The organism is Kribbella qitaiheensis (assembly GCF_042657745.1).
Taxonomy (GTDB): domain Bacteria; phylum Actinomycetota; class Actinomycetes; order Propionibacteriales; family Kribbellaceae; genus Kribbella; species Kribbella qitaiheensis.
Window position 1 is genome coordinate 53,965 of sequence record NZ_JBHSKE010000034.1, and the last position, 57,671, is coordinate 111,635.

Annotated in this window: 45 protein-coding genes and 2 pseudogenes (2 of these 47 only partly in view); 18 read left to right on the top strand and 29 right to left on the bottom strand. The window is 67.5% G+C overall.

Annotated features, from left to right (window positions below):
- Together ACFPJ1_RS22795 and sthA are read left to right on the top strand one after the other, a co-directional pair.
- Window positions 1-288, top strand: partial view of a TMEM175 family protein gene (locus ACFPJ1_RS22795; RefSeq protein ID WP_380106803.1) — the final stretch only. It extends 345 nt beyond the left edge of the window; the window shows 288 of its 633 coding nt (coding positions 346-633); its start codon lies beyond the left edge, outside the window; its stop codon occupies window positions 286-288.
- 174 nt (window positions 289-462) lie between these two features.
- Window positions 463-1,869 carry a Si-specific NAD(P)(+) transhydrogenase gene (sthA, locus tag ACFPJ1_RS22800; protein WP_380106804.1) on the top strand — a complete coding sequence of 469 codons (1,407 nt, stop codon included), beginning with the start codon at window positions 463-465 and terminating at the stop codon, window positions 1,867-1,869.
- Here sthA and ACFPJ1_RS22805 read toward each other — a convergent pair.
- Entirely contained in the window at window positions 1,866-2,318 is a 453-nt protein-coding gene (locus tag ACFPJ1_RS22805; protein WP_380106806.1) for a GNAT family N-acetyltransferase, read from the bottom strand. The genes sthA and ACFPJ1_RS22805 overlap by 4 nt on opposite strands.
- A 66-nt stretch (window positions 2,319-2,384) precedes the next feature.
- Window positions 2,385-3,104 (bottom strand): siderophore-interacting protein, encoded by a 720-nt coding sequence (locus ACFPJ1_RS22810; protein ID WP_380106808.1) that lies wholly within the window; start codon window positions 3,102-3,104, stop codon window positions 2,385-2,387.
- 85 nt (window positions 3,105-3,189) lie between these two features.
- Between ACFPJ1_RS22810 and ACFPJ1_RS22815 the strand changes: the two genes are divergently transcribed.
- Window positions 3,190-5,835, top strand: a complete 2,646-nt coding sequence (locus ACFPJ1_RS22815; RefSeq protein WP_380106809.1) for a GNAT family N-acetyltransferase — start codon at window positions 3,190-3,192, stop codon at window positions 5,833-5,835.
- Window positions 5,836-6,102: 267 nt separating this feature from the next.
- Here the strand turns inward: ACFPJ1_RS22815 and ACFPJ1_RS22820 are convergent, their stop codons facing one another.
- From ACFPJ1_RS22820 to ACFPJ1_RS22890, 15 genes and pseudogenes are all read right to left on the bottom strand, one after another.
- The gene (locus ACFPJ1_RS22820) at window positions 6,103-6,294 is read right to left on the bottom strand and encodes a hypothetical protein (RefSeq protein ID WP_132189278.1); all 192 of its coding nucleotides are present in this window, start codon (window positions 6,292-6,294) and stop codon (window positions 6,103-6,105) included.
- Window positions 6,295-6,500: 206 nt separating this feature from the next.
- Complete coding sequence (treZ, locus tag ACFPJ1_RS22825) at window positions 6,501-8,231, bottom strand: malto-oligosyltrehalose trehalohydrolase (RefSeq protein WP_380106811.1); 1,731 nt, start codon at window positions 8,229-8,231, stop codon at window positions 6,501-6,503.
- 3 nt (window positions 8,232-8,234) lie between these two features.
- The gene (gene treY, locus ACFPJ1_RS22830; RefSeq protein WP_380106813.1) at window positions 8,235-10,640 is read right to left on the bottom strand and encodes a malto-oligosyltrehalose synthase; all 2,406 of its coding nucleotides are present in this window, start codon (window positions 10,638-10,640) and stop codon (window positions 8,235-8,237) included.
- On the bottom strand, window positions 10,637-12,754 hold the full coding sequence (gene glgX / locus ACFPJ1_RS22835; RefSeq protein WP_380106815.1) for a glycogen debranching protein GlgX: 2,118 nt from the start codon (window positions 12,752-12,754) through the stop codon (window positions 10,637-10,639). The genes treY and glgX overlap by 4 nt, the downstream gene beginning before the upstream one ends.
- A gap of 143 nt (window positions 12,755-12,897) precedes the next feature.
- Window positions 12,898-13,620: a hypothetical protein gene (locus ACFPJ1_RS22840; RefSeq protein WP_380106816.1), complete on the bottom strand. Its 723-nt coding sequence runs from the start codon at window positions 13,618-13,620 to the stop codon at window positions 12,898-12,900.
- Window positions 13,621-13,895: 275 nt separating this feature from the next.
- Window positions 13,896-14,351, bottom strand: a complete 456-nt coding sequence (locus tag ACFPJ1_RS22845) for a DUF6069 family protein (protein ID WP_380106818.1) — start codon at window positions 14,349-14,351, stop codon at window positions 13,896-13,898.
- 298 nt (window positions 14,352-14,649) lie between these two features.
- Entirely contained in the window at window positions 14,650-15,663 is a 1,014-nt protein-coding gene (locus tag ACFPJ1_RS22850) for an RNA polymerase subunit sigma-70 (protein WP_380106820.1), read from the bottom strand.
- Between the two features lie 179 nt (window positions 15,664-15,842).
- A pseudogene (locus ACFPJ1_RS22855) lies at window positions 15,843-16,086 on the bottom strand (transposase family protein); the annotation flags it as partial.
- Between the two features lie 25 nt (window positions 16,087-16,111).
- Window positions 16,112-16,384 (bottom strand): annotated as a pseudogene (locus ACFPJ1_RS43340) (golvesin C-terminal-like domain-containing protein); the annotation flags it as partial.
- Between the two features lie 2 nt (window positions 16,385-16,386).
- On the bottom strand, window positions 16,387-16,581 hold the full coding sequence (locus ACFPJ1_RS22865) for a hypothetical protein (protein WP_380106821.1): 195 nt from the start codon (window positions 16,579-16,581) through the stop codon (window positions 16,387-16,389).
- A gap of 105 nt (window positions 16,582-16,686) precedes the next feature.
- The gene (locus tag ACFPJ1_RS22870; RefSeq protein WP_380106822.1) at window positions 16,687-16,944 is read right to left on the bottom strand and encodes a hypothetical protein; all 258 of its coding nucleotides are present in this window, start codon (window positions 16,942-16,944) and stop codon (window positions 16,687-16,689) included.
- Between the two features lie 302 nt (window positions 16,945-17,246).
- Complete coding sequence (locus ACFPJ1_RS22875; RefSeq protein ID WP_380106824.1) at window positions 17,247-17,567, bottom strand: hypothetical protein; 321 nt, start codon at window positions 17,565-17,567, stop codon at window positions 17,247-17,249.
- A gap of 29 nt (window positions 17,568-17,596) precedes the next feature.
- Window positions 17,597-23,017, bottom strand: coding sequence for a golvesin C-terminal-like domain-containing protein (locus ACFPJ1_RS22880; protein ID WP_380106828.1), 5,421 nt, complete (start codon window positions 23,015-23,017; stop codon window positions 17,597-17,599).
- Window positions 22,963-25,665, bottom strand: a complete 2,703-nt coding sequence (locus ACFPJ1_RS22885) for a DNRLRE domain-containing protein (protein WP_380106830.1) — start codon at window positions 25,663-25,665, stop codon at window positions 22,963-22,965. Before ACFPJ1_RS22885 ends, ACFPJ1_RS22880 begins: the two co-directional genes overlap by 55 nt.
- Window positions 25,625-26,557, bottom strand: a complete 933-nt coding sequence (locus tag ACFPJ1_RS22890; protein WP_380106832.1) for a hypothetical protein — start codon at window positions 26,555-26,557, stop codon at window positions 25,625-25,627. Before ACFPJ1_RS22890 ends, ACFPJ1_RS22885 begins: the two co-directional genes overlap by 41 nt.
- Before the next feature lie 383 nt (window positions 26,558-26,940).
- Between ACFPJ1_RS22890 and ACFPJ1_RS22895 the strand changes: the two genes are divergently transcribed.
- From ACFPJ1_RS22895 to ACFPJ1_RS22905, 3 genes are all read left to right on the top strand, one after another.
- The gene (locus tag ACFPJ1_RS22895) at window positions 26,941-27,462 is read left to right on the top strand and encodes a hypothetical protein (protein ID WP_380106834.1); all 522 of its coding nucleotides are present in this window, start codon (window positions 26,941-26,943) and stop codon (window positions 27,460-27,462) included.
- Window positions 27,463-27,509: 47 nt separating this feature from the next.
- Entirely contained in the window at window positions 27,510-29,588 is a 2,079-nt protein-coding gene (locus tag ACFPJ1_RS22900; protein ID WP_380106836.1) for a bifunctional polysaccharide deacetylase/glycosyltransferase family 2 protein, read from the top strand.
- Between the two features lie 130 nt (window positions 29,589-29,718).
- Window positions 29,719-30,663 carry a zinc metalloprotease gene (locus ACFPJ1_RS22905; protein ID WP_380106838.1) on the top strand — a complete coding sequence of 315 codons (945 nt, stop codon included), beginning with the start codon at window positions 29,719-29,721 and terminating at the stop codon, window positions 30,661-30,663.
- A 47-nt stretch (window positions 30,664-30,710) separates the two neighbouring features.
- On the opposite strand, the gene ACFPJ1_RS22910 is transcribed toward ACFPJ1_RS22905, so the two are convergent.
- Together ACFPJ1_RS22910 and ACFPJ1_RS22915 are read right to left on the bottom strand one after the other, a co-directional pair.
- Window positions 30,711-32,384, bottom strand: coding sequence for an alpha-amylase family protein (locus ACFPJ1_RS22910; protein ID WP_380106840.1), 1,674 nt, complete (start codon window positions 32,382-32,384; stop codon window positions 30,711-30,713).
- Window positions 32,381-33,349, bottom strand: a complete 969-nt coding sequence (locus ACFPJ1_RS22915) for a TIGR03885 family FMN-dependent LLM class oxidoreductase (RefSeq protein WP_380106842.1) — start codon at window positions 33,347-33,349, stop codon at window positions 32,381-32,383. Before ACFPJ1_RS22915 ends, ACFPJ1_RS22910 begins: the two co-directional genes overlap by 4 nt.
- Window positions 33,350-33,459: 110 nt before the next feature.
- On the opposite strand from ACFPJ1_RS22915, the gene ACFPJ1_RS22920 reads away from it, so the two are divergent.
- A complete protein-coding gene (locus ACFPJ1_RS22920) occupies window positions 33,460-34,494 on the top strand; it encodes a hypothetical protein (protein WP_380106844.1) in 1,035 nt (344 codons plus the stop codon).
- 213 nt (window positions 34,495-34,707) lie between these two features.
- Here the strand turns inward: ACFPJ1_RS22920 and ACFPJ1_RS22925 are convergent, their stop codons facing one another.
- Complete coding sequence (locus ACFPJ1_RS22925) at window positions 34,708-35,286, bottom strand: hypothetical protein (protein WP_380106846.1); 579 nt, start codon at window positions 35,284-35,286, stop codon at window positions 34,708-34,710.
- A gap of 496 nt (window positions 35,287-35,782) precedes the next feature.
- A complete protein-coding gene (locus tag ACFPJ1_RS22930) occupies window positions 35,783-36,484 on the bottom strand; it encodes a hypothetical protein (protein ID WP_380106848.1) in 702 nt (233 codons plus the stop codon).
- 316 nt (window positions 36,485-36,800) lie between these two features.
- Here ACFPJ1_RS22930 and ACFPJ1_RS22935 point away from each other — a divergent pair, with 316 nt between their 5' ends.
- Window positions 36,801-37,118, top strand: coding sequence for a hypothetical protein (locus ACFPJ1_RS22935; RefSeq protein ID WP_380106850.1), 318 nt, complete (start codon window positions 36,801-36,803; stop codon window positions 37,116-37,118).
- 6 nt (window positions 37,119-37,124) lie between these two features.
- Here the strand turns inward: ACFPJ1_RS22935 and ACFPJ1_RS22940 are convergent, their stop codons facing one another.
- Window positions 37,125-37,829: a GAF and ANTAR domain-containing protein gene (locus ACFPJ1_RS22940; RefSeq protein ID WP_380106852.1), complete on the bottom strand. Its 705-nt coding sequence runs from the start codon at window positions 37,827-37,829 to the stop codon at window positions 37,125-37,127.
- 233 nt (window positions 37,830-38,062) lie between these two features.
- Window positions 38,063-38,284 (bottom strand): CDGSH iron-sulfur domain-containing protein, encoded by a 222-nt coding sequence (locus ACFPJ1_RS22945; RefSeq protein WP_380106853.1) that lies wholly within the window; start codon window positions 38,282-38,284, stop codon window positions 38,063-38,065.
- Window positions 38,285-38,364: 80 nt separating this feature from the next.
- Here ACFPJ1_RS22945 and ACFPJ1_RS22950 point away from each other — a divergent pair, with 80 nt between their 5' ends.
- The 4 genes from ACFPJ1_RS22950 to ACFPJ1_RS22965 all read left to right on the top strand — a co-directional run bounded on the left by ACFPJ1_RS22950 (window position 38,365) and on the right by ACFPJ1_RS22965 (window position 42,820).
- Window positions 38,365-39,339 carry an iron-containing redox enzyme family protein gene (locus tag ACFPJ1_RS22950; protein WP_380106856.1) on the top strand — a complete coding sequence of 325 codons (975 nt, stop codon included), beginning with the start codon at window positions 38,365-38,367 and terminating at the stop codon, window positions 39,337-39,339.
- A gap of 159 nt (window positions 39,340-39,498) precedes the next feature.
- A complete protein-coding gene (locus ACFPJ1_RS22955; protein WP_380106858.1) occupies window positions 39,499-40,425 on the top strand; it encodes a zinc metalloprotease in 927 nt (308 codons plus the stop codon).
- Window positions 40,426-40,580: 155 nt separating this feature from the next.
- Entirely contained in the window at window positions 40,581-42,161 is a 1,581-nt protein-coding gene (locus ACFPJ1_RS22960; protein ID WP_380106860.1) for a flavin monoamine oxidase family protein, read from the top strand.
- Complete coding sequence (locus ACFPJ1_RS22965; protein WP_380106862.1) at window positions 42,158-42,820, top strand: Rid family hydrolase; 663 nt, start codon at window positions 42,158-42,160, stop codon at window positions 42,818-42,820. The genes ACFPJ1_RS22960 and ACFPJ1_RS22965 overlap by 4 nt, the downstream gene beginning before the upstream one ends.
- Before the next feature lie 33 nt (window positions 42,821-42,853).
- On the opposite strand, the gene ACFPJ1_RS22970 is transcribed toward ACFPJ1_RS22965, so the two are convergent.
- Entirely contained in the window at window positions 42,854-43,078 is a 225-nt protein-coding gene (locus tag ACFPJ1_RS22970; RefSeq protein WP_380106865.1) for a hypothetical protein, read from the bottom strand.
- Window positions 43,079-43,124: 46 nt separating this feature from the next.
- Complete coding sequence (locus ACFPJ1_RS22975) at window positions 43,125-44,003, bottom strand: alpha/beta fold hydrolase (protein ID WP_380106867.1); 879 nt, start codon at window positions 44,001-44,003, stop codon at window positions 43,125-43,127.
- 212 nt (window positions 44,004-44,215) lie between these two features.
- On the opposite strand from ACFPJ1_RS22975, the gene ACFPJ1_RS22980 reads away from it, so the two are divergent.
- The 3 genes from ACFPJ1_RS22980 to ACFPJ1_RS22990 all read left to right on the top strand — a co-directional run bounded on the left by ACFPJ1_RS22980 (window position 44,216) and on the right by ACFPJ1_RS22990 (window position 47,666).
- Window positions 44,216-44,611, top strand: a complete 396-nt coding sequence (locus ACFPJ1_RS22980; RefSeq protein WP_380106869.1) for a nuclear transport factor 2 family protein — start codon at window positions 44,216-44,218, stop codon at window positions 44,609-44,611.
- Between the two features lie 80 nt (window positions 44,612-44,691).
- A complete protein-coding gene (locus ACFPJ1_RS22985) occupies window positions 44,692-45,285 on the top strand; it encodes a helix-turn-helix domain-containing protein (protein ID WP_380106871.1) in 594 nt (197 codons plus the stop codon).
- A complete protein-coding gene (locus ACFPJ1_RS22990) occupies window positions 45,282-47,666 on the top strand; it encodes a VIT domain-containing protein (RefSeq protein ID WP_380106873.1) in 2,385 nt (794 codons plus the stop codon). Before ACFPJ1_RS22985 ends, ACFPJ1_RS22990 begins: the two co-directional genes overlap by 4 nt.
- 1 nt (window position 47,667) lies before the next feature.
- On the opposite strand, the gene ACFPJ1_RS22995 is transcribed toward ACFPJ1_RS22990, so the two are convergent.
- Complete coding sequence (locus ACFPJ1_RS22995; RefSeq protein ID WP_380106874.1) at window positions 47,668-50,457, bottom strand: ATP-binding protein; 2,790 nt, start codon at window positions 50,455-50,457, stop codon at window positions 47,668-47,670.
- Window positions 50,458-50,586: 129 nt separating this feature from the next.
- On the opposite strand from ACFPJ1_RS22995, the gene ACFPJ1_RS23000 reads away from it, so the two are divergent.
- From ACFPJ1_RS23000 to ACFPJ1_RS23010, 3 genes are all read left to right on the top strand, one after another.
- Window positions 50,587-51,282 (top strand): alpha/beta fold hydrolase, encoded by a 696-nt coding sequence (locus ACFPJ1_RS23000; RefSeq protein WP_380106876.1) that lies wholly within the window; start codon window positions 50,587-50,589, stop codon window positions 51,280-51,282.
- A gap of 93 nt (window positions 51,283-51,375) precedes the next feature.
- Window positions 51,376-52,257, top strand: a complete 882-nt coding sequence (locus tag ACFPJ1_RS23005; protein WP_380106878.1) for a TIGR03619 family F420-dependent LLM class oxidoreductase — start codon at window positions 51,376-51,378, stop codon at window positions 52,255-52,257.
- 4 nt (window positions 52,258-52,261) lie between these two features.
- The gene (locus ACFPJ1_RS23010) at window positions 52,262-52,642 is read left to right on the top strand and encodes a cupin domain-containing protein (RefSeq protein WP_380106880.1); all 381 of its coding nucleotides are present in this window, start codon (window positions 52,262-52,264) and stop codon (window positions 52,640-52,642) included.
- On the opposite strand, the gene aceB is transcribed toward ACFPJ1_RS23010, so the two are convergent.
- The 3 genes in view from aceB to ACFPJ1_RS23025 are tightly spaced (at most 37 nt apart) and all read right to left on the bottom strand, a layout consistent with a single transcriptional unit that may run on beyond the window.
- The gene (aceB, locus tag ACFPJ1_RS23015; protein ID WP_380106881.1) at window positions 52,643-54,211 is read right to left on the bottom strand and encodes a malate synthase A; all 1,569 of its coding nucleotides are present in this window, start codon (window positions 54,209-54,211) and stop codon (window positions 52,643-52,645) included.
- A gap of 37 nt (window positions 54,212-54,248) precedes the next feature.
- A complete protein-coding gene (locus ACFPJ1_RS23020) occupies window positions 54,249-56,342 on the bottom strand; it encodes an alpha-amylase family protein (RefSeq protein ID WP_380106883.1) in 2,094 nt (697 codons plus the stop codon).
- Window positions 56,339-57,671: the 3' portion of an alpha-amylase family protein gene (locus ACFPJ1_RS23025; protein WP_380106885.1), read on the bottom strand. 98 nt of this gene lie beyond the right edge of the window; only the last 1,333 of its 1,431 coding nucleotides appear in the window; the start codon falls outside the window, past its right edge; the stop codon is at window positions 56,339-56,341. Before ACFPJ1_RS23025 ends, ACFPJ1_RS23020 begins: the two co-directional genes overlap by 4 nt.

Here is a 57,671-nt window from a genome sequence, read left to right on the forward strand (position 1 = left end):
CAGGACGACTCGTCCGACGCGCACGTCGCGGCGGCCGTCTACAGCACCAACCTCACGCTGGCCGCGATCGCCTTCAGCAGCATCTGGTGGTACGTGCTCCGAAACCATCTCGTCGACCACGACCTGAACCGTTCGCAGCTCCGCAGGTCCGTACTGCGGTACTCGGTGGGCACGGTGCTCTACGCCGCCGCGATCGGGCTGTCCTTCATCTCCGCGCCGTTGACCTTGCTGGTGCAGTTCCTGCTCGCCGTGTACTACGGCTTCGAGCAGCTCCGCACTCGCAGCTGACCTCTCACCGGTGTCCGCCACCACCAGAGCAGGAGGCCTCCGTGGCCGGACTGGCTGGATCGCTACGCCGGGTCAGCAGGAGTTCGTTGAGGATTCCTCCTGAGTGCCTTGCCAGTGGGCTGTCCCACGGGGAGCCTGAGGGGACTGGTTCCGCTGCTGCCGTGGGGAGATCGCATGTTCGACTACGACCTGGTGGTGATCGGTTCGGGACCCGGTGGGCAGAAGGCCGCGATCGCGGGGGCCAAGCTCGGGCGGAAGGTCGCGGTGGTGGAGCGCGGCTCGATGCTCGGCGGCGTCTGCGTGAACACCGGGACCATCCCGTCGAAGACCCTGCGCGAGGCCGTGCTCTACCTGACCGGCATGGCCCTGCGCGACCTGTACGGCGCGAGCTACCGGGTGAAGGCCGACATCACCATCGCGGATCTGATGGCGCGGACCCAGCATGTCGTCGGCCGTGAGGTCGAGGTGGTGCGTGCGCAACTCCTGCGCAACCACGTCGAGCTCCTGCAGGGCACGGCGAGTTTCCTCGATCCGCACACGGTCCGGGTGATCGGGAGCGGCCGCGGCGAGTCGAGCACGATCACCGCGGACAAGGTGGTGATCGCGACCGGGACCAGGCCCGCGCGGCCGCCGGAGATCGAGTTCGACGACCGGTACGTGCTCGACTCCGACGCGATCCTCAAGCTGGAGAAGGTGCCCACCTCGATGGTGGTGGTCGGCGCCGGCGTGATCGGGATCGAGTACGCGTCGATGTTCGCCGCGCTCGGCACCCGGGTGACGGTGGTGGAGAAGCGCGACCGGATGCTGGAGTTCTGCGACCCGGAGGTGGTCGAGTCGCTCAAGTTCCACCTGCGCGACCAGGCGGTCACCTTCCGGTTCGGCGAGGAGGTCGAGCGGGTCGAGGTCTCCGCGCGCGGCACGGTGACCTCACTGGCCAGCGGCAAACGGATCCCCGCCGAGATGGTGATGTACTCCGCCGGCCGCCAGGGCGTCACCGACGAGCTGAACCTGACCTCCGCCGGTCTCGAGGCGGACTCCCGCGGCCGGATCAAGGTCGACGAGCACTACCGGACCACCGTCGAGCACATCTACGCGGTCGGCGACGTGATCGGATTCCCCGCCCTCGCCGCGAACAGCATGGACCAGGGCCGCCTCGCGGCGTACCACGCCTTCGGCGAACCGGCGCGCGAACTGGCCGGGCTGCAGCCGATCGGCATCTACACGATCCCCGAGGTCTCGTACTGCGGCGCCACCGAGGAGGAGCTGACCCGCTCCTCCGTCCCCTACGAGGTCGGCGTCTCCCGTTACCGCGAGCTCGCCCGTGGCCAGATCCTCGGCGACACCTACGGCATGCTCAAGCTCCTGGTCTCCACCGAGGACCGCACCCTGCTCGGCGTCCACGTCTTCGGCACCAACGCCACCGACCTGGTCCACATCGGTCAGGCCATCATGGGCTGCGGCGGCACCGTCGACTACCTCGTCGACACCGTCCTCAACTACCCCACCCTCTCCGAGGCCTACAAAGTCGCCGCCCTCGACGTAACCAACAAAATCCGAGCCCTGGAAGCCTTTGGTTCCTAGCGCGTGCGGCTGAAGTGGGTGACCTGTACTCCGGGGGCGATGGTGGTCCGGCCGGTCTCGGTGTAGCCGCGGGAGAGGTAGAGGGCGGTGGCTGGGTGGTTGGCGCTGCCGGTGGAGACGAGGCTGGCGGGGCGGGGTTCGACGGCGTCCAGGTGGTCCAGGAGGGCGCGGCCGTGACCTCGGCGGGCGTGCGCCGGGTCGACGACCAGGCGGCTGATCTCGACCGTCGACTCGTCGGGGAACTCGTAGGCGACGGCCGCGACCAGGGTGTCGCCCTCGTAGCGGCCGAGCCAGTGTTCGGTGGACGCCATCAGCCCGGCGAGGTCTTCCTGCAGCGGCGGGATTCCGTCGAAGCCGATCAGTTCCGCCTCGACCGCGTACGCCAAGTGCTGCACGACGAGCACCCGCTTGGCGGTCTCGGGATCGGCCAGGTCGAGCGCACGAATCATCCCGCCACGCTAACGCCCACCCACACCCACCGCCCACCAATTACCTCCGCACAGCGCGAGTACGGGTCAGGCGGCTCGCCAGTAGCCGAGGGAGTGGATTCGGGTTTTGGGGATTGCCAGGTCCTTGAGGGCGTAGGAGGTGAGGGCGCGAGTGGTGGCGGTGTCGCAGGCGATCCAGACGAAGCTGTTGGCGGGGACGTCGATCAGGTCAGGCAGGGTCGCCTTGACCTCGGTGACCAGTTGGTCGTCCTTGCGCGGGACCGTGCGGAGATCGTGATTCTCCGGGTCGAGGCGCAGCGGCAAATCGTGGTCGGAGTCGTGCGAGGTCTCGAACCAGATCGTCGCGGGGACCTTCGGCGCCACCGACAGCAGCGAGTTGATCGCCGGCAACGAGGCCGGGTCGCCGATCACGAGCATCCGCGGCGGCAGCGGATCAGGTACTTCGAACCCCGTCCCCTGCACCGTCGCGTCGATCGTGTCGCCGGGCTCCGCCTGGCGGGACCAGTCGCTCGCGCACCCGTCGTGCAGCGCGAACTCCAGGCTGAACCTGCCCACCTCGACGTCCGGATCGACCAGCGTGTAGGCGCGCCGGTGCGGCTTGCCGGCGTTGTCGAACCACAGCCGCACCCACATGGTCGGATGTACGCCGGTCGCCTCCAGCATGCCGCCGTCGGTGAAGTGCACTCGCCGGTAGCGTTCGGTGACCTGCTCAGCGCCCGTCACGGTGAGCACGAAGTCCTTGCCGCGGAACAGCTTGAGAACCACGCCCTCCCAGCCACGCCCCACTGCTGCCTCCTCCTGGATGATTGCCTCGTTGCGGCGGAAGTATCCGACTTGTAAGTTAGCGCAGCCTAACCTAACTGAAAGCAGGATGACGAGAGTGAACGCCAAGGTCTTCAGGGACGCCTGGGGTGTACCGCACTTGAGGGCCGGCGACCCGCTCGCACTCGCCTATCTCCAAGGCCGCAACGCGGCGGCCGACCGCGCCTGGCAGATCGAGCTGGAGCGACGCCGCTTCCTCGGCACCAGCGCCGCTTTCCTCGGACCCGAGGCCCTCGGCTGGGACGTGTTCGCGCGTCAGGCCCGCCTCGACGACACGGCGCAACGCTGCTACCAGAACCTCGACGACAACACCCGGGAGTGGATCTCGGCGTACGTGGCCGGCGTCAACCACGGTCTGCCGGGCGGCGCTCAGCGGGCGCCCGAGTTCGCCGCCACGGGACTCACCCTGCAGGAGTGGGAGCCGTGGGCGCCGGTCGGGATCTGGTTGGCCGTGCACGTGCTGTTCGCCGGGTTCCCGACCAAACTCTGGCGCGAGCACGTCGCCCACCACCTCGGCGACGCGGCGATCGACCTCTTCAACTCCGAAGGCCCCCGTACCGCGGGCAGCAACGGGTGGCTCATCTCCGGCGACCGCACCGCGACCGGTACTCCGATCGTCGCGGGCGACCCGCATCGCTACATCGAGAGCCCGGGCGTCTACCAGCAGCTCCGGCTGGCCTGCCCGGAGTACGACGTGGTCGGTCTGGCGGTTCCAGGGATCCCCGGGATGGCGCACTTCGGGCACACCGGCGGCGTGGCCTGGGCGATCACCAACGCGATGGCGGACTACCAGGACCTGTTCAACGAGCAACTCCGGCGGACGGGATCGGGTAGCGAGTCCGGGGTCGAGGCGCTCGGGCCGGATGGCTGGCAGCGGGCGACGCGGCACACCGAGATGGTCGAGGTCGCAGGGGCCGAGCCGGCGGAGATCGAGGTGATCGAGACCGACCGCGGCCCGGTGATCATCGGCGGACCCGGCCAGAGCCAGGCGATCAGCCTGCGGTATCCGCCACGGGTGACCGGACGCATCGGTTTCGAGACCCTTCCCGCGTTGCTCAAGGCAACCACCGTCGCCGACGTGGACGCTGCCTTCGATCCCTGGATGGAGCCCGTCAACGTCGTGATGGCGGCAGACACCTCCGGCGGACTCCTGCACCGGACCGCCGGCGTAGTGCCCCGACGCCACCCGGACAACTGGCTGCGCGTCGTACCCGCCTGGGAAGCCGATCACCAGTGGCAGGGCTGGCACGATCCCATGCCGCGCGCCGAGGTCGACGGCGTCGCGGTGATGGCGAACGCGCGCGAGTTGGCCGAGCCGCTGGGGGTGGATTTCGCCGCACCATTCCGATCTCGGCGGATCAGGCAGCTACTCGACGAGAGGTCCGACTGGACCGTTGCCGAGATGCCCTCGATCCATAGCGACACCTGGCTCGGATCGGCGGAACTGATCCTGGATCTCCTGGCAGGGTTGGAAGAGCTGTCGCCGGAGGCAACCGCCTTGCGTGAGCAGTTGCTCGCCTGGGATCGCCGGATGGATGCCGCCAGCAACGTTGCCTGCAGCTACGCGGCGGTCCGGAAGGCGCTCATCCGCCGGCTGGCCGAGCACCCCGGACTTGCCGTCCTCGACGAGGATGTCGACTCCTCCGAACTCTTCCTGCCGTGGCTCGACACGCTCACCCACACGTCGTTCGCGCTCGAGAATCTACTCACCACCGACCTGTTGCCGGACCTCAACGTCACCTGGCTGGTCAAGGAAGCTCTCGAAGAGGTGGCATCCCGCAAACCCCGAGGACCGTGGGGAGACACCCATCACCTCGCTCCCTTGCATGCGCTGGGAGGGCCGGTGTTCGCCGCGGGCGAGGAGAACTTCGAGCTGACGTTGTCCGGCGACCACCACTGCGTGATGTCCACCTCGAGCCTGCCGGGCCTCACCGACGTCTGCATCAGAGCGTCTGCCGCCCGGTTTGCGTGGGACCTCGGCGACCGCTCGGCCAGTCAGTGGATCGTGCCGCTCGGCGCGTCCGGAGTACTTGGTGATCCGCACCATCACGACCAGTTGCCGCTCTGGTTGCGCGGCGAACTCGCGTCGATCGAGATCGACTGGGACAAGCTCACCGCCGAGGACGACACGTTCGAACAGGTGGTGGGCGGCTTCGGCACGGTTCGCGTCGTACCGGTCGAACCGCAGCGGGACCTCGACCTGATCCAAGGCTGGGTCTCTGCCGAACGCGCGCGCTTCTGGGGGATGGCCGACCAGTCGCGCGACGAGGTGCTCGGCATCTACGAGTTCCTCGACTCGTTGCCCACGCACCACGTTTACCTCGTCCATCTCGATGACCACCCGGTCGCGCTGCTCCAGACCTATGACCCGCAGGCGGATCCTGTCGGCGAGGTGTACGACGTACGGGCGGGCGATATCGGCTCCCACCTGCTGATCGCACCGGGCGACTGGCGTCGGGGCTTCACCGAGGATCTGCTCGGCGTCCTAGGGTCGTTCCTGCTGAACCACCTCGGACATCCGCGGCTGGTGGCCGAACCCGATGCGCGCAACGACAAGGCCGTGGCCCGGCTGAAGCGAACCGGCTTCACGCTGGGCCCGCAGGTAGCCATCGCCCAACACGACGGCTCGACGAAGCAGGCTCAGCTCGGCTTCATGACCAGGGAGGTCTTCAACCGGTTCATGGCGAGGGAGTAACCGCACGCCGGTCCTCCATCAAAGCCGCTGACCGTGGCTGGCTGCTCGACCGGGCCAGCTGATGGAGGACCACCGCGGCGAGATCGCCACCATGGTGGTCGCCGTCGGCGACTGAGGCTTGTGAAGCGCGCAGCGCTGCGCCCGGGTGCTGTGGGCTACCCGGGCGCGGCTCTGTCTAGTGGCAGAAAGTCGTCGGGTGCGAGGCGCCGAGGGCGGTCAGGTCTGGCGGGACTGGCCGGTCTCGGGTGTCGCAGGCTCGTCGGCTGGTCAGCTGAGGACCTTGTCGTCCTTGCTGGTGGTGTGATCGCGGCCGGCGGCACGCCGCTCGGTCTGCTGATGGTCCGTGGTCCGTGGCGCTGGGCAGACCGGGCCACGACGGATCGGACCGCCTCCCAGCCTCCTGCTCTTCCACTGCTTCTCTTCGTAGTCGTAGTAGGTGTCGACGCCTCCGACTGTCATCGATCTCCTCCCGGTCTTCCCCCCGGCTGCTACCCCTGCTGGCTCTCAACAGTCCGTCAGCGGGGGCCACTCGCACAAGCGATTCTTCAACTACCCTCCGACAAACGGACTCTTCGACCGGTATTCGTCCGATTTGTCCAGACTTTTCTGATGGCAAAGGCATTCCGGCCGGATTACGGCGGACTTTCTTCACAGCGCGGAAGAACTCAGGCGGCGAAAACACCCACCCCGTGCCCGGCAATTCGGACACCCTCGGTGACGATCTCGGCCGCGCCGAACGCCATCACCTGGTACGCCGGTACGCCGTCCAGCGGCACCAAAAGCTCGCCCGGATCGAGGTTCACCACCACTCGCAGCGATCCCCGGCGGATCACCAACCATGAGCCGGCCTCGTCGTACGAGATCTCCGCCGACCCCAAGCGGTCGTCCCGCAGGTCATCGCTCCGAGCCCGCAGCGCCAGCAGATCGCGGTACCAGGCGAGCAGTTCGCGATGCGGCGGCTCGTCCAGCTCGGCCCAGTCCAGCACCGAGCTCTGCCAGGTCGCCGGGTCCTGCGGGTCGGGGATGTCCTCGGCGTCCCACCCGTACGCCGCGAACTCGCGGCGACGACCGGTCCGGACGGCCTCGGCCAGTTCGGGCTCGTCGTGATCCGTGAAGTACCGCCAGGGCGTGGAAGCTCCCCACTCCTCGCCCATGAACAGCATCGGCGTGTACGGCGAGGTGAGCACCAGCGCGGCGCCGATCGCCAACTGGCCGGGGGTGAGGTGCGGCCGGTCGCCGAGCGCCCGGTTGCCGACCTGGTCATGGTTCGAGGTGTAGACGAGGAACTCGCCGCCGCGATGCCGCCCTGGATCCACCGGCCGGCCCCAGTCCTTGCCGCGGAAGGTCGAGTACGAGCCGTCGTGCAGGAACACCTCGCGCAGCGTCTTCGCGAAGACCGCCGGCTCGCCGAAGTCCACGTAGTACCCGGCTCGCTCCCCGGTCAGCAGGGTGTGCAGCGCATGATGGAAGTCGTCGCTCCACTGCGCGGTCATCCCGAGCCCGCCCTCGGCCACCGGCTCGACCATGCGCGGGTCGTTCAGATCCGACTCGGCCACCAACCCCAACGGCCGCCCGAGCGAAGCCGACAGCGCAGCGGTCTCCTCGGACAGCTGAGCCAGCAGGTGCTTCGGGCTGTCATCAGCCAGCGCGTGTACCGCGTCCAGGCGCAACGCGTCGAGGTGGAAGTCCCGGAACCAGCGCAGAGTGTTGTCGCAGATCCACCGGCGGACCTCGTCGCTGCCGGTGTCGTCCAGGTTCACCGCCGGGCCCCACGGCGTGGTGTGCCGGGAGGTGAAGTAAGGACCGAAGGAGCCCAGGTAGTTCCCGCTCGGGCCGAGGTGGTTGTAGACCACGTCCAGGCACACCGCGAGTCCCACCGAGTGGCACTGATCCACGAACCGCTGCAGGGCTTCCGGCCCGCCGTAGGACTCGTGCACCGCGTAGAGGTCCACGCCGTCGTACCCCCAGCCGTGGCGACCGGGGAACGCCGCGACCGGCATCAGCGACACCATCTCGACGCCCAGCGCGACCAAGTAGTCCAGGTGACCGGCGGCGGCTTCGAGCGTGCCTTCGGGAGTGAACGTGCCGATGTGCAGCTCGTAGAACACCGAACCGCGCGCATCCCGGCCGGCCCAGTCGGCGTCACTCCACTCATGCAGACCGGTGTCGAAGACCCTGCTGAACCCGTGTACGCCGTCCGGCTGCCACGGGCTCCTCGGATCGGGCATCGGCTCGCTGCCGTCGACGGAGAACGCGTAGTCCGTCCCGTGCCCGGCTTTGGGCACCTCGAGCTCCCACCACCCGCCGTCGTCGGTGTCCGCCATCTTCAGAGCCCCGCTGCGCAACACCAGCGAGACAGCAGAAGCGGCGGGTGCCCAGACGGTGAAGGTGTGCATCCATCAACTCCTGGTCAGCAGTGCGACTGGGAGATCCGCGAGCAGGTCGTGGATCCGGGCCGCTCCACTACCCACGGACCGGCCGGTCAACACGTCCCGCCACTCACCCTCGGGCAGCACGACCGTGCTGTCACCCCAGCCACCCAGGCGATGCAGCGCCACCGGCAGCCGGGTCGCGATCGTCACCACCGAGTCTCCCCGGGCAAAGGCGACAGCGTGGCCGCTGGAGGTCGGCAGCGGCGTGTAGCTCCCGGCGAAGGCCTCGGGTTGCTGCCGACGCAACCGCAGAGCCCTCGACGTCACCAGCAGCTTCTCGTCCGACAACCCGTCCGGGTTGGCGCCGTCGTCCAGCCGGGTCAGCCGCTCGAGCCGTCGCAGGTAGTCCACCGGCCGCCGGTTGTCCGGGTCCACAAGTGACAGGTCGACGAACTCGCTGCCCTGGTAGACGTCCGGAACACCCGGCATCGTCAGCTGGACGAGCTTCTGCCCGAGCGTCGCCGCCCGGACGAACTCCGTCTGCGCGGCGGCGAACCGGCGTACAGAGTCCAGCAGGGCCTCGTCGGCCAGTACTGCGGTCGCGAAGGCGGCGACGGACTCCTCGTACTCGGCGTCCGGCGAGGTCCAACTGGTGTGCCGCTTCGCCTCGCGGATCGCCTTCTGCAGGTAGGCCTGCAGCCGGTCCTCGGCGAGCGGGCCGTGGTCCCAGGTGCCGAACAGCGTCTGCCACAGCAGGTACTCCGTGCTGCCGTCGAGCGCAGTGTCCCGGTAGTCCGCGGACAGCGAGCGCCAGTGCCGGACGGCCTCAGTCCAGGCTCCCGGCTGTTCCGACAAGACGGCCAGCCGGGCCCGCACGTCCTCGGAGCGCTTGGTGTCGTGCGTGGACAGCGTGGTCATGGTGCGCGGCCAGCGATCGTTCAGCCGGGCCGCGTAGGCGTGGAACTCCTCCGGCGATACCCCGAAGTGCTCCGGGTCGCCGCCGACCTCATTGAGCGCGGTGAGCCGGAACCACCGGTAGAAGGCGGTGTCCTCGATCCCCTTCGCCATCACCGGGCCGCAGGTCTGCTGGAACCGCACGATCAGCTCGTGCCGCGCGTCCTCGTCGATCCGGCTCGCAGTACCGGCTTCGCGGCCGAGCAGGAGGTCCCGGACCAGTTCGAGGGTGTCCTGCAGTTCCTCGTCCAGGTGGCGCCGGGCCAGCTCGGTGGCGTGCTCCATCGCCATCACCGCGGTGTGGTCCGGCGGCTCACCCGGTACTACGTAAGCGCGGTACCGGTCGAAGTTCACCAGCAGCTCGACGACCACCTCGTGGAAGGCCCGGCGGGTGTGGTCGCGCAGCCGCACGTCGTCCTGGCAGATCCGGGCCAGGAGCTCCACGAGCCGGTGGACCTCGGCGTACTGGCCGTGCTTCACCACCTCGCGCTTGGCCTGCTCTACCACCGGAGCGAAGTCGGCCGGCTCGCCGGTGAGCTCCGAATGGAACGCCGACAGCGGCGCTGCCCCCGACGGGTCGACGAAGAGGCCGCCGACGCGCAGGAGAGCGTCGTACCCCGTGGTGCCGGCGCAGGGCCAGTCGGAGGGCAGCTCCTCCTCGCCCTCGAGGATCTTCTCCACCACGACCCAGGCACCACCAGTGCGCTCGGCCAGCCGGCGCAGGTAGCCGCGCGGATCGGCCAGACCGTCCGGGTGGTCGATGCGGAACCCGTTGAGCTTTCCCTCGTGCAGCAAGGAGAACAGCAACGCGTGGGTGGCCTCGAAGACCTCCTGGTTCTCCACCCGGACAGCGGCCAGCGTGTCGACGTCGAAGAAGCGCCGGTAGTTCAGCTCCTCGTCGGCGACCCGCCAGTGCGCCAGGCGGTACCACTGCTCGGTGACGAGTTCCGCGATCGGCAGGTTCTCCGTGCCGGGTCGCAGCGGGAACTCGTGGTCGTAGTACCGCAGCACGTCGCCGTCGACCGACAGCTCACCGTCCGCGAGCACCTTGCCGATGCGGTGGCCGAGCACCGCCATCAGCAGCGGCTGGTTCCCCGCGCCCCAGTCGACGTCGAACCACTCCGCATAAGGCGAGCTCGGCCCGTCCCGCAGTACGGACCACAGCGCCTTGTTGAGCCGTGCGGGCGTCGGCACCGCGACATGGTTCGGTACTACGTCCGCGATCGCGCCCATCCGGTGATCCGCGAGCTTCGCGGCGAGCCGCCCGAAGGCGGGACGCCCGCCGGCCGCCTGCGACAACCTGCTGTGGTCGACCACGTCGTACCCGTGGGTGGAACCGGGTGCGGCCTGCAGGATCGGGGACAGGTAGGCGTGCGAGACCCCCAGGCTGTGCAGGTACGAGACGACCTCGGCGGCGTCGTCGAACCCGAACCCGGCATGCAGTTGCAGCCGGTACGTCGCCTGCGGGACCGCGGTCATCCGGTCGCCTGACGGGGGCGGGTCAGGACCAGCATGCCGTGGGCCTCGATCCGGATGGTGCTCCCCGCGGGGTGGTCCTCCTCGTTGACACGACCGGTCGGCCTGATGGTATCCACCACCACCGTCCACGCGTCGCCGTACTCCTTGGTGGGCAGCAGGAAGTCCTGCGGCTCGTAGTTGCTGTTCAGCAGGATCATGAACGAGTCGTCCACGACCGGCTCTCCGCGCGGGTCCGGCTCCGAGATGGCGTCACCGTTGAGGAACACGGCCACCGCGCGGGCGTCGTCCCGGCTCCAGTCGCTGTCCTGCATCTCCTGGCCGTCGGGGGTGAACCAGACCAGATCGCCCAGTCCGTCGATCCCTGTGTCGCCGTGGAAGAACCGGCGGCGCCGCAGTACCGGGTGCTCGTTGCGCAGCCGGACCAGGTCGCCGGTGAACTCCAGCAGGTCCTGCTGCTCCTCCGTGAGGTCCCAGTTCACCCAGGCGAGCTCGTTGTCCTGGCAGTAGACGTTGTTGTTGCCGCTCTGCGTGCGGCCGAGTTCGTCGCCGTGGGCGAGCATCGGGACACCCTGCGAGATCAGCAAGGTGGCCAGGAAGTTGCGCTGCTGCTTGGACCGCAGCGCGCGCACGGCGGGATCATCGGTCTCACCCTCGGCACCGCAGTTCCAGGAGCGGTTGTGGCTCTCGCCGTCGTTGCCGCCCTCGCCGTTGGCCTCGTTGTGCTTCTCGTTGTAGGAGACCAGGTCGCGCAGGGTGAAGCCGTCGTGCGCGGTGACGAAGTTGATGCTCGCCAGCGGGCGGCGGCTGTCGTCGCGGTACAGGTCCGACGAGCCGGTCAGCCGGGAGCCGAACTCGGCCAGCGTGTACTTCTCGCCACGCCAGAAGTCGCGCACGGTGTCGCGGTACTTGCCGTTCCACTCGGTCCACAGCGGCGGGAAGTTGCCCACCTGGTAGCCGCCGTCGCCGACGTCCCACGGCTCGGCGATCAGCTTCACCTGGCTGACGACCGGGTCCTGCTGGACCAGGTCGAAGAACGCCGACAGCCGGTCCACCTCATGGAACTGGCGGGCCAGCGTGGACGCCAGGTCGAACCGGAACCCGTCCACGTGCATCTCGGTGACCCAGTAGCGCAGCGAGTCCATGATCAGCTGCAGCACGTGCGGGTGCCGCATCAGCAGGCTGTTCCCGGTGCCGGTGGTGTCGTAGTAGTGCGTCTTGTTCGAGTCCACCAGCCGGTAGTAGGCCGCGTTGTCGATGCCCTTGAACGACAGCGTCGGGCCGAACTCGTTGCCCTCGGCGGTGTGGTTGTAGACGACGTCGAGGATCACCTCGATGTCGGCCTCGTGCAGCGCCTGGACCATCGTCTTGAACTCGGTCACCTGCTGGCCCCGGCCACCCAGCGACGAGTAGGCGTTGTGCGGGGAGAAGAAGCCGATCGTGTTGTAGCCCCAGTAGTTCGACAGGTTCCGCTCCTGCAGGTGCCCGTCCTGGGCGAACTGGTGCACCGGCATCAGCTCGATCGCGGTCACCCCGAGCTCCTTGAGGTGCTCGATGATCGCCGGGTGCCCGATCCCGGCGTACGTGCCGCGGATCTCCTCCGGCAGCCCCGGGTGGGTCTTGGTCAGGCCCTTGACGTGCGCCTCGTAGATCACCGTCTCGTGGTACGCGTGACCCGGCGGGCGGTCGTTGCCCCAGTCGAAGAACGGGTTGGTGACGACCGAGAGCATGGTGTGCTCGCGGTTGTCCATCGTGTTCGGCTCGGTGGGCTTGTCGAACCGGTAGCTGAACAGCGACTCGTCGCCGTCCACCTGCCCGTCGATGGCCTTCGCGTACGGGTCCAGCAGCAGCTTGGACGGATTGCATCGGTGCCCCTCGGCGGGGTTGTACGGCCCGTGCACGCGGTACCCGTACCGCTGCCCGGGCTGCACCGCCGGCAGGTACGCGTGCCACACGAACCCGTCCACCTCGGTCAGCTGGACCAGTTGCTCAGACCCGTCATCACCGATCAGCGCCAGGTCAACACGCTCAGCAACCTCCGAGAACACCGCAAAGTTCGTACCGGAGCCGTCATACGTAGCTCCGAGTGGATAAGGACGACCAGGCCATTTCTGCACTCGACGACGGTACCCACCCCTACCCCCACCCGAAGAACACCGGGGCCTTTTGCCCCCGCAAGTTAACCCACCAGTGACCCCTTCGCGCCCCTCGAACGCCTCTTACCGGATGACGGAGTACTGCGCTGGCGCAAACGCGCTGGTCAGATCTTCCAGCCGGAAGCGGGGAACGGCCAATCGGGTCCGTCCCAGCGAGCGGGGCCTGCTATTGCTAGTCGGTTGAGGATGTTGAGCAGGCGATCGTGACCGGCCAAGCGCCTCGGGGCGTGGGTGAGCAGCCAGTTGGTCAGGTCGCGGAGCTTTTCTTCCTCGCGGTCAATGGTTGGCCAGGGCAGGTCGTCTGACAGCAGGGTGAGGCCCCACTCATTGACCAACTCGGCGAGACGCCGGGTGGCCAGGGGGTGGTCGAGCGTCTCCCAGATCGCGAGCCAAGGGTTGACTCTGCCCGCCGCCTCAGTGCAGAGGGCAAACGCTTCGTGGGCCGGCGGAGCGACGGCTGAGGTGAGACAGTGCGCCCACCACGCCTCCAGAAAGGTACGAACTGCTGCTGCTTGATCGGTCGGCCATTGCTGCCAGTGCGCCCTGCCGATCGACTCGCCCAGATGTGACAGGTCGTAATCGTCGACGCCACCATCGACCATTGCGGCGGCGAGCTGGGGCAGGACCCGGCGCAGTATGGACGCTTGGTCGTCCCAGTCCGGGGCCCACATCGTACGGCGGAGCAGGTCAGGGTCCAGCTCGACGTCGGGAACCTTGAGGCTGGCCAATTCCTCCTCGCTGCCCCAGTGGCATTCGCACTGGATCTCGTCGGCACGAGCGGTCATCCCGCGGAAGGTGCTGGTCAGGCGGTCCAGCGCCTCGTCCAAAGCCTGCGGATCCGATGGGTCGGTCATGGAGGTCAGCCTTTCAGACTGCGGGTCTCGGGGCAGGTGACCATCCACAGCCCCAGCTTCACGCTCATCACACCCCCCGGTGTGTTGCCCTGGGCAAGTTCGCGCACTGCGCGACTTCCTCGTCTGACCACGGCTCGCCGTCGAATTGACCAAGAAAGGAACCTGGAATGGAGAGTGGCAGCACCGGGGCCACGTTAGTGCGCTCGCGCACGGCCTTGCGCGGCGGCGCGTTGTCCGTTGCGGGATCGTCAATCGGTCCGGCTGCGGAGGCTCTGCGCCAGGGTGGGGATCATCACCGTCGCAGCGACGAGGTGTAGCGCGAGGAGGGCGATGGTGGTGGCGGTGTTTGCCCCGGCGAGGAGGGGCGCGACCAACGAGATCGCGGTCAGCGACACTGCCGTCCACACGAATCGCTTGGCGGGGCGAGCGCTCCAACGAAGAAGAGCGACGGCAATGACGATGCCCACGACCGAGAAGAAGCCGGTCACCACAGCGAACCCGGACATCGGGATCGTCTCGCCACCCTCGGGGACCTCGAAGTCGACGCCAACGGCCTGGGCAAGCGCAGCGGCGAGGGTGGTGGCCACCATCGCTACGAGCGTGGCAATGACGCCGGTGCCGGCGAGCCCGCGGAGCCGGTGGGTGTGGCTGGTCTGGCCCGATGCCGGGCCTGCGACGGCCCCGGTGTCATTCATCCTGTTCATGTCGTTCCTCCATCATTCGGTAGCTGGCGTACGGGGTGTGTTGACTGGCATGTGACGGTCCTGGCCCTGAGGGTGACGATGCGCACCCTCGCCGTGCGACGGCCGGGGTTCCGCAGGGCGCGGACGCCCGTGCCGCGGAGCCAGAACCCGGCGTCGCGTCCGAGGACCGGCCCGGGCTCGCCGTTGCGCAGCTCCAGTTGCACCCGCCCGTGGGTGACGACGCCGAACGCGTCGCACCACTCCGCAGCGACCACCGCGACACGCGCGCCACCGCGCAGCGCGAGCGTCCACACCGGGACTACTCCGTGCCGTCGGCCAGCAGGCGCTCCGGCAGCCCGAGTCGCGGGAACTGGTCGTCGTGGAACGTGACGATCTCGGTGATCGCCCCGCCGGTGACGCGCAGGACGTCGATCGTCAGCGGCAGGTACGCGCCCTCCTGCTCCCGCCATTGGTAGAAGGCGACGGCGGGCTGCCGGTTCACGGAGGTGAGGACGGCGCGCAGGTGCTTCATGCCCTCGAAGCCGCTCTCCACCCAGTCGTTCACGACCGCGTCGCGGCCGACGTACAGGCCAGGCGTGGGCGGCATCGAGCAGCGGACGTCGTCCCGCAGCAGTGCGGCGATCCTGTCGATGTCCGTGGCCACGCTGGCGTCGGTATAGCGGCGCACCAGCTCGCGCGTCCCGGCGTCCTCCTCGCCGCCGCCCCAGTCCTGCCGCTCTGCGGGCAGATGCTCCCGCATACCGGCGCGGGCCCGCTGCAGCGCGCTGTTCACGGAGTTGACAGAGTCCCCGAGGAGCTCCGCGACATCTTTCGCCGGCCAGCCGAGCACGTCCCGCAGGATCAGCACGGCCCGCGGGCGCGGCGCGAGGTGCTGGACTGCGACCAGGTAGGCCAGCTCGATCGTCTCCCGCGCGACGGCGACGGTCTCCGGCTCGTCCGCATCGCCCGCGGGCAGCTCCTCGAGCAGCCGGTCCGGGTAGGGCTGCAGCCACAGCACCTCGCCGCCGGTCGCGGGCTCCGGGCGGCACTTGGCAAGCAGGTCCAGGCAGGCGTTGGTGGCGATCCGGTACAGCCAGGCCCGGAACGTCGACCGCCCCTCGAAGGTCTCCCGCCGCCGCCAGGCACGGAGGAACGTCTCCTGCACGGTGTCCTCGGCATCCTCGAACGACCCGAGCATCCGGTAGCAGTGCACGTGCAACTCCCGCCGGTGCCGCTCCACCAGCCCCGAGAACGCCGACTCGTCGACCTCGCCCAGCCCGCTCCCGCCCAGATCGCTCACGCCCAGCTCCTCCAGCCGCGTGTCCGCACTCATCTCGTCATCCTTCCGTCTCGTCGTGTCCGGTTGTAGGTATGACGGGTGCGGGCGCGACAACTCATCACTAGGGTCGGTCGGCATGGCTGAGCGTTTTCCTCCTTAGCAGGTCGGGTTCTCGACGTGGTGGAGAACGAGGATGACCTGCACCATTGCGGTCGTCCGGGAAGCGGCTGCAGCGCAGCGAGCAAGGTGATCGCCTCGCGGATATAGCGCCAGGCGGTGGCAACCCCGACCTGGAATCCGGCGGCCAGGCGGGTGAGGCGTCGCCGTTGCGCAGGTGGGCCAGGGCGAGCAGGGCCTGCCGGGGTCGAGTCGACGCCAACGGGATCGTCGCTGGTGGCGGTGGGTGCGGATCAGGTCGGCGAGGTGGTTCAGCGATTGCGGGGGCCAGCGTGACCGAGCCCGTTGTCGCCTCCGCAAAGGTGAACTCCCCGAGACTCACCCAGGTGCCGGCGCCCGTCGTCTGGTTCACCGGCTTGCCAACAGGGGCACCGCCAGTACTAACCGAGTACGGCGCCGCGGTCGACGCACCCGCCACCGACGGGTACCGCACATAGACGGTGTACTTCCCATCAGCCGGCACATTCAACTTCCACGTGTGCTTGTCCGTGCTACCAGCCGCCGCAGCATGAGTCCGGTAGTTCGTACCGCCACATCCGGTTCCACGACTACGCCACTCGGCGGCGACCATCCTGGAGCAGGGAGTGGAACTCGTCATGATCAAGGAAACTCCTCGGCCACGCCCACATCGGCGTCACCGCCACCGTCTACGCCCACGTCCGGCTCCGCCTCCAGCGCGACGCCATCGACCTCCTCGGCCGCGCACATCACAACCCCGCCGAGATCCCGGGCCAGCCCGACGATGGCGACACCCCACCGCTTTGCGCAGTCCCCGTCCGCTGACGTTGCCGTCAACTACTGCCGTCACGAGCCCCAGAGGCCCCGCCGGATTCAAGCATTTCCGGCGGGGCCTCTGACTTCAGTCTCTATCTCAGTCGGATCTGGCTCGCCTCGCTGAGGTTATTCCGCGTTGCGCGTTTCCCGATCCGTCAAGAACGAATTAAGTTCATCGAAGAGAACGGTAACCGCTCGGCCGCTTTCACCATGCGAGGCCGCAACCCAGAAGTCGTTGACCTCACCCGGGTAAGCGATTCTGATCACCAGAACCTGCCACGCGAGATTTGCGCCAAGATCTGACCTCACAGCTAGCCATTCACGAAATCCTTCGAGGAATTTCCATTCGGTTGCGGCATCCATGCCGGTCACAAATGCAGCCACCTCGCCGAATGTGGTCAAGCCATACAGGTGAGGACGTCTACGCACGTCAGCAAGCCTGTCACGGAGATCCATGTCGTCACCGGACTGGTGACGGCTGATTCTCGGCGCTCTCATCGCCCCCTGCGACGGAAAGCCGGCCCCAGCAGTCTCTGCGCCTCCAGAGGCCTGCTTCAGTTCTTTGGGTTGGTAGCCCAGGCCGGGTGAGCCGACGGCGGCGTTGCGGTATCGCCAGCGGGCGGGACCCTAGTCCCGCCCGCTGTGTTCTTGAAGCCGTGTGACACCTTGCTGCGATGACACCGAACCTATTGGCTAGTGTGAAGAGGATCATACGCGACCAGTTGGTATTGTTCAGCCAGTTGCCATACTCGATCCATTTTCGCCACATCATTCGCATGGATGTTGACGACTACATACTTTTTCAGGTCTTCGGGATCGAAATCTGGGTCACTTTCGAAAGGCTCGATCGACTCTTCCAAGTCAGGCCAATAATCGAGCAGGAACTCCCGAAACTCCAGAACATCCGAACTGGGTTCGAGCCTTGCCGAGATGCCGTCCCCGAGATCTTCGTAGATCTCGCGGACCGTTCCCTGGCCAGACTTCCAGAACGCATAGTCGAGCCCCATTGGAACCTCCTCGCTCATTTCGATGCAACCTAAGAATAGCATTGACAGTTCACGTCAAAGCGCCAGACCTGGGTCTTCCAGCCCAGGTTCTCCTCGATCCATGCATCCTTCTTGCGCTCCCGGCTCGGATAGTTGGACCCATTACCCTTAATCTCGTAGAGATCGAATCCGCCGCGGTCGTTCTCCCCTGCAATATCAACCCTCCGCACACCGTGAGGTGTCCAAATCTCAAATTGGGAGTGCATCTTGTTGCCCGGGTATTGCTTACCGAGGATGTCTTCTGCGCGCTGTTGCGCGACCGCCCCGATGTCGTTCGAATGAGGGCACCTTGCATTGTGAACGAGTACCGGCGCGTCGCCGGCGAGCACATAGTACGTGTGGATGTCGTCGACGGTGAGGTTGTAGGCCGGCGCGACCCTCTGCGAGGCATGGCGGATGCCCTTGACGCGGACCTTTTGGCCGTCTGCGGTCAGCAGCTGGTCACCGGGATCGAGTTGATCCGCGCGCTGGAACCTGCCGTCGGTGGCGTTCCAGAACGGGTGGTCCTCCGTTGTGGTGAGGGTTCCACTATCGGTCTCCAACTCCAGGACCGTGTCCGCATGAACCCACTGCCGCGTCACCAGGCGCGGGCCACGCTCACCGGTTTCAGGGTCGGTGGCGAGTACCTCGTCGCCTTCTTCCACCTGCGAGATCGGCTTGCGCGATCCGTCGGCCATCTCGACAAGCGTCTCGCCGCTGAAGCTGCAGGCGCCTCCATCAGCTCGTTTTCCAATGCCGCCTGGGACGGTCTCCGGCCCTCCACCGATCCGCACCCCACCGCCATCGGAGCCAAGCTCTAGGCCAGGAATCTTCCCCGGGCTGTACGGGCCGCAGGTAATTCCGGACTGCTGACACAAGTCATCGGCGAACTGTTTCGAGAAGAACACGTCCGAGGCGCCGCATAAGTGGTCGCCGCCGCTGCTCCCGACGTGTGTGTACCCGTCGTTGCAGCCGATCGCGTACTCGGGGCCCTGACCGACTTGCCTTGACTTCACCGCCTGGAAGGCCTTTTCGTACGTAGCCTTGTCTTCCGCGGCCACGTCGCGGTTACCGATTCTGTCCTCGACCGGAACAACCGACAGATCCCCACCACCACCGGCCGACAACGACTCGTTGATGTGGCCATCCACCTCAACGCGGCTGATCGGGTTGCCACCGGCGAAGGCGTAACGGTTGCCGTTCCAGGGGTCGGTGGACAGATTGAGGTCGCCCAAGGCCCCGGAATAGGCGTCGCGTGTCAGGAAGCGGTTCAGGCCCGGGGAGTAATCGCGGAACCCCATGTCGTAGGACTCCGACGACTGATCCCAGCGCTTCGCGTTGAAGCGGTAGACGTTGTACGGCTCCTTGCCCGGGTTCTGGGCCTCGGGCTTGTCCACACCGGTGAAACGGTCATCGTCATTCTTGCCGTACGCCGTGTAGCCGTACGTCGAACGCGTGTCACCGCCCTCCGTCGTCAACGTCTCCACATCGGAGTGCGGGTTGTAGCCGTAGTACGAATCCTCCGAAGTGCCGTCGGCCTTGAACTTCACCTGCGACAGACGAGAACCCCAGGCCGAATACTGGTATGACGCGGTGACCTTGCCAGCGACCTCCTCGGACAGCACCTCACCCGACAGACCGAGGTAGGAGAAGCTGGTCGTCTTGGTTCCTTCGACCTTCGAACTGGTCCGGTCCAGGGCATCGAAGCTGGTCTCGGTCGTCTTGGTGGTGCCGTCGTCCTGCAGCTTGCGGTGCTTGATGATGCGGTCGTAGCCGTCGTAGGTGTTGCGCTCGATCACCTTGCCGGCCGAGGAGACCTGCGACAGGCGGCCGAACGGGTCGTAGGTGTACGACGCCGCCGTACCGTCGCTGGTGGCGGTGAGCAGCCGGTTGCGGTCATAGGTGAACGTGGTGGCGGCGTTCTTCACGACCTGGGAGATCACGTTGCCGGCAGCGTCGTGGTTGTAGGTCTCCGTCGACAGTACCGTCGCGCCGGCCGCGTCCTTCTTCTCGACCTTCGCGATCCGGTCCAGCGGGTCGAAGGTGTAGGCGAACACGTTCTCGAGATACGCCGCATGGTTGTCGGCGTTCTGGACCTTCGCGGTGTCCTTGATCCGGTCACCGTTCGGCGAATACTCCATCGCGTGCTGCGAGACCAGCGTGCCGTTCGACTTCTTCTCGATCTGGGCGGAGACCAGGCCGTCGAGGTAGTAGTCGGAGTCGACCGTGTTGCCGTTCGCCTTGGTCTCCACATCGGTCTCGCCGCGCGCCGTGTAGGTGTAGCCGGAGATCTTCGGCGCAGTGTCCGTTGCCGACTTGCCGTTCTTCACCTCGTCGACCAGATCGCGGGCGTCGTAGGTGTAGGACGAGAACTGGTCGTCCTTGTCGGCCGCGTCGTCGAAGGACCGGGTAACGGGAGCGCCGTTCTCGTTGTAGGTGTACGTCGTGGTCTTGAGGAGCGCGGTGCCCTTCTTCTCCTCGACCTTCGCCACCTGGTTCAGCCCGTTGTAGCTGACGAGGTAGTCGCTGACCTTCGCGCCCGGCTGCGTGTCGGTGATCTGCAGCAGGTTGCCGTTGGTGTCGTAGGTGTAGGTGAAGTCCTTCTTCTCCGCGTCGGTCTCGCCGGTGTTGTCGCGGACCACCTTGACCGCGTCGGCGACAACCGTCCCGGTGGTGGCCGGTGTCAGGGAGACCGAGCCTGTGGTCGCCTCGGCGAAGGTGTATTGGCCGAGGCTCACCCAGGTACCTGCGCCCGTCGTCTGGTTGACCGGCTTGCTGACAGGAGCACCGCCAGTGCTGACCGAGTACGGCGCTGCCGTGGAAGCCCCAGTCACGGCCGGGTACCTGACGTAGACGGTGTACTTCCCGTCGGCCGGCACGTTCAACTTCCACGTGTGCTTGTCCGTGCTACCTGTCGCCGCAGCATGCGTCCGGTAGTTCGTGCCCTGGAAGCCCGTACCGGTGGACGACAACGCCCACGTTCCGGCGACGTCCACATCACCGGTGTCGGAGTTGTCCACCAGCGACACGTCCAGCCCGACCGGTACGCCGTCGTCGCTGCGGGACTTCAGCTTCCCGTCGGGGAAGAAGTTCCACGCCATCGTGCGCGAGGACGAACCGCCCGCGCTGGTCAACGTCCGCGCGGTCTGCTGACCGAGATCGTTGTAGCCGTAGGTCGCGGCGATCTCCCACGGATCGGTGCTCGACTTCACCCAGCCGTTGTCGAAGTAGCTGTACGACGTGTCGTTGCGGACGGTCTGCCCCTCGGAGGCCGGCGCGCTGACCTTGGTCACGTTGCCGATCTCGTCGTACGTCATCACCGTCTTGTCCGGCGTGTTGTACCGCGCGTCGTCCTTGTCGTAGGGCGACACCTTCTCCTTCGGCCGATTCAGCGCGTCGTACACGGTGACCTGGGCGAAGTCGTCCGGATCGTCGGTCGTCTCGACCCCGCGCGGCGTGATCACCTTGGTCTGGTTGCCGACCTGGTCGTACTCGACCTGCGTGGTCCGGTACACCACGTTGCCGGAGGCATCCTTGGTGTGCGGAGCCTTGACCTGGATCGCCTTGCCCCGCTCATCCAGCGTGACCAGCGTCTTGTTCCCGTCGGCATCCGTCGTGCTGACCACGTTGCCGTCGCGGTCGTACTCCGTAGAGGTGCTCTTGCCCAGGGCATCGGTCGCCGTCTTCGGGCGGTGCGCCTTGTCGTAGGTGGACTTCGAGGTGTAGTCATCCGGGTCGGTCGACTTGGACTTGCGCGGGTCGACCACCGTCACGACGTTGCCAACCTCGTCGTAGGAATAGCTGATCTTGTCGTTCTGCGCGTTCGTGACCGACAGCAGCTGGTACACCGGGTCGTAGGAGTAGGACGTGACGAAGTCCGTCGTGTCCGGGGTGAGCGATCCCTTGGGCTCGGTCTGCCGGAGCAGGTTGCCGACTACGTCGTACTCGTACTTCGTCTCCCGGTCCGGGTCCGTCGTCAGGTCCTTCGGCGCCTTCGACGAGATCAACTGGTCCGCGTCGTCGTAGGCGTTGGTGCTGATCGCGCCGTTCGGAGCGGTCGCCTGCGTCACGTTGTCGTTGGCGTCGTACAGCGGCGCCGGAGTGGTGATGTAGAGGTTCGCCTGCTGGTCCTTCGGAACCTTGCTGGTCAGCGGCCGGCCGAACAGGTCGTAGGTGTAGGTGCTCGTCTTGATCTTGGCGTCGGTAACAGTCAGCACATTGCCCCGGACGTCATAGGTGAAGTCAGTCGACTTCGTCAGGGCATCGGTGATCTTCGTCGGGTAGCCCGTGTCGTGGTACAGCGAGTACGTCGTCGTGTTGTTGTTGGCGTCCGTCGAGGTCTTGAGCTGACCGAGCGGGTCGTAGGTGTACTTCGTGACGTAGTCGTCGGCCGTCGCGGTGGCGTTGCCCTTGGGGTCGGTCACCGAGGTGAGGTTGCCGAGCGGGTCGTAGCCGAAGGTCCAGGTTCGTCCCTCGGGGCTGACCTTGCGGATCAGCTCGCCGTAGAAGCCGTTGCCGCCCACGTTGTAACTCAGGACCGTGCCAGGCGTCCCGTTGGCGTTGGCCTCGGCATCCTTGATCGTCAGCGGGAAGCCGGTCTTCGGGTCATAGGTCCAGGTGCTACGGGCTCCGTTGGCCTCCTCCAACTGGGTGACGTTGTGGTCGTCGTCCCAGCTGAGCTTGGTGGTCTCGTTCTTGGCGTTGGTCGTCTGGACAGGCCGCCCGAAGCTGTCGGTCACGTACTTCGTGGCGCGCGGAGTCGCATCGGTGACCGTCGTCTCCACGGTCGATCCGGCGGCGGGGACGTAGCCGAACGTCGTCGTCTTGCCGAGCCGGTCAGTCAGCTTCTCGAGCTTCCACTTGTCCTTGGGATCGGTAGTCGCCTCGAAGTACGACAGGTTGGTGGACTTGCCCCGCGGGTCGGTGATCCGGACCAGCTTGGTGTTCTTGTTGGTGTTGGTGGCGTCATAGACGAACTTGAACGTCTTCGCCGCGGTGGAGCCGGCGCCGTCCACCATCTCCGCCATCAGGCCCTTGTCGGAGTAGGTGAACGTCACCTTCCGGCCCGAGATGTCGGTGATGGACTCGACCTGGTCGATGATCTTCGGGTTGGTCAGGTTCGTCGCGGCCGTCTTCACCCCGGCGTCGTTGATGTAGCTGTACGCCTGGCCCTTCTCGAAGTAGTCGAGGCTGAGCGTACGGCGCCCGGCCGCGTCGGCGATGTAGTCCAGGAACTTGACCGGCTTGTTGGCGCTCTTGCGCTCCTCGTAGGTGAAGCGCGTCTCGTTGCCGTTCTTGTCCTTGATCACCGACTGGAAACCCTGGTCGTCGAAGAAGAACTGGGTGCGGTCCGGCCGGGTCAACGACCAGGCGCGGTTCACCGAGGTCTTGTTGTCCGGTGGGTCCGCGATCTTCTGCAGGTACAGGTGCACGCCCTTGGGGTGGTCGTAGTCCCACTGGTCTCATCGGTCGTGCCGTGCTTGTTCAGCGCGAAGGTGTGACTGGTGCCGTCCCCGTCGGTCAGGGTGATGTCGGTCGGCCACTTCTGGCCCCGCGGGTGGAAATCGAGCGCCGACCCGAGGCGGTTCAGCGTGGAGGTCGACAGCGACCAGCCGAAGCCCATCGAGGACGCCGACGTGTCCAGGCTGTTGTACGTCATCCGCACGAAGGTGGACGCGCCACGGCTCGGGTTCGACAGCGCGTTGTAGCCGAAGGCAACGTTTCCGGTGGCCAGGTTCACCATCGCCGACGAGCCGGCGCCGGTGTTCTTCCCGGCGTACTGGTAGAACTTCTCCAGCCCCAACTGGTCCGACGTCGGGTCCTCGACGGCGGCGTTCTGGTCGAGCGTTCCGACCCCGCCGGTGGTCTTCGAGAGCCAGGCACCTGTCACCTTGTTGCGCAGGTCCCACTCGAGGACGAAGTCTTCCCGCTTGTTGCTCGGATCACCCGCGACCGGACTCTTCACCTGTGCGCTCACCTTGACCGCGGCACCGGGCGCGAGGTCGGCCGGCAGCGCAGTGTCCAGACGGTTCGCCGCCGAGGTCACCTCGGTGCCGTCCGGCAGCGTCCAGTGGTACGACAGCGCGTAGTCCGAGGACTTCAGCGCGAAAGCCTGCGTGTTGGTGACCGTCACGTCGACCGAGTACTGCGCCGCGGGCTCCTGCCGTTGCGGCGTCTTCGGCGCGTGGTACGCCGACTCCGGGGTCTTCGTCAGGTAGGTGACCTTCAGCAGTGGCCGGAGCAGCGGCTCGGCAGCCTCGGCGCTGAGGAACAGCCCGTGTCCGGTGGTTGTCTCCGTGGCCTGCTTGACCAGGAAGCCATGCTCACTCCCGGGAGTGTTCACCCAGTTCTGCACGGCCGTCTTGGCCTGCCACCAGTGCCAGGTCGGGTCCGGTCCCATGTTCGCGGACGGCACGTAGTCCAGGGATGCGCCGAAGGAGCCGCCGGCAGTGGTCCACGCGGTGGTCGAGTTGATCTTCTGCCACGTCGTCGACGACTCGGTGAAGGTCTGGTTCAAAGCGTGGGCGTTGAGCTGGGCCGCGCCTCCTTCGTAGTGCGCCTTCCACAGTCCGAGCTTGGCGTCGAGGATGGTGGAGCCTGCCGGGATGGAGGAGCTGACCGTCCCGAAGTTCACCACGGCCCGGGTCTTGCCGTAGGTCGCGTTGTTGCCGACCTCGAGCCAGGCCTTGCCCTCGATCTTGTCCAGATTCGTCGCGAACTGGACGCTCGACAACGTCGAGTCGGCCGCGTTCTGGAAGTACTTCACCACCTGGCCGGCCTTCGGCAGCCGCGCGAGTTGCGTCGCCGACGGTGTCAGCCCGCCGTCCTTCGTCTTGACCGCGACCTGGTAGTAGTACCCGTCGCCTTCGTCCGACGTGTCGTCGGCCGGAGTCGGCTCCGCACTGGTGTCGACAAAGGTCGTCGTTCCGGTCGCGACCGGCGCGACCAGGGTGTCGGCGGTCGGCGTGAAGTTCTGGAAGATGCTGCGGTGGACCTGGTACTCGACGATGTCGTCGGCCGTGCTGGTGCTCGGGTCGGCGTACGCGCTCCAGTTCAGCGTAGCGCCGGTCGCGGCGATCGTCGTCGGCGTGCTGAGGGTGACTCCGGGCCGTCCGTAGGTGATGACGAGCTTGGGACGGTTGGCGTGCCGATGCACGTCCGAGCCGTTGTAGGCGTACTCGCTGGCCTGATAGACCGGTCCGCCCCGGCCGAGCGTCTCGTCCGTCGCCTTGACCACGAGGCCGTTGTTCGGGTTGCCGTCGAGCCAGTACTGCACCGCGTTGCGCACGCTGAACGTATGCCAGACGCTGCTCTCGCCGGCATCCTTCGTTTCGTAGGCGCGCTTGATCAGCCGCATCGTGTCGGCGGTCGTGACCTTGCCCGCGACGTCACCCATCGTGATCCGGTAACCGCCGCCCACGTTGAACGGCAGCGAGCCGAGGGACTTCAGAACATTCCCGGTTCCTTGCGTCTGATCGACCGTGTAGTTCGACGTTCCCCCGCCGTGCAGGACGCTGTACGGCGTGTTTGTCGCGCGATCGGCGCCCTGCAGATATCCCGCGTAGACGTCGTAGTAGCCGGTCTCGGTGACGTCGGGCATCCAGGTGAACGACGATCCAGTCGCAGCGTCGTTCTGGTACTTGTATCCGCCGCCGTCAGCCGCTGCCGACGTACCGGAGAGCCAGGCACCGACCATCGAGGTCTTGGTGGTGTAGCTGTCGTCGACGTACGACATGTTGTAGCTCAGGCTGCCCAGGGTGGTGTTGACGGTCGAGTTCCAGTTCACCGTCGACTCGGTCCAGGCCGAAGCACCCAGGCGGGCCTCCAACTGGACAGCGTTCGCGTTGGTCTCGAACGACTGGTCAAAGTAGAGCTTGAGCTGCGCGGAGTCGACCGGAGTCCCCGGCGGCACGCTGGAAAGGTCGAACTTCAGCAGGCTCCGGCGCTTGGCCGAGGCGGTCGTACCGGCGTACAGGCCGGTGATGCCGCCGTAGTTGGTGGTCGGCGCGCCGGAGTCCACCATCGCGTCCTGGGCCTGTTCAGGAGCCGGTTCGATGGCGATCGTCGGATCGATCACCACCGGGAACTGCCGGTCGGCGCTGTTCAGCCAACTGGCGTCCGCGCACGGTGATGTCGATGTTGGCTCCGCGCTGGGTGACGGTCTGCGTCACCTTGTCGCTGAAAGCCTTCCCGTACGGCGACGCCGCGTCGTCCCGGGCATCGGTCATGAACGGCCGCGGCATCGTGAACAGCGGCCGGCCGACCCCGCTCTGCGGGGAGAAGACGATTGAGCCGTCCGGCTGCTGCACGGCCTTCACGCCGGCCAGCTTCAGGCTGAAGCGGTACGTCGGATCGGCCGGCGCCGACGCCAGGACGATGCTCTCCTTCAGCTGGTCCGGCCCGACCTGGTAGACCAGATCGGCATCGCCGAACACGTCCGGGTAGGTGACCGTGTCGCCGGAGACCTTCGGCGTCAAAGCCTTCGAACCGTCCGGAGCACCCACGGTCAGTCCACGGCCGTCGAGGTCGAACCGGACGAGCTGGTCGGCCCGATTGCCGAAGAAGCTGCGGAAGCTGTTGGTCTCGTTGGCGAGGCCGAACCCTGCCGTCCGGCTGGCCTTCACCGTGGTGTCGATCGGTTGCAACGTGCCGTCCGCGGCCTGGAAGTTGACCGGCTCGCTGGACAGCTCCGCCTCCGTCCGGCCGTCCGCCAACTGGAACACCTTGCTCGTCGGCGTCCTGCGGGCGATGAGCTCCTTCACCCGTCGGCCATCCCTCTTGACGGGCGACGGAGCCTGCTCGTTGCTGGCGACCCCGGCGGGCAGGACGGCGTTCAGCTCGGGGTTCGGTTGATTCGACTGACTCCGCCAACCCTGCAGGTCAGCGGCGGCCGATGGTTTCGGCGACTTCGCGGAGGTGGCGAAGGCCTGCACCTGCAGGCCTGACAAAAGCAGCGCGGCAGTGACAGACAAAGGGACGAGGACACGGCGGACGCGCGACATGGGCGGGGGCTCCTTCGTGCTACCCGGGGGCGCCTCACGGTGAGTCACCGAACCCCGGATCCAGGGCATTTCCACTCGGGGGCGGCCGAGCGCAGAGGAGCGTGGTTCATGGATTGGCCGTGCGCCAGACCTACTCCGCGGTCATGTCACAACCTGCAACTTTGTAACGTTCCAAGCGTTTTCCCGATCACGCGCGACGGATCCCTGCAATCGATAGCAGCTCGGACGGTGCGCCAGAGAACAGGCGGTGGGGGGTGTGGCGGTCATGAGGCCAGAACACGTTCGGTGTAAGAGATCTGACTGTATGTAACGGACTGCGGGGTAAGCTTCGAGGCGAGTAGGATCCCGCGCTTGTGAAGCCCTTCCCCGCCCGGAAGCCGGTTTTCGTGGACTCGTCCGGGCATCGTCATCGCAAGATTCGTCGACTCGGGCTCGTAGTCGCCATCCCGGCGGTCGGGTATCTGGTGCTGCTGGCCAGCAGCGTGCTGGGCGGACCCCAAGTCGATACGCCGCTGATCCCGCTGCCGGAGGCCGCCAAGCAGCAACCCGCTCCCAAGGTCAAGACCACCCAGCAACCGGTGGACACCCCCGAGCCCGGCGACGAGGTCAGCACTTCGGAGACGACCGTGCGCCCGGTCACCGAAGATTCGGACACTCCCTCACCGGGTGAACCCCCGACGAGCACGCCGGCATCCTCGGCTCCCACTGTCGCACCGCCGACCACCGGCACCAGCGCAACACCGACCACCAGCACCAGCACCCGCACCACCCCGAGCACCACGCCGACGGTCACCCCAGTGACGCCGAGCGGAACGCCCGGGCACGGTAAACCCACCGAGCCGCCCGGACAGACCAAGACCCCCGGTAAGCCGTGAGCCGCGCCCGCAGAGCACGCCAGGTCCCACTGCGGACCCACTGGGTCATGCTCACGGTGCTCCTGGTCTGCCTGTCAGGCGCGCTGATGTTGCACGGGTACACAAATCACCTCTACGGCACAGCACCCGACGGCGCGGCGACGGCCGGCGGCCCGCACGACGCAGTACCGGCTGCCATCGCGAAGGGCGGTCCGGTGATCGACGCCGGTACAGCGACGGCCCGGTCGGCACGGCCCAAGCCCCGGACGATCGCGATCACATTCGACGACGGCCCGGATCCGGTCTGGACCCCGAAGGTGCTCGACCTCCTGAAAGCCCAGAAGGTCAAGGCGACCTTCTTCGTGATCGGCACCCAGGTCGCCGCGCACCCCGAGCTGACCCGCCGCATTATTGCCGAAGGCCACCAAATCGGCCTGCACACCTTTACCCACGCGAACCTCAGCACCATCCCGGCCTGGCGGCGGTCCCTCGAACTGCGGCAGAGCCAGTTGATCCTGGCCGGCGCCACCGGAGTCAGTACGCCGCTGCTGCGGCCGCCGTACTCATCCGAGCCGAGCGCCCTCACCAACGCCGACTGGTCGTCGATCGAGTGGGCGCGGTCCGCCGGGTACCTGACGGTGCTGACCACGCAGGACAGCGAGGACTGGCGTCGGCCCGGCACGGCACAGGTGATCGCCAACTCCACCCCCAAGGGCACGGCCGGCCAGGTACTGCTGATGCACGACGCCGGTGGCGACCGCACCCAGACGCTGGCCGCGCTGCAGAAGCTGATCCCCACCCTCAAGGCCCGTGGCTTCCGGTTCGCCACCGTGAGCGACACCGTGGCCCTGCCGCAGCCCGTCCAGCCGGTCGGTGCGGTGGAACGCGGCCGCGGGATGGCCGTGATCGGCGCGATGCGGCTGAGCGATGGCACTCTCGACGTACTCGGCTGGCTCCTGTACGGCGCGGGCGCATTGAGTGTGTTGCGCGCGGTGACGACGGTGATCGCGGCGAAGCGGCACGCGCGCGAGCGGTACTGGTCGTGGGGCGAGCCGATCACCGAGCCGGTCTCGGTGATCGTGCCGGCCTACAACGAGTCGGCCGGGATCGAGGCGGCCGTGCGGTCGCTGGTCGCCTCGGATCATCCGGTCGAGGTGATCGTCGTGGACGACGGCTCGAGCGACGGCACCGCGGATCTGGTCGAATCGCTCCGCCTCCCCGGCGTCCACGTGATCAGGCAGCAGAACGCGGGGAAACCGGCCGCGTTGAACACCGGCCTGCAGGCGGCGTCGTACGAACTCGTGGTGATGGTCGACGGCGACACCGTCTTCGAGGAGGACGCGGTGCGGATGCTGGTCCAGCCGTTCGCCGACCCGTCCGTCGGGGCCGTCTCCGGTAACGCGAAGGTCGGCAACCGCAAGGGCCTGCTGGGCCGCTGGCAGCACATCGAGTACGTGGTCGGCTTCAACCTGGACCGCCGGTTGTTCGACCTGGCCGAGTGCATGCCGACCGTGCCTGGTGCGGTCGGCGGGTTCCGGCGCAGCGCGCTGCAGCGCATCGGCGGGCTGAGCGACGTGACGCTGGCGGAGGACACCGACCTGACCATGGCGTTGTGCCGTGACGGGTGGCGGGTCGTCTACGAGGAGCGGGCTCGCGCCTGGACCGAGGCACCGGCCAGCCTGGGCGCACTGTGGCGGCAGCGGTACCGCTGGTGCTACGGCACGCTGCAGGCGATGTGGAAGCACCGCGGCGCCTGGATCCAGCGAGGACAGTCCGGCAAGCTCGGTCGGCGAGGACTGACCTACCTGTTTCTCTTCCAGGTACTGCTCCCGCTGCTCGCTCCGGTAGTAGACGTGTTCGCGCTCTACGGACTCGTGTTCCTCAACCCGCTGCGAGTGGGTCTGGTCTGGGCCGGTTTCATGGCTCTGCAGCTCGGAATGGGCCTGTACGCCTTCCGCCTGGACGGCGAGAAGCCCGGCCCGCTGTGGAGTCTGCCGCTGCAGCAGTTCGTCTACCGGCAACTGATGTACCTGGTGGTCATCCAGTCGGTCTTCACCGCACTGGCAGGCTCGCGCCTGCGCTGGCAGCGGATGGAGCGCTACGGGAGTCTCGCCGTCCCACCTGCGTCCGCTGACGCCACCCGCTGAGGGCGGGGCGAAGGATTTCCCTGGTTCCGGGGCTTTTACCGGCTGATCGCTTCCGGATCCGGGAATCCACTCGCATGATTCCGGGCAACCGGCCGCCCGCCCTGCGGCCCGAACCTCAGGAGCGCGTCCCATGCGATCTTTCACTCCCCGTCCCCGCGCGCTGGCGGTGCTGCTGGCCGGCACCGCGCTCGCTTTCAGCCCACTCGGTGGGTCAGCGACTGCCAAACTGCCGGTCGACCAACCGGCCGGCGTAGCCGACTGCTTCACGCCGAGCGGAGCCTCCGCCAAGGGCGGTCATGGACCTGACACGCGCGACATCTCCGCCGCCGAGCAGAAGGCGATCGAGGCCCGCACCGCCCAGCTGCTCAAGGCGAAGGCGGCCCGCGGCGTCGGAGTACCGAAGGGTGCTCTCGCTGCCGCGACCGTGCCCGTCTACGTCAACGTGATGCGCGACGCGGCCGGCAACGGCGACGTCACGGACACTCAAATCGCCCAGCAGATCGCGGTGCTGAACAAGACGTTCGGCGGCCAGGAGTCGTCGGCGGCGGCCAACACCGGCTTCACCTTCTCGCTGGCCGGCACCTTCCGCTACAACAACAACCAGTGGCACCAGGACAAGCAGAGCTCCACCTACCGCAAGCAGACCCGCAAGGGCGGCAAGAACGCCCTCAACATCTGGCTGGTCGACTTCGCCTACCTCGGCATCGCGACTTTCCCGTGGGACTACGCCCGGCAGCCCGGCATCGACGGGATCCGGGTGCAGTACACCTCACTGCCCGGCGGTTCGGCGACGAACTACAACCTCGGTGAGACCGCCACGCACGAAGCCGGCCACTGGTTCGGGCTGTACCACACGTTCCAGGGCGGTTGTACGGCCACGAACGACGAGGTTGCCGACACCCCGGCACAGAGCAGCCCGACCAACGGCTGCCCCACAGGTCGTGACTCGTGCTCGCTGCCGGGTCTGGACCCGATCCACAACTACATGGACTACTCCTACGACTCCTGCTACAACCAGTTCACTCCGAACCAGAGCAGCCGAATCAGCAGCATGTGGACGGCGTACCGCGCCTGACGAACTCTGGTACCGCCCCGGACCGCGTCGCGGGGCGGTACCAGCCGTCAGACGATGTAGCGGTCGCCCGGGTGTACGACCCGGAGCCAGCAGCAGCCGTACGGCGCGACCGGGTGGCGGAGGGTGCCGTCGTTGTCGATCGGGGTGGTCTTGCCGGTCAGCAGGTCGGCGACCTGTACGCCGACGCCGGTGCCGGAGACCGCGAGGGTGACCTCGGCCGGCTGGTCCGAGAAGTTGTGCAGCGCGATCACCGTGCCGCCCTCGTAGTCCGACCGCTGCGCGAAGACCGACGGCGACTCGTGCTCCAGGATCGTGTACTTCCCCCAGGACAGCTCCGGGCACTCCCGGTAGCGCTGGGCCAGCAGCTTGATCCAGTTCAGCAGCGAGTCCGGATCGCGCCGCTGGTCCGCCACGTTCACGTGCTCCGGCGACAGGTCGCCCTCGACTACGGGACCGGCCAGCTTGTCCGGATCAGCCGTCGAGAACCCGCCGTTGGCATCCCTGGTCCACTGCATCGGAGTCCGTACCGCGTTGCGCCCCTCCGCCGCCAGGTTCTCCCCCATGCCGATCTCCTCGCCGTAGAAGAGCACCGGCGTACCGGGCAGTGAGAAGAGCAGGCTGTAGACCAGCTTGATCCGGTTCAGGTCGTTGCCGAGCATCGGCGGCAGACGGCGGCGCAACCCACGGCCGTAGAGCTGCATGTCCTCGTCCGGACCGAAGGCGGTGAACACCTCCTGGCGTTCCTCGTCGGTCAGCTTGTCCAGGGTCAGCTCGTCGTGGTTCCGCACGAAGGTGCCCCACTGCGCCTCCTCCGGCGGATCGGGCCGCTCGCGCAGCGCCTTGATCAGCTCGGCCGGCTCGGAGCGCGCCAGCGACAGGTACAGCTTCTGCATGCCGATGAAGTCGAAGCACATCGTCAGCTCGTCGCCGTCCTCGTCACCGAAGAACTGGCGAGTGTCCTTGTAGGGCAGGTTCACCTCACCGAGCAGCACCGCCTGGCCTTCGCGCCGGTTCATGAAGGCGCGCAGGTCGCGCAGGTAGTCGTGCGGGTCGGGCAGGTTCGCCGCGTCCACCGCGCCCTTGGTCTCCAGCAGGAACGGCACCGCGTCCACCCGGAACCCGGACAACCCGAGCTGCAGCCAGAACCCGATGATCCGCATGATCTCCTCGCGGACCTCGGGGTTCGCGATGTCGAGATCCGGCTGGTGCTTGTAGAACTGATGCAGGTAGTACTGCCCGGCCTGCTCGTCGTACTGCCACAGGCTGGTCTCCTGGTCCGGGAACACGATCCCCTGGTCGGCGTCCGCCGGCGGCTCGTCCCGCCAGACGTACCAGTCCCGGTACGGCGACTGCCGCGACGACCGGGCGCTCTGGAACCACGGGTGCTGGTCGGACGTGTGGTTCACCACCAGGTCCGCGATCACCCGGATGCCGCGGTCCTGCGCGAGCGTGATCAGCTCGACCAGGTCACCGTGCGTGCCGAGCCGCGAGTCGACGCCGTAGAAATCGGTGATGTCGTAGCCGTCGTCGCGATCCGGCGTCGGGTAGAAGGGCATCAGCCAGAGGCAGGTGACGCCGAGCTCGGCCAGGTGGTCGATCCGCTGGGACAGCCCGCGGATGTCACCCCGGCCGTCCCCGTCGGTGTCGAAGAAGGTCTCGATGTCGAGGCAGTAGACGATCGCGTTCTTCCACCAGACGTCGGCGGTCTCGGTCAGCCTCACGGGCGGGTCACCTCCAACTGGGGCAGGACTTTCTCGCCGAACACGTCGATGAACTCCGACTGCTCCTGGCCGACGTGGTGCACGTAGACCCCGTCGAACCCGAGCGCGGCGTACGAGTTGAGCCACTCCGCGTGACGGCCGGGATCGGACGAGATCCGGACGGCCTGGTGCATCGCCTCGGGGCGGACGTGCTCTCCCGCCTGGTCGAATGCCTCGGCTGTCTCGGTGTCCCAGCAGAAGGGCGGCGCGAAGACGTTGGTGCGCCACTGATCGTGCGCGATCCGCTGCGCCTCGTCCTCGTCGGCCGCGTAGCTCACGTGCACCTGCAGGTTCACCTTGCCGCGTCCACCGTTGTCCTTGTACGCCGCGATCACCTGGCGCAGGTGGTCTTCCTCGGCGGCGACCGTGATCAGCCCATCGGCCCAGCCGGCGCACCACCCGGCGGTCTCGGTGGACACCGCGGCGGCGAACAGCGGGGGTGGTTCCGCCGGCCTTGTCCAGAGGCGCGCGCGATCGACCGTGACCAGGCCGTCGTGGCTCACTTCCTCGCCCTGCAAGAGCTTTCGCATCACGTCGACACATTCCTCGAGGCGCTGGTTGCGCTTGTCCTTGTGCGGCCAGCCGCCACCGGTGATGTGCTCGTTGCTGGCTTCGCCGGTGCCGAGCGCGGCCCAGAACCGGCCCGGGTACATCGACCCGAGCGTGCCGATCGCCTGCGCGATGATCGCCGGGTGGTACCGCTGCCCAGGCGCGTTGACGACGCCGAAGGACAACCCGGTCGCCTGGAGCGCGGCGCCGAGCCACGACCAGGCGAACCCGGACTCGCCCTGCCTCACGCTCCACGGGCTGAAGTGGTCCGAGCACATCGCCGCCGTGAAACCGGCTTGCTCGGCCCGCACCACCGCTTGCAGCAGGTCGGCGGGTGGGACCTGTTCGTGCGAGGCATGGAAGCCGTAGACAGTCATACCTCCCCGTGCCCCTCCTACCCTGCCGCTACACACTGCCTTCTTGCGAGGGAGCCGCTTCACCCGCCGGAGGGAGCCTTCCGTCGAGTTGCTCGCTGACGCTGGGTTACATGAACTCACTGGTCGGCACGGCCCGTCGCTGGCCTGACTGGGCGCCGCGAGCGGCCCAACTCTGGTCAGTCCTCTATGGCGCCCTCGCGCTGCACTGGTTGCTCGGCGGACGCGCCGGCTTTCCCATCGCCAACGTCCGAGGCGATCCGCCCGGCGGCTCCGTCACTGCGGCAGTGGTGGCCGCTGTGTTGCTGCTCGGCTGCGTCGCGGGGATGCTGTCGGCTCAGTCCTCGTCGTCTCGCGCGACAGTCGCTCTGGTCATCGCGACCGCCACAGCCGCCGTCGGCACTTTCGGGCTCGCTCTCAGCGGTGTGGGGATCATCGCGTCCGGCAAGGTCGAACGACCACTCGCCCTGGTCGCACAACTCGCCGCGCTCATCGGCGCCCTGTTGCTCTTCGCGACGACTCGGGTGCAGCGGCGCCGCCGACGATCCCGCTGCCCGCGCTGCGGTGGCTGTCACCTTCTGGCCCTACGCCCCGCCGCACCACTGGTCCGGACCCGCTCGGGCCGCGCACCCACCCGCACCCGGCGTACGGCGTACCTGCTCCTGCTCGGCTTGTTGCCTTGGGCAACCGTGAAGGTAGTCTGGGGATTCGGCGGCGACGCCCTCGGCGTGACGTCCTCGGAGTGGCGCACCTCAATGGACGAAAGCGACCTGTCCGCCCTCAGCCGCGTACTGGAACACTTCGGCCTCGACATCACCGTCATGGCCGCCCTCGTAGGCGTCCTCCTCGCCCACACCCTCCTCCACCCCTGGGGCCTCCACCTCCCCCGCTGGCTCCTCCTGCTGCCCGCGTGGATCGGCGGCGTAAGCCTCACCCTGTACGGCGTACCGCTAACCGTCTGGGGTTCGCTGACATTGGCGGGCGTGACTCCACCCTCAGACGACCCAGGCCCGTTCACGCCAACCGGCCTAGCCTGGATGATCCTCTTCGGCGGCCTAGCCTTCGCAGCCCTAGGCGCATCCCTAACCCTCACAGCCCGCTCCTACCACCACAGAACCCAACCCACCTGCGCCCCACCGCCGCGGTGATGCGGAAACGCCAAGAGCCGAGTTTTGTAGTACACAACCCAGTCGAGCACCGCGCGCTGGAGACTGCAGCGAACCCACCAATTGGGGGCGGGACGAATGCCACCACTTGGGGGGCGGCGGCAGCCACCTGCGTCAGCTTCGACATATGATTCGCGCCCGGCCAAATAATCACCCGTCGACAGACTCCTGCCTGGAGCAGATTCACTGGTGGCCCTAGCGGTCACCGGCTCCGGAAAGTCGCTCTACAAGCGCTTCACGTTCATGTTCCCGCTCTGGCGCCACGGGCATCTCCTTTGCCACAGCCAGGATCGCTGCATGTCGGCCAGCCAACAGATCAGCGCCACCTCTAGCGGCGAAGACAGCAATTCCGAACTTTATGGTCTGATAAGCCGCTGCCAATATTTCGATGAGCGCCTGCAATCGCGGGGTTCTCATGACTCGATGCTGGCCAGGTTCGTACTCCTCACCCAGCTCCACGTCATTAATATCGAACACGGGCCATCGTTTTCCGTGTGTCGCACCACTTGCACGTCGCCATAGATATTCAAACTCATCCGGATTTGCATCCATCTCGGCGGCCGCTCCGCGGATCACACTTAGATACGTCACGTTCTTCTTGACCTGCGCAACCTCGAAGCTCGGCACCACTCTGGCCAAGAACGTTGCCAGTTGCCGCTCGGCATTAGCGCCGCGCTCGCCTTGCAGATTATACGCTCGCTTCTGCTCCAGAAAATCCGTGTGCATGAGTCGAAGATGACGCAGCGCTAGTTCTGATGCCGAGTCGGCCGTCATGACCCACACCGCCTGAGACGAAGACTCGAGACAAGACCGCGCAAGCCCTTGAACCGGGCGAGGCCTAATTAGTACACGTTCATCGCCACCAAGGTTGAGCGGAGCGTGAAAGTCTGCCCATAGGAGCGCACTCTCGATAGCCGCCGAGAGATATTCGCGACACCAATCCGAGGGTTTTTCCCATGCATAGAGACCGTTGGCTTCATCGAAAGGGCTATTAGGAAGCGGGTCTCCGAGAGAGTGGAATAGGTGCCCTTCAACTCGCAGACCTATTGCGATCTCTTTCAGCCGCTCAGACAACGGGCCCGGCTCCACCGGTACTTCTTCAAGCATAGTTCGACACTACCCGCCCAGCGCCATTCTCGCCTCTGACCTCGCGGGCGGCGTTGGGCGAGGTCATCGGTTTGGCTCCGGGCCGCTCCGCTGTTCACCAACTCACCGCTGATGACACCCGGGCGCGAGGGTGCCACCGCTCCGACCTACTGCGTGACCTGGACTAGACGAGCGTCGGAACGGGGCAAGTGGCCATGATCGCCGGTACCTCCGAGCTCGCCCGGACAACAGCTGAGATCTTGGGAGAGATGTGACCTAAGAGCGTCTCGACGTCATGCAGACGGTCATGCAGGCCTGTGCGGGACGAAAACACCGGTTCGCTGTGGGCCAAGCGATTGCGGAACCTGTTGATCCGCGAGACCAGTTCGTGGATGTGGGGCCGGCTTGGGCTGTCAACGAAGGCTCGCGACAACATGGGGTTCCAAAACAACGAAGCGCGGTCGCGTTCTGTCAGTCTGGTCCAGAACCCGAAGGTGGTGGCGGCCACCACCTCTCCATGGGTCGGGCTAGCGCCGAGCCCCCGTCGCGCATCGGCCAGTGCTTGTTCACTACGGCGATTCATCTCCACCTGCTTCCGCGCGGCGTTCGGATGCCCTTGCGTTCGTGTGAACAGCCTGCTGCCGGAGTCAATGGCCCAGTCAGGAAACCGCGCTGACAGCTCACGGTCGTAGGCGTTCCGGAGAGCGACCTCCAGATGGCAAGTGTCGCTGAACGCCGCGGCGGCGAGACGGGAGTTCCAGAAGTAGAGCTCCAGTCCCTGGGCCAGATCTCCGCTGCAATGTGCCAGGTACCGGTCCGCTCGCGGTTTGCTGAGCCACCGCTCGACGTCGCCGGCGCTGAGGCTGGCTTGAACAGAAGGATCCACGCCGCGTACAGTACTGGTATCGCCCCGCGGCTAACTGCCCTCTGGCCAACTTTGATGTTGCGTTAGGCACCGCGGGGCTTAGCTTTGCTCGCTCCCTGGCTGGTCGTGCTGGAGCGACAGACCGGGCGCACCATCGGTTACCCCGGGCGGACGAATCCATGCGCCTCAATCTCAGCGCAACCGACTTGCCGCTGGCGGGCGAGGCGGTCTCGCCGTTGGAGAGCTATGGTGCGTCGATCTCCGCCTCCTGCCCAGCAGTCTTGTAGTACCTTCCTGGGGTGGCGATTACCTGGACCCCAAGCGCCGACAAGCACAGATGACGGAGAAGGACTACGACGCGGCGGCCGAGTGGGCCGAGCATGACATGAACCTGCCTCGCCGTTCGGGCACCGCGAGGCGGGGCGCTGACGCCGCGGCCTTCGGGCGGGAACTGGTCGAGCGCTCCCAGGGTGGCCGCCCTTCGATCGACCCTGATGCGTCCCCCGGCGACAAGTCACCGGTTCGCCAGGTGCGACTGCCTCGCGCACTGGACGCGGATCTCATCGCCTATGCCGAAAGCATCCATCGCAAGCCGAGCGAGGTCCTGCGGGAAGCCTTGATCGAATACCTGGCATCCCACAAGCTCGCCGGCTGATCGAGCTCAGCGCTGGGCGTTGGTGTTGCACTGGTCTACGAGGGCTGTGGCTACCGTGCGGAGTTTGGTGTTGCGGGTCTGGGAGAGGCGGACGAGGAAGGCGAAGGCTCGGTCGGAGTCGACCTTGTAGCGCTCCATCACGATGCCTACGGCCTGGCCGATCACGTTGCGCGTGGCGAGCGCCTCGGTCATGGTCTGATCCTGCCGCGCCCAGCCCATCGCGACCGCGATCTGGCCGGCGAACATGCTGCCCAACTGGACCGAGTCCTGGTCGATCGAGTTCGGTTCGAGCGCGTAGAGGTTCAGCGCGCCGCGGACGTGCGGTTCGGCGCGGAACTGGAAGGCGACCTGCGAGCCGAAGCCGAGCGCCGCCGCCTTCGGGCCGAAGTCCGGCCAGCGCTCGTCGGTCGCCAGGTCGTTCACCGCGACGATCGGGTCGTCCAGCGCCGCGTCCAGGCACGGCCCCTCGCCGAGCTCGTACTGCAGGTGGTCGGCGCGGGTGACTATCGGGCCGGTCGGCGCGAGGGTCTTGATCTCCCGGTCCTTGGTGGTGATCGAGATGCTCGCCTCGATGATGCCGGGAATCGTGTCCGCGGCACTGCGGGTGATCAGTTCCAGGGTCTCGTCGAGGTCCATCGGCGACTGCAGCGCCGCCGCCACCTCGGACATCACCTCGGCGACCTCAAGATGCAGAGTCTTCGATTCCGTCATAACGCAGCTCCTCGGGAGAAGCCGATCCCCCCAGGTCTCGGCACGCCTTGGGCCCCACCGTGGTACCCGCCACCAGTGTGCATCAGAGGCTGAAAGAAAGTCCTGTCCAGCAAAGGACCCCGGACAGGGGGCGACCCCGGCGCTGTGAAACTCAACGCCGGGGCCTGGAGCTTGCAGACCCTCGAGTGCCGACAACCTCCTGCCTCTCAGGTGCCCCTACCGGCCAGTCCTATTCACGCCTCGCCGCGCGAGGTCGCGCGAGCTGCCCGGCCGCGCCTCAGCAGGGCGTGACTCCCGTCACAGAAGGGCTTCAGTGCGGACCGGTCGCAGCGGCACAGGGCGATCGTGCCGCGCCGCGGGTCGAGCTGTTCGCCGTTCTCGTCCTGCAGTTCGAAGTCGCCGCGGACCAGCAGCGGCCCATCCGGATAGGCCCGGATCACCGTCGGATCTGTCATGGGCCGACCGGTACCCAGCCGGGAATCGCTGGTTTTGATCCGGGTACCGGACGGCCCGACCCCTCGAAGGAGCAGTAACGATGCTTTTACCCCCGGCCCGAGGCCCCTTGAGCGCCTGGCTGATCAGCCACCTCACCGGCCGGCGCGAGCCCATGCCGCACCCGATCGCCACAGCCGAGCCCTGGTCGGACGAGGATCTCCAGCTCGCCCTGTGGTGTTGCAACGAGCTGAGCTACCGCGGCTTCGACGACACCCCTCCGGATGCGGAGTGGGATCTGCAGGTACTGGAGTTCCGCGCCCGGCTCGAAGAGCCCTGGACCCAGTGGTTGCGCGCGACCTGCACCCCGTCGGTGACTATCGCCCCGGCATCCCGGCAACTGCGCCAGTTGATCGACGCCGACACCGGCCCCGCGCTGGCGGCGTACCTGCATCGGCATGCCGACGTCGGGCAGTTCCGCGAGTTCGTCCGGAACCGATCGGTGTACCAGTTGAAGGAGGCCGACCCGCACAGCTTCGGCATCCCCCGGCTGGACGGCGCGACGAAGGCGGCGCTGGTGGAGATCCAGGCCGACGAGTACGGCGGCGGGCGGCCCGCGCGGATGCACGCCGAACTGTTCCGTACGACGATGCGCTGGCTGGGGCTCGACGACAGCTACGGCCGCTACGTCCCCGAAGTACCGGCCGTGACGCTGGCGATCTCGAACGTGATGTCGCTCTTCGCCTTGCACAGCCGCTGGACCGGCGCTCTGCTGGGACACCTCGCGGCGCTCGAGATGACCTCCACCCTGCCCAACCGCCGGTACGCCGCGGGCGCCGCGCGGCTCGGCGCCACCGAGGTCCAGGCCGAATACTTCACCGAGCACGTCGAGGCGGACGCTGTGCACGAGCAGATCGCGGCGCACGACATGTGTGACAACTACGTCCTGGACCACCCGGGAGCCATTGCCGACATCCTCTTCGGGGCTCAATGCTCGCTGACTCTCGACAACCTCTTCGCCGAGCAACTGCTCACTAGCTGGGGCGTGACCGAGACTCAGCGCCGTGCCGCTAGTTGAGTCACTTACGCGTTCAACCCGGCTACCCCGGCGTCTACGCAGACATCGCCCCCGCCGCGAAAACTCTGACCGCGCAACTGCGCTGATGCCTAGTGGACGGCCATCGACCGTCCTAGAGTCGGACTGCCTGGGGACGACTGCAGATCCAAGGGGCTGGACATGAAGCGAATCACGGCAGTTCGAGCCGCCGCTGTCGCAGTGATGCTGGTCATAACCGTGGGCGCCACACCCGCCGCGGTTTCCTCCCCTCCCCCTCCGCCGGCCGCCCCGGTCGAAGACTGCGGCCACACCGATGCCACGAGTACCACGCTCCTCGGCCGCGGTGGTCAGCGTGAACCCGACCTGGGCGAGGTGCACGAAGACCTGCCGGCGAGCGCGGTCAACAAGGCCTCGAAGAAGTTCAGCGCGACCGTGCCGGTCTACTTCCACGTCGTCACCGACGGCGCCACCGGTTCCCTGACGGCCACCCAGATCGCGGCACAGATCGCAGTACTCAACGCGACCTTCGCGGGTGCCGAGGGTGGTGCGCGGACCGGCTTCAGCTTCACGCTGGCCGGCGTCACCCGCACCGACAACGCAGCATGGTTCGCCGCGAACCCCGGCGGCGTGAACGAGAACAGCATGAAGCGCGCGCTGCACCAAGGCGGCCCGAACGCGCTGAACCTTTACACGACCACGGCCGGCGACTACCTCGGCTGGGCCTATCTGCCCGACATCGTGACGAAACCCGGCAGGGCCTTCCTCGACGGCGTCGTCATCGACTGGGAGTCGCTCCTGGGTGCGTCGACCACCTACGCGGGCCGCTACGACCAGGGCGAGACCGCGACCCACGAGGTGGGTCACTGGCTCAACCTCGAACACACCTTCTTCGGCGGCTGCAACGCCAAGGGCGACTTCGTCGACGACACCCCGGCCCAGAAGGTGCCGACCAACGGCTGCCCGGAGGGTAAGGACACCTGCCGCCAGCCCGGGCTCGACCCGATCCACAACTACATGGACTACTCCTACGACACCTGCTACACCCAGTTCACCCCGGGCCAGGCCCAGCGCATGGGCGACGCCTGGCTCCTGTACCGCGCGGTCTAGGCCAACCATCGCCGACACCCGGCCGGCGGAGCTTCGTTAACCGGAAACAATCCTCTACAGATCGGTGTCAATCCCTCACCGCACGGATACAGCCAGGAAACACTTTGTTCTTACCTTTCTAGGCAGCTACCCCACCCGCCTAGTGAGGAGTGCAAATGGCCCAGACCCGACGGCAATTTCTGCAGCAGGTCGGTATCGCCGGTGGTGCCGGTGTGCTGTATTCCACGATGGGAGCGCTCGGGCTCAACGCCGCGGCCGAGACGCCCGCGTTCGCCGCGCCGACCCGCAACGACCTGAACGGCCGCAGCAAGAAGCATGTGGTGATCCTCGGCGCCGGGATCGCCGGCCTGACCTCGGCATACGAGCTCGGCAAGGCCGGGTACAAGGTGACCCTGCTGGAGGCCCGTCAGCGCCCGGGCGGCCGGAACTGGACAGTCCGCGGCGGCACCCAGGAGACGGACCTGAAGGGCACCACCCAGCGCGCGAAGTTCTCGCCCGGCCAGTACATGAACGCCGGCCCCGGCCGGATCCCGCAGCACCACCTCACCCTCGACTACTGCCGCGAGCTCGGCGTCGCGATCGAGCCGTTCGTGAACCAGAACGCCGACGCGTACCTGTACCGCGAAGGCACCACATCCCTTTCCAGCAAGGCGATCCGGCATCGTACGGCCAAGGCCGACGTCTACGGCTACGTTTCCGAGCTGCTCGCCAAGGCGACGGACCAGGGTGCCCTCGACAGCCTCCTGACCTCCGCCGACAAGGACGCGGTGATCGGCTTCCTGCGCAGTTTCGGGGCCATCGGCACCAAGACCGATGGCTTCGCCTACACCGGCACGGACGGCCGCCGCGGCTACCAGGTCGAGCCCGGCGCCGGACTCGAAGGCGGCACCACGGCCTCGCCGTACGCGCTCAGCGACGTGTTCGCCAGCGGCGTCGGCAACTACTTCTCGTTCGAGTTCGGCTGGGACCAGGCGATGATGATGTTCCAGCCGGTCGGCGGGATGGACCGGATCCCGTACGCGTTCGAGAAGGCGATCGGCCGGGAGAAGTTCGTGTACGGCGCCAAGGTGCTCGGGCTGCGCAACACCTCGGACGGTGTCGAGGTGGTCTACAGCACGGGATCCCGGCCACGGGAGCTCAAGGCCGACTACGCGATCTGCGCGCTGCCGCCGCACATCGCCGCCACGGTCCCGTCCAACCTGCCCACCGATATCATCGCCGCGCTGCAGTACGCCCGGCCGACGAACGCCGGCAAGCTCGGCATCGAGTACTCCCGCCGCTGGTGGGAGCTCGACCACCGGATCTACGGCGGCATCACCAACAGCAACCTCGACCTGGTGAACACCTGGTACCCGTCCACCGGCTTCCACGGCGACCGCGGCACCGTGATCGGCTACTACAACACCGGCGCCAACGCCACCGCGTACGGCGCCCTCAGCCCGGCCGCCCGGTTCGAACGAGCCGTTGCCCAGGGCACCAAGATCCACGGCGACGTGTACTCGAAGGACATCAAGGCCTCGTTCTCGGTGGACTGGGCCAACACGGAGTACTCGCGCGGTTCGTGGGTCGGCTGGCCCTCGCAGACGGACGGCATCTACGCCAAGCTGCTCGATCCCACCGGCAACGTCTACTTCGCCGGCGACCACCTCAGCCACACCATCGCCTGGCAGCACGGCGCGATCGTCTCCGCCCGGGCGACCGTCACGTCGCTGCACAGCCGGGTGATGAGCCGGTGAAGCGGAAACTCCTGGCCGGTGTAGCGGTCGTCGCCCTCTCGTTCACCACCGGAGCCGCCGGAGCGACCACAGCCGCCGGCTGGTGGGACCGGCCGAAGCCCCCGCGGCCCGGCACCGTAGTACCGGCTCTTCCTGCTGGGCAGGCGAATCCGATGATCGCCAACGGGGTCGGCATCGGCGCGAACACGCCCATCTACAAGACCAGCGGCCTCGGCCCGAGCGCCCTGAACACAGGAGCACCCGCCGGCAGCGAGGCGGCGTACATCGACACGGTCGTCTTCCCTGGCGGCACTCTCCCGGCCGGCGTCACCATCACGGAGGCGCAGGGCATCAACGCGTTGCGCCGCATCGGCGAGAACCTCGAGGCGGCCGGCCTTTCGTACGAGGACGTCTACACGATGCGTGTCTTCCTGCAGAACCCCGCAGGCGCCGCCACCGCGGACTTCGCCGGCTGGAACCGCGCCTACCGCCAGTACTTCGCCAACACCGACCTCACCACCGGCAAGTTCGTCCCCGTCCCCCTGGGCACGGCGGCCCCCGCCAAGCCCTTCTACCTCAACAAATCCCGCCCGTCCCGCTTCGCCCTCGAGATCGAGAACCTCCCCGTCAACGGCTGGCTCGTCGAGGTAGAAGTAGACGCCGCCTACCCCAAGCGCTGACCACTCCGGCGGCATGAACACCACGTGGGGCGGTTACAGAACCGCCCCACGTGGTGCAACCTCCACGGCGGAGACTCCCCGCGCATAGAGCACCATGAGCCGGTCGCCATGTCTGCAGCGGAGCAGGCCGGCGTCGTCAGCAAGCGCTGCAACAGCATGCTCGACCACTTCGTCATCATCCGAGGAGCCGGATTCCTCATACGTGACATCCAGGTGGTCACCGCTGATCAGCCGGACACGCAACACGATGCCTTTCATGTCCGCAGCGTAGGCGCGTCGGTCACCAACCGCCATCCGCACGCCGCTAGGCAGCACGGGCGACGGAGAAGGCAGCCAGCACGGCCTCGGGTTGCTCGAAGGCGGGGTCGTCCGCGGCGTCTTCGATGACGTGCAAGGGCCATCCGTAGCGGAGGCTTGCCCGCTGGGCCACGTCCAACGGAGTCTGGCGGTCATGGCGCCCCCAGATGAGGGTTGTGGGTACCGAGATCCTCGCCAGCTCCTCCTCCGGTACGGCGTGCCACGCAAGCCCGGGCATCATGCCTCGGAGCGCTGCCTTCTGGTCGGGTGAGGTGGCACCCTCGAGGGCGTAGGTCATGAGCGGCTGCCAGAGCGGACCGAGCTGGTCCCGCAAACGGTTCATGTCGACGAAGCAGTGCCGGAAGAACCGGTCACGGCTGCCGGCCGTCGGCCTCGCGAGGAAGTTGATCAACGTGAGCGTGAACAGCGGCGACGGCCGGAGTCGACGCAGGCCGAACGTGTCGACCAGGAGAAGCCTACGGAGTTTCTCGCCATGAGCTATTGCGAATCGAGCACCGATCGCACCACCGAGCAGGTGACCTGCCAGGTCGGGAGGCGATGGGCACGTCTGCTCGATCAGTTCTCCCAGCCAAGCGAGCACACGGTCTACGTCGAGTGGCGCGTCGCCCACCCGAGAAGCACCGTGGCCGGGCAGGTCGGGAACAATCACTCGATTGGTCTTCACCAGCTCCGGAACCACCCGAAGCCAGGTGAAGGCGAACTCCCCTGGACCATGCAGCAGGACGATCGGCGGCCCATCACCCCCGGTCAGCACCGCGGTCGAGACACCGGCCAGCATCAGGCGTCGCGCTGTCACCGGGGTCGCCGCCAGCAACTGGTCCCGGGCCGTGTCGCCGTCTCTCTTCTCTACCTCAGGTTTGCTCATGGCGATGGCCTCCCGCCGAACGTCCAGGCCTCGACGCTAGGCGACGCCACGACGTGAGCGCATCGGAAGGAATGCCCATCTCAGCCAGACCCTGATGGGTAAGCCTGTGTAGAGCCTCATGCAACTCGCCCCACCTCACCGGCAACCCGCGGGCGGTTGACCGTGCTTGCGTTCGCGGGGGAGAGTCGGGAGCGGATTGAGGTGGTGGGCCGATGGACCACAAGACCGCTCAGGGCTGGCTCGACCGGTACGTCGAGGCGTGGCTCTCCTACGATCCGGGCGACATCGGCGAACTGTTCAGCGAGGATGTCCAGTACCGCTACCACCCGTATGACGAGCCGATCGTCGGTCGAGCCGCGGTCGTCGCGTCGTGGCTCGGGGAGACCGAGTCGGACAACGCCTCCACCCGCGACGCACCCGGCACCTACGAGGCGAAGTACTCCCCGGTCGCGGTCGACGGTGACGCCGTGGTGGCCACCGGCGTTTCGCAGTACCGCGAGGTGCCTGGCGGGCCGGTCGTCAAAGCCTACGAGAACTGCTTCGTCATGCGCTTCGACGGCGAAGGACGCTGCCGTGAGTTCACCGAGTACTACCTCCGCCGCCCCTGAACGATCCGTGGCAGGACTGTCCACCGATCATGCCTGGATAATCGTTGACAGTGTCAATATGACAGTGTCATGATCCGCAGATGGAACTGTGGACGCTTGGTGAGTTGGCAGAACGGGTGGAGACGGCGCTGGCCGACTACCCGGGGCAGGTCAATGGCCGGGTGCGCGCCGTTCCGGACCGGCGGGCGATCCGCTGGTACACCACGATCGGCCTGGTCGACCGGCCGGCCGAAATGCGCGGCCGCACCGCTCTCTACAGCCGCCGCCACCTGCTGCAGTTGGTCGCGATCAAACGGCGGCAGGCGCAGGGACACACTCTGGCGCAGATCCAGGCCGAACTGGCCGGCGCCACCGACGAGTCCCTGCAGCCGATCGCCGCTCTCATCGCCGACCCGCCCCGGCCCACCGCCGAAACGCCCCAACCGACCGCCGAAACGCTCCAGCCGTCCCGATCCCGATTCTGGACCGATCGGCCGATGCCAACCCCGGATCCAGCCGGGACGGCCGAGTTCGTCACCGCGATCCGGCTTGCCGACGGCGTCACCGTGGTGCTCGACCGAGCGGCCGACACCACCACGCCAGACCCCGCACGACTGGCCGCTGCCGCCGCTCCGCTGCTCGCCGAGCTGGCCCGGCAGCGGCTGCTCCCCCGACCGTCAGGAGACGAGACATGACCGTTCTACCCACTGTCGGCCCGGCTGAACTGCGGGACGACGCCGACGACCGCGGCCTGGGCGCGCTGCAGACCGAGCGAGGAAACCTGCCGCTCGAGCGGATCGACGTCCACGCCACCATCACCGGTCTCGTCGCCCGAACCGTGCTGACCCAGGACTTCCACAACCCGCACGACGTCCCGCTGGAGGCGACGTACATCTTCCCGTTGCCCGACCGAGCCGCGGTGACCGGTCTGCGGATGACAGCCGACGACCGAACCGTCGATGCCGAACTGCAGGAGCGTGCCGAGGCGCGTGCGACGTACGACGCGGCGCTGGCGGCGGGTCAGCGGGCGTCGATCGCCGAGGAGGAGCGGCCGGACGTATTCACCCTTCGGGTCGGGAACATCGTGCCCGGCGAGCGGGTGACAGTGCGGCTGACCCTGGTCGGCCCACTCCCGTACGAGGACGCCGAGGCGACGTACCGGCTGCCGCTGGTGGTCGCGCCGCGCTACATCCCCGGAGCACTGCTGCCCGGACGCAGCGTCGGCGACGGAGTGGTGCCGGACACCGACGCGGTACCGGACGCGTCCCGGATCACCCCGCCGATCCTGTTGCCGGGCTTCCCCAATCCGGTCCGGTTGAGCATCCAGACCGACGTGGACCCGGCCGGGCTCCCATTGCACGGCATCCGGTCCAGCCTGCATGCGATCGGCACGGAGACCGGCGACCGGATGACCAGCGTCGCGATCAACCCGGGCGAGCGCGTGGACCGGGACTTCATCCTGAGGCTGGCGTACGGCGAGGCCGAGGCGACCGCCACCACCTTCACCGTCGAGCCGGACAAGGACGATGAGGGGACGTTCGAGCTGACCGTGCTGCCACCGGTCGAGGCCACCGTGCCGCGCCCACGGGACGTCGTACTGGTGCTGGACCGTTCCGGCAGCATGAGCGGCTGGAAGATGGTCGCGGCCCGGCGGGCGGCCGCGCGGATCGTGGACACGTTGACCGCTGCCGACCGATTCGCCGTGCTGACCTTCGACAATGTCGTCGAACGGCCGACAGGACTGCCGGAAGGGTTGTCCGACGGCACCGACCGGCATCGGTTCCGCGCTGTCGAGCACCTGGCCGGAGTGACCGCCCGGGGCGGCACCGAACTGCTCGCGCCGCTCCGGGAGGCGGCCGCGTTGCTGAGCACCGACGGCGAGCGGGACCGCGTTCTCGTCCTGGTGACCGACGGACAGGTCGGCAACGAGGACCAGATCCTGTCGGAGCTGGGCGCGACCCTGGGCGGCCTGCGGATCCACACGGTGGGCATCGACCGGGCCGTGAACGCGGGCTTCCTCGGCCGGCTGGCCGGTCTCGGCGGCGGCCGCTGCGAACTGGTCGAGAGCGAGGAACGCCTGGACGAGGCACTGGACCGGATCCACCGCCGGATCGGTACTCCGTTGCTCACGAACCTCGCGCTGTCGGTCGACGGGCTCACGTTGCTGGACGACTCCATCAGCCCGGCGCGGATGCCGGACGCCTTCGCCGGTGTCCCGCTGGTACTGCGCGGGCGGTTCCGCGGCTCGACGGAGAAGGTCGTCGCTCGGCTGCACGGCATCACCGCCTCGGGCGAGAAGTGGGAGGTGACGGTGCCGGCGGTCCGCGCGGAAGGTGCGCTGGCCGCGGTGTGGGCACGCGGCCATCTGCGTGACCTCGAGGACCGGTACGCCGCCGGGGCCGCCGACTCGCAGGCGCTGGAACACCGGATCGTCGCGGTGTCGTTGCGGCACCACGTGCTGTGCCGGTTCACCGCACTCGTGGCCGTGGACTCCCGGGTCGTCGCGGAAGGTGGTCCGCAGCACCGCGTGGTCCAGCCCGTCGAACTGCCGTCGGGCTGGGACGTCCAGCAGTTCTCCGGCCTCCAGTCCGCCGCCCATCGCCCGGCGGGTGACGCGGCGATGCCTTTGTCGCTGTCGTCCGCACCGCTGTCGTCCGCACCGCTGTCGTCCGCACCGCCGTCGTACGCGCCGCGGGCGGGCCACGCGCTCGGGGCACGCAGGGAGCGGGCCGGCGGAGCCCACCTCGGAATCGCGGCCTCGCGGGGAGAACTCAACCACGACGCACGGACGCAACTTGCCGCCGAGGCGCACCTGCTCCGGAACGCCGGCACACCGACGACACCGGAACGGTTGACCATCCTGTCCGACCTGGCCAGCCGCATCTTCGCGGTGATCCAATATGTCGGACCGCAGGCCGATCCGCTGCGCGAACTCGCCACCGCCCTGGCGACCTGCGAAGGCCCGAACCCACCCCGCGGAGCCGACCTCGACGCCCTGTGGCAGCGAGCCCTGGACGTCCTCGACAAGTTCGCCGGCACCCCGCCGACCCGGCGCGCCTTCTGGAAACGCTCTTGAACTAGTGGTTGGTCGCGGAGTCGAGCTTGTTCAAGCTGTTGGCAAGCTCGGTCCGCGACCGCACCGAAAGCTTGCGGTAGATCCGCGTCAGGTTGGCTTCCACCGTCTTGACGGACAGGAAGAGTTCAGCGGCGGCCTCCTGATTCGAGTGTCCCGATCCAACCAGCTCGGCGACTCGGCGTTCCGTTGCCGTGAGCATGGAAGTCGTGGTGGGGTGCAGCCCGACCCGGACGGCTTCGTCGCGAGCTCGTTCCGCCCATCGCGGTACACCCAACTCCTCGAACGCGTCCGCCGCCGCGCTCAGGGTCTCGTCGGCCAGGCGTTTGTATCCGGCACGACGGTAGACCTGTCCCAGGGCAAGCCGGGACCGAGCCGCCTCGAACGGACACTCGGATCCCGGTTGATCGACAACCTTGCGAAGCTCGGTCAAGGCGTAGTCCACGTCTCCACGCGCTGCACTCAGCAGTGCCTGGCAGCGGTCCGCGGCGACCGCTGCTTCCGGCCTGCCGGCTTCCCCTTGACGTCGTAGCAGGGAGATCGCGGTCTCGACGTCCGGCAGCGCACCGACCTGGAGGGCGGCGTCGGCGAGGTCGACGGGCCACAGCAGTTGCTCCAGGTCGACCAGCTTGGTGCTCGCGAAGATCTCAGCCAGTTCGCGCAGCGGCTCGAGTGCCGCGTGCCAGTTGCGAGCGGAGGTCTCGATGAAGCCGAGCTGTGCCAGGAAGCCGCCCAGCCAGTACCTCAACCCGCTGGTTCTCGCCCGGGCTGCCGCGCCCTGGGCTACCTCGCGAGCCCCGTCCAGGTCGCCCGCGTATTCCTTGATCAGGATGCGGGCCATGTCCTCCTGGAGGCCCAAGGCCGTCCATGCACCCAACCGGTCCGCCTCATCCAGAGCAGCCTGGGCGTCACGCACCTTCGAGGCGCGGATCAGGGCGAGGATCAGCCAGATGTACAGGCTGGACAGATCGCCATAGCGGCCGGCGTCGATGGCCCGCACGATGGCGTCGCGGACAACCGGTTCGGCCGTCTCGTCGTTCCAGGCTGCATAGAAGGCGCGAGCCCCGGCCCATTCCGCAGGGGACAGCTCGAGTGGCGAACTGTCGACCAGCCGCTCCATGTCGCGCAGCGTCTGCTCGGGTCGGCCCACACCCCAGAGCCACTCGATCGACTGTCGCTGGTACAGCGCAACGAGCTGGATGTCCGGACGCTCGGCCGCGTCCGCCTCGGTGATCGCCAGCTGGGTCAGCCGCAGCGCAAGGCTGCCGTGACCCTCCATGCGGTGATGCTCGCTGAGCATCTGCAGAATCTCGGCACGGACCGCGCCCCTCGGTGCCAGCCGGAATGCTTGCTCGGCGAGGGACCGAGCCGCTCGCAGGTCGGTGGCCAGCCGAGCCCGCCGCGCCAGCACCTGAGCTCGCTGCTCCGGGACAGCGGCCAGCGCCGACCCTTTGTCCAGGGCTGCCCGGGCTGACAGGGCATCGCCGGCATCGAGGTACGTATCCACGGCGCGGAGCCAGCGACGGAAGCTGTCGGCGATATCCACGGTGGACGGGGTCGCCAGCGCGGCTCCTTCCTGCAACTCGCCGGCCAGCGGCTGGGCTCCACGGCTCCGGGAGATTTCGGCTGCGCGTTCCAGTTCAGCGGCGACTGCTTCATCGGGAGCGGTGATCGACTTCGACCGGTGGCGAGCGCGCTCGACCGGGTCTTCGAGCTTCTCCGCGAGAACGCGGTGCGTACGACGCCGCTCGTCCGGTGCGGCGGCGTCGTAGATGGCCGAGGCCAGCAGCGGGTGGGTGAAGGCGACGACCGACCCGGCACCTACGAGCGCCACGTCTGCATCCCTGGCTGCTTCGAGGGCCGGCCACAGCCGAACCTCCGGGACGATCCCCTGCAACTGCGTCACGGTGAGCCGCCCCGCCGCGGACACCAGCAAGAGGACCTCGCGTGAGTCCTGCGGTAGTCGCCCCACCCGCTCGCGGAGAAGGTCGGCCAAGCCAGGAGGTACAGGAAGGACCGGATCATGGCCATCCTGACCGCTCCCACGCCAACTGGACACGTCGGCTTGCATCGCCCGCGCGATCTCCAGAGCCAGGAAAGGATTCCCACCGCTTGCCCTGGCCACCCCGGCAGACATGGGCGGAGTCCATCGCGAACCCAGGCGCTTCCGAAGCAGTTGACCGACCGCCCAGTCCTCCAGCGGTGGCAGGGAGAACTCGTGCCGTGGCTCGGGCAGGCAGCGGATCAAGTCGGTACCGGCGTCCGGATCCGACCTCGTTCCGATCAGGACGCCCAACCGGTGAGGTTCGACGGAGAGGCGGCGGAGCGCGAAGCTGAGGCTGCCAACGGTTGCCTGGTCCAACCACTGCAAGTCGTCGATGATGAGCACGACCGGCTCCGACTCGCACAGTTGCGTCAGCAGACCTCGGACAGCCAGCGGTACAGCCAAGGCGTCGACCTCTCGGCCGTCGGGTTCGGCACGCTGCAGAGCAACCGCCAGTGCTCGTCGCTGCGGAGCCGGAAGGCCCTGGTCCGCGCCGTCCGGACACTGGCCGATCAGTTCGGCCAGCCCCGCGAAGGGCAACCCCCGGTCGAACTGCGTCGGGGTGACGGAGAGCACCCTTCGCCCCCGGCGCTGAGCCAGTTGATCCGCGACCTTCAGCAGGCTGCTCTTCCCAGCACCAGGCTCGCCGATGGCGACGGCGCTTCCACCCTGGTCCAGGACGTCGCTCATGACTCGCACCGCGTCCTCGCGGCCGAACAACCCGTAGGCGGCCGCCGATACCTCGTTCACAAGGGTCATCATCCTGTACCGCGTCCGTCAGGATCGAGGGTCTTGGTCGAGGGGTATCCCTGATGCCTCGAGCTCAGGCCCACGCCTAGCGTCACCGGCGTATCTCCCACCAACTCAAGGAGGAACGTCATGATCACAGGCACCCGACCGGCAGTGGTACTCGTCCACGGCGGGTTCGTCGATGGCTCCGGATGGCGGGGCGTCTACGACCGGCTGCGCGCACAGGGGCACCGGGTCGCGGTCGTACAGAACCCGACCGTGTCCCTCGAGGGCGACGTGGCCGCCACCCAGCAGGTCCTCGACGACCTCGACGGCCAGGCTGTACTCGTGGGCCACTCCTACGGTGGCGTCGTCATCACCGAGACCGGCAGCGACCCGCGCGTCGCAGGCCTCGTGTATATCGCGGCGTTCGCCCCCGACAAGGGCGAGTCCGTGAACACCCTGATCGCGGACCCGCCGCCGGGAGCTCCCGTTCCCCCGATCCTGCCGCCCAGGGACGGCTACTTGTTCCTGGATCGGGAGAAGTTCCACGACTCGTTCGCCGGCGACCTCCCGGCCGACGAGGCGGCGTTCATGGCCGACTCACAGCTCCCGTGGGGGGTTGGCGCACTCGGCGGCACGGTCACCGAACCCGGCTGGCGGCTCAAGCCGAGCTGGTACCTGGTCGCCGGCGACGACCGCATGATCCCGCCACCGGCCCAGCGGGGCATGGCCGAGCGCGCCGGCGCGACGGTCCGCGAGGTCCCCGGCAGCCACTCGGTCTACGTGTCTCAGCCCCAGGCGGTCGCCGACCTCATCCACACCGCCGTCGAGTCCCTCACCTGACTCGAGGCGCCCGGCACCGTCCCGTTCGTTGACAGCATCCCTGGTGGGTCGCAGGCTGCAGGAGCGGGCGGTGTCAGCCCGAGGGGAGGCAGCATGCGGTACGGCGTCTATTTGCCTAACCAGGGCGCGTTTGCCGACGTAGGGGTGCTGGTCGAGTTGGCCCAGGCGGCGGAACCAGCGGGATGGGATGGGTTCTTCATCTGGGATGAGTTGCTGCCGCTGCATGCCCACAACGAGGCAGTTCGGGCCACGCTCGGGGAGTCCGACGACGCGGCCGATGCGATGGTGGCGCTGACCGCGGTGGCGGCCGCGACCGAGCGGATTCGGCTCGGCGCTCTCGTCACCGCGGTGGCCCGACTGAAGCCAGAGGCATTCGCTCGCCAAGCGGTGACGCTCGACCAACTGTCAGGTGGTCGGCTGATACTCGGCGTCGGTCTGGGACATCCGGACGATCAGTTCACCGCGTTCGGGCTCGACGTGGACCTGCGCACCAGAGCGGCGATGGTCGACGAGTTCCTCGACCTGGTGAACCGGCTGTGGAGCGGCGAACCAGTGGAGTTCACCGGCAAGTACTACGCCTGCCATGGCGTCGCGATGGCACCCACACCAGCACAGCGTCCACGGATCCCGATCTGGATCGGCGCCGGCGGCTCGTACCGCGCACCCCGTCGCCGCGCAGCGCGCTGGGACGGCTTCGCCCCGGCGAGTGAGCAATGGCCGGTCGAGCTAATTCCGCCCGAGACCTATGCCGAGATCGCCGAAGACCTCCGCGCCGCAGGAGCCCCGACTTCGCAGTACGACCTAGTCCTGATCAGCAACGCCGACGCGACCGAGCCGACGCCCGCCACGATCCCGGAGTACGAGCGCTCCGGCGTCAACTGGCTCCTGGTCCAGGCGCTCACGGTCGCCGATGCCAGGGCCCGCATCCTCGCCGGGCCGGTTGGTGGCGAGGTGGGGCCGGCGGGTTCAGACTGACGGTATGAGTGAGCCCATCCGCGTATTCAGGCCGGGTGATCTGGTCGCGGCAGACCCGACCTCGGGGATGCTGCGGAGCCGGGCGTTCGAACTTCCCATCCTGTGGGCCGGTCGCGTCGAGACCGCTCCGGGCGCGATCTCCGGATGGCACCACCACGACCTCAACGAATCAAGCCTGTACGTCGTGTCGGGCGTCCTCCGGCTGGAGTTCGAGGGCAGCGACGACTACCTCGACGCGGTCGCCGGAGACTTCGTCCACGTCCCCGCCTACACCGTGCACCGCGAGGGCAACCCCACCGACGAGCCGTCCATCGCCATCATCGCCCGGGCCGGCGGCGGCATCCCTACCGTGAACGTGGATCCACCGCCGACCCGCTTCAGCTGATCAGGGCATCTGCTCGTAGGCCGGGAGGGTGAGGAAGTCGATGTAGTCGTCGGCCAGGGCTACCTCGAGGAAGGTCTTGCGGGCCTCGGCGTAGCTGTCCGGGTCGTCCAGCTTGGCGATCTCCTCGTCGGCGATCTGGGTGACGAGGTCGCCGGTGACGGTGGTGCCGGTGTCGAGGACGACCTTGTTGTGGCGCCACTGCCAGATCTGTGAGCGGGAGATCTCGGCGGTCGCGGCGTCCTCCATCAGGTTGAAGATGCCGACCGCGCCGGTGCCCTCGAGCCAGGCGGCGAGGTACTGGATCGCCACGCTGACGTTGTTCCGTAGCCCCGCCTCGGTCACCTCGCCCGGTGTCGACGCCACGTCCAGCAACTGCTCGGCGGTGACGTCGACGTCCTCGCGGAGCTTGCCGAGCTGGTTGGGCTCGGAGCCGAGCACCGAGGTGAAGACCGTCTTACAGATGTCGACCATGCCCGGGTGCGCGACCCAGGAACCGTCGAACCCGTCGCCGGCCTCGCGCGTCTTGTCCGCCTCCACCTTCGCGAAGGCCTGCTCGTTCACCGCCGGGTCCTTGCTCGGGATGAACGCCGCCATCCCGCCGATCGCGTGCGCCCCGCGCTTGTGGCAGGTGCGGACCAGCAGTTCGGTGTAGGCCCGCATGAACGGCACAGTCATCGTCACCGAGTTCCGGTCCGGCAACTGGAAGTCCGACCCCCGGGTCCGGTACGTCTTGATCACGCTGAACATGAAGTCCCAGCGTCCCGCGTTGAGCCCGGCCGAGTGCTCGCGCAGCTCGTACAGGATCTCCTCCATCTCGAAGGCCGCCGGGTACGTCTCGATCAACACGGTCGCCCGGATCGTGCCGCGCGGGATGCCGAGGAACTCCTGCGCCAGCACGAACGCGTCGTTCCAGAGCCGCGCCTCGAGGTGCGACTCCATCTTCGGCAGGTAGAAGTACGGGCCCTGCCCGCGGTCGAGCTGCAACTGTCCGCTCGCCGCCAGGTAGAGCGCGAAGTCGACGAGCGAGCCCGACGTCACCTCGCCGTCCACCAGCAGGTGCTTCTCCGGCAGATGCCAGCCGCGCGGCCGGACCACGATGGTGGCGAGCTCCTCGTCCGGCTTCAGCTGGTACGACTTGCCCGCCTCGCTGGTGAAGTCGATCTTCCGGTTGATCGCGTCGAGCAGGTTCAGCTGACCGCCGACCACGTTGTCCCAGGTCGGCGTGTTCGCGTCCTCCTGGTCCGCGAGCCACACCTTGGCGCCGGAGTTCAGCGCGTTGATCGTCATCTTCTGGTCGGTCGGCCCGGTGATCTCCACCCGCCGGTCCACCAGCCCCGGCGCCGGGTCGGCCACCCGCCAGGACGGGTCGTCCCGAAGGGCCGCGGTCTCCGGCAGGAAGCCGAGCGAACCACCCGCGGCGATCTCGGCGACCCGCTCCCGCCGCTTGTCGAGCAGCTCCAGCCTGCGGCCGTTCAGCTCCTGGTGGAGCAACCCGATCAGTTCCAGAGCCCGCTCGCTCAGGATCTCGTCGTACCGCTCGTGCATCGGTCCAAGGATGTCGACTGACACAGACAACTCCTGTCTCCGGTTTCGTCCCACTGGTGTCCTAGCTCAGAACCACGACTTCGTGATCGGTGACGCGCGCTACTTCGACCGTAATCCAACCGTCCTCGACGCTCACCTCGGCCTCCCCGCCGGCCACCAGCAACTGCGCCCGCTCCCGCTCGAACGGCAGCCGGATCGTGAACGGCCCCGCGGGCGTCAGCTCTTGCAGCCGCCCCTGCCAGGCGCCGCCCTGGTCGAGGTTCACCAGGTGCAGCACGATCGTCTGGCCCTGCCGGTAGAGATGGCAGTCGAGCACGCCCGCTCCCTCCACCGACAGCGGGATGGTCCCGCGCGCGGCCCAGCGGACCAGGTTCGCCAGCAACCGGCCGTGGTCCGGATGGTGGTACCGCGCGTACAGCCGATCGAGATCCGCCGCGAGATACGCGACCCGGGACGACGACCCCAGCACCACCGCCGGTACGTCGGTCCGCGGCTCGGCCATCCACGACTTCTCCGGCGGGTAGATCGGGAACGGCGGCACCCAGGTGAGCGCCACCGCCGCCTCCGGGTCGGTCCGGACAACCTCCAACTGCCCGCCGAACGGCAGCACATCGGTATCGCCAAGACCGTCCACCACCGAGCGGTCCTCGATCCGGAGGTAGCTGTGGCTGTCGTACGTCTCCCAGCTCGCCGCCTCCCCGGACGCACGGCGCTCGCCGGTCCGGTGCACCCCGAGCACGTCCGCGAGACCGAAGTCCTCGCGCTGATCGCCCCACTCGTCGTACAGGCTCGACTCGCCCGTCACGACGAGCCCGCCACCACCCGCGGAGAACGCTCGCAAGTCGTCGCACTGGGCGTCGGTGAGGACCCCGACATTCGGTACGACGATGACGTCGAGGCCCGCCGCGTCCCGTGCGACGTGGTCCGCGTGCACCGGCAGATAGGGGATCCGCGCGCGGATCAACGCGTCCGCGAACCCCCGGTACGGCGCCAGGCTCCGCGACTCCGGGTCGTCCTTGCCGTAGAAGTCCACGCTGCGCTGACTCCACAGCAGGCCCACCGTCGCGATCGGTTCCCGGTCCACCAGGTACCGCTCGTTCTGCTCGTGCCAACGGAACAGGGACTCGGCGGTCGCGTACTGACGACGATCCTCGTGCACCGAGCCGATGTGGTGCCACCACGGCTGGATGCCGCCCGCGAACCCCTCGACCGCCCACATCCGCGCCTCCGCCTCGGGCTTGCTGCCGAGACGGAACGTCGGCCGGCCGGCGTCGTACATCGCGGTGCTCTCCGGGATCAGCGCCGACCAACCGAGCAGGCCGTGCAACTGCTTGCCACTGTCACCGTTCGCCTGGAACCCCTTGCCCTCCTGACGGTACTGCGAGTCCAGCATGAAGATCGGCGTCCGGGCGCAGATCGCCCGGTTGTCGCGCAACCGCTTGCTCTGCGCAACGATCTCGCCGCCGTTCATGCCGATCCACAGACAGTCCCGGCCGCCCGCGCCGGTGGTGACGTCGTTGTTGAGATCCCAGACCGCCATCCGTTGCGCATAACTCCAGACGATCCACCGCCGGTACGCCGGGTCGTCCCAGTCCACGTGCTCCGGAAGGTCCAGTCCGGCGGTCTCCTTGAAGGAGGCCCCGCAGTTCAGGCAGTAGCAGACGTGGTCCCGGTCGAGGCCGCTCCAGCTGTTGTCGGTGATCCCGTCCGGGGAGCTCCGCTCGATGATCTCCTCGAGGACCCCGGGCAGGTAGTCGCGGTAATACGGCCCGCTCACGCAGGCGACGTACAACTCACCGGCACGATAAGGGTTGCCCTCGGCATCGATCGCGAACCAGTCCGGGTGCGCGTCGTAGAAGGACTGGTGCGCCCGGTTCGAGTCCATCCGCGCGAGCACCACCAGGCCCTCGTCCCGGGCCGCCTCGACGATCTCGCCGTACAGGTCGCCGTCGCCGAGGAACTCCGCCCGGTGCTGCAGCGGGAACTTGCTCGGGTAGTACGCGACGATCCCGCCGGCGTTGACGATCACGCCCTGCACCCTGGTCCGGCGCCACTGGTCGCGCCACCAGGCCGCGTCGTACCGGGCCGGGTCCTTCTCGGTCAGGTTGGTCTGCGCCCAGCGCAGGGTGCGCCGGTACCAGGGTGCGCCGCTCATCCGTTCAGGCTCTTCATCGCGGCTCCCGCGCCGGACAGGTTGTCCAGCACCATCTCGGAGTACTTCCGGCTCAGCACGACGCCTTCGGCACCACCTTCGAAGGCGGCGAGCACCGCGTCCCGGACGCTGTCCGGAGTACAGGCGGTGAGCTCACCCTCGTTGTCGTCCCAGTTCACCTTGCCGACGTCGCGGGCCGGCTCCAGCCGCTGCTTCGCCCGGCCGACCGGGATGTCGATGTCGATGCCCGGGTAGATCGCGCTGTCGCCACCGACCCCGGCGACCGCCCGCTCGGTCTCGCGCCGCACGTAGTCCGCCGTGAATCCGGTCTGCGGCAGCTTGTCGTAGTCGCCCTCGTCGAGCTGCAGCAGCTTCATCATCAGCGGGTAGACGTCCTCGGGCTCCGCGTCGCCGAACAGCGCGCTGCAGATGTTCTTCACCCAGGTGTAGAACCGCGGCCCGGCACAGTTGTTGTAGATCACCACCTTGATGAAGTCGGAGAACTTCGCCATCTCCGCGTAGTTCTGGTCCGCCCGGTAGAACGGGCTGAACGAGATGTTGTGGTAGACGTGCCAGCCGACCTGGACCTCGGGCGAGATCGCCTTCGCGACCCCGTGGATGTCGCGGTAGATCTGCCGCTGGCTTTCGGTCCACAACGTCTGCCAGGCGAGCACCTCGGGGAAGTTCAGCAGGATCCGCCAGAAGGTGACGAACGCGCCGTCGGCCGGCCGTTCACCCGCGCCGACCCGGTTGTTCCACTCCACCAACTCGCGATAGCCCTGCTGGGCCCGGGCCACGTCGATCCCGCGAGCGCGGCCGATCTCAAGGCAGTGCGGGCAGAAGCAGCCGATCTCGGAGACCTCGACCGGTCCCTGCATCAGCATGTTGAGCGGACCGGGCCGCTCCGAGCACCAGGCGAGGCCGTCCAGCTCGTAGCTCTGCACGTAGTCCTCGACGAACCCGAGGTGCCAGTTGCGGTAGTCCGGGTTGTTGAAGCACGGCCGCCGTCCCGGCCGCGACCAGGCGTCCACCTCCAGCACCTTGGCGAAGTTCGGGTACCGCCGCAGCTCGCGGGCGCCACCGCTCTCCTCCATCCAGGCGAACGACTTCATCCCGCGCTCGCGGGCCTTCGGGATCACCTCGCCCAGCAGGTCGAGCTCCGGGTGCTCCGGCGCCCGCCCGACCGCGCCGAGCACCGTGTTCCCGTAGTACTGCGGGTGCGGTGTCGCGTAGTTGCCGCCCACCCAGCCGAGGTCGTACTCCGATCCACCGTGGTCGGGGATCGGGTGGCCGGGGATCTGCCGGCCCCCGGTACCGCGGGTCCAGGTCGGC

What these genes read in the sequence shown, in the direction of transcription:
- ACFPJ1_RS22955 (WP_380106858.1), top strand. Translation starts at nt 39,499, where the DNA reads ATGAAGCGAATCACGGCAGTTCGAGCCGCCGCTGTCGCAGTGATGCTG.
- ACFPJ1_RS22985 (WP_380106871.1), top strand. Translation starts at nt 44,692, where the DNA reads ATGGAACTGTGGACGCTTGGTGAGTTGGCAGAACGGGTGGAGACGGCG.
- ACFPJ1_RS23010 (WP_380106880.1), top strand. Translation starts at nt 52,262, where the DNA reads ATGAGTGAGCCCATCCGCGTATTCAGGCCGGGTGATCTGGTCGCGGCA.
- treY (WP_380106813.1), bottom strand. Translation starts at nt 10,640, where the DNA reads ATGACCGCGGTCCCGCAGGCGACGTACCGGCTGCAACTGCATGCCGGG.
- ACFPJ1_RS22945 (WP_380106853.1), bottom strand. Translation starts at nt 38,284, where the DNA reads ATGACAGATCCGACGGTGATCCGGGCCTATCCGGATGGGCCGCTGCTG.
- ACFPJ1_RS22970 (WP_380106865.1), bottom strand. Translation starts at nt 43,078, where the DNA reads ATGAAAGGCATCGTGTTGCGTGTCCGGCTGATCAGCGGTGACCACCTG.
- treZ (WP_380106811.1), bottom strand. Translation starts at nt 8,231, where the DNA reads ATGCACACCTTCACCGTCTGGGCACCCGCCGCTTCTGCTGTCTCGCTG.
- ACFPJ1_RS22850 (WP_380106820.1), bottom strand. Translation starts at nt 15,663, where the DNA reads ATGAGTGCGGACACGCGGCTGGAGGAGCTGGGCGTGAGCGATCTGGGC.
- ACFPJ1_RS22980 (WP_380106869.1), top strand. Translation starts at nt 44,216, where the DNA reads ATGGACCACAAGACCGCTCAGGGCTGGCTCGACCGGTACGTCGAGGCG.
- ACFPJ1_RS22920 (WP_380106844.1), top strand. Translation starts at nt 33,460, where the DNA reads ATGAACTCACTGGTCGGCACGGCCCGTCGCTGGCCTGACTGGGCGCCG.
- sthA (WP_380106804.1), top strand. Translation starts at nt 463, where the DNA reads ATGTTCGACTACGACCTGGTGGTGATCGGTTCGGGACCCGGTGGGCAG.
- ACFPJ1_RS22815 (WP_380106809.1), top strand. Translation starts at nt 3,190, where the DNA reads ATGACGAGAGTGAACGCCAAGGTCTTCAGGGACGCCTGGGGTGTACCG.
- ACFPJ1_RS22805 (WP_380106806.1), bottom strand. Translation starts at nt 2,318, where the DNA reads ATGATTCGTGCGCTCGACCTGGCCGATCCCGAGACCGCCAAGCGGGTG.
- ACFPJ1_RS22845 (WP_380106818.1), bottom strand. Translation starts at nt 14,351, where the DNA reads ATGAACAGGATGAATGACACCGGGGCCGTCGCAGGCCCGGCATCGGGC.
- ACFPJ1_RS23020 (WP_380106883.1), bottom strand. Translation starts at nt 56,342, where the DNA reads ATGAGCGGCGCACCCTGGTACCGGCGCACCCTGCGCTGGGCGCAGACC.
- ACFPJ1_RS22935 (WP_380106850.1), top strand. Translation starts at nt 36,801, where the DNA reads ATGACGGAGAAGGACTACGACGCGGCGGCCGAGTGGGCCGAGCATGAC.
- ACFPJ1_RS22950 (WP_380106856.1), top strand. Translation starts at nt 38,365, where the DNA reads ATGCTTTTACCCCCGGCCCGAGGCCCCTTGAGCGCCTGGCTGATCAGC.
- ACFPJ1_RS22900 (WP_380106836.1), top strand. Translation starts at nt 27,510, where the DNA reads ATGCTCACGGTGCTCCTGGTCTGCCTGTCAGGCGCGCTGATGTTGCAC.
- ACFPJ1_RS22820 (WP_132189278.1), bottom strand. Translation starts at nt 6,294, where the DNA reads ATGACAGTCGGAGGCGTCGACACCTACTACGACTACGAAGAGAAGCAG.
- ACFPJ1_RS23000 (WP_380106876.1), top strand. Translation starts at nt 50,587, where the DNA reads ATGATCACAGGCACCCGACCGGCAGTGGTACTCGTCCACGGCGGGTTC.
- ACFPJ1_RS22960 (WP_380106860.1), top strand. Translation starts at nt 40,581, where the DNA reads ATGGCCCAGACCCGACGGCAATTTCTGCAGCAGGTCGGTATCGCCGGT.
- ACFPJ1_RS22975 (WP_380106867.1), bottom strand. Translation starts at nt 44,003, where the DNA reads ATGAGCAAACCTGAGGTAGAGAAGAGAGACGGCGACACGGCCCGGGAC.
- ACFPJ1_RS22915 (WP_380106842.1), bottom strand. Translation starts at nt 33,349, where the DNA reads ATGACTGTCTACGGCTTCCATGCCTCGCACGAACAGGTCCCACCCGCC.
- ACFPJ1_RS22875 (WP_380106824.1), bottom strand. Translation starts at nt 17,567, where the DNA reads ATGGGGCTCGACTATGCGTTCTGGAAGTCTGGCCAGGGAACGGTCCGC.
- ACFPJ1_RS22905 (WP_380106838.1), top strand. Translation starts at nt 29,719, where the DNA reads ATGCGATCTTTCACTCCCCGTCCCCGCGCGCTGGCGGTGCTGCTGGCC.
- ACFPJ1_RS22925 (WP_380106846.1), bottom strand. Translation starts at nt 35,286, where the DNA reads ATGACGGCCGACTCGGCATCAGAACTAGCGCTGCGTCATCTTCGACTC.
- ACFPJ1_RS22990 (WP_380106873.1), top strand. Translation starts at nt 45,282, where the DNA reads ATGACCGTTCTACCCACTGTCGGCCCGGCTGAACTGCGGGACGACGCC.
- ACFPJ1_RS22940 (WP_380106852.1), bottom strand. Translation starts at nt 37,829, where the DNA reads ATGACGGAATCGAAGACTCTGCATCTTGAGGTCGCCGAGGTGATGTCC.
- ACFPJ1_RS23005 (WP_380106878.1), top strand. Translation starts at nt 51,376, where the DNA reads ATGCGGTACGGCGTCTATTTGCCTAACCAGGGCGCGTTTGCCGACGTA.